The sequence below is a fragment of the Pseudoduganella sp. genome (assembly GCF_041914865.1).
GTDB lineage: Bacteria > Pseudomonadota > Gammaproteobacteria > Burkholderiales > Burkholderiaceae_D > Rugamonas.
In genome coordinates this window covers 1-41190 of the sequence record NZ_JAYSCO010000050.1, presented here as the reverse complement: position 1 = coordinate 41190, position 41190 = coordinate 1, and the positions used below count along the sequence as shown (strand labels likewise).

The window sequence follows — 41190 nt, the reverse complement described above, 5'->3', positions numbered from 1 at the left end:
AATCGGACAAATTGCTACACAATTTGTCCGATTGTCAGACCTGACCCCGAATCTTTGATGTAACGCAAAACCCCTTCTGCGCAATTAATGCAAGGTGGAATTACTTTCCACTCGTAGGAGGTGCTATGGCTGCAATGACTATCCACCTGGCCGGCGAAGTGATTTCCGCTATCGCCAAATGGGCGCCGCTGGAACATATGTCGGCGGAAGAATTCATCCTCAGCGCCGTCTCGGAAAAGTGCGACAAGGCCAACGCACTGGAGGAGGCGGAACGCTTCTGGCAGCAGCTGGCGGCGCCCCTGCCGGCGCGCAGTTAAGGCTGCAGCAGCGCCAGCTCCGCGCTCATATTGGCGATCGCCGTGGCGGTGTAGTTGTCCGTGAAGAAGGGATCGGCAAACAAGGTGCCCGCTTCGGCCTTGCCGCGCAGGTGCGCCAGGATCGAGGCGCGCTGGCTGTTGTAGCGCTCCTCCGGCACATGGGCGTATTCGGCGCGGATGCCGTGCGCATAAGCCTGGTACACCTCGGCTTCCTGGCCGAGGATGGCCAGGTCCACCGACAGCATGGTGTCTTTCAAAGGGTGCACCATGGCGCCGCCCTGGAAATGGTCGGTGGCGCGGATCAGGGTCGCCACTTCCTCGGCGCGCACGGCGTCGGGCTCCAGGCCGCTGCCCAGCCACAGGCGGGCGCTGGCTTCCTCATTCGAGACATCGCCGGCGCCGTGCGCGTACACCGCGTCGTGGAACCAGAAGGCGGCTTTCACCAGCGCCACATCGGCCGGCGCGGCGCCGGTATTGGCGGCCCAGGCGCGGATCTCGGCCAGGCCGTGCACCAGGTGGTCCAGGTTGTGGTAGTGGCGCCCGGCGCCGCCGTAGGCCGCAGCGCCGGTCAGGCGTTCGAACCATTCGGCGCAATGCGGGCGCTCGCGCCACAGGCTGTCCCACTCCTTGCGCAGCCAGGCCAGGATCCAGGCCTGGTAGGCCGGCGCGGGGACGAATTTCTTCATGGTCCAGTTCCAGCCGACCGGGCCTTCCAGCGCCTTCACGAAGCTGGAGCTGACCGAGCCCAGGTCGCGCGGCGGCATCACGAACAGCGTCTTGGAGCCGCCGATCACTTCCACATTGGTTTGCTGGATCAGGTTTTCGTAATCGAAATCGGCGGTGCTGCGGATGCCGCGGATCAGGTAGTCGACGCCGTTGCGCTTGGCCACGCGCGCCGTGTACTCGCTTTTGACGATCTGCACCGAGACATTATTCCAGCCACGCTCGGCGCAGCTGGCCAGCACGATGGCCTTGCGTTCTTCGGCGGTGAACTTGGGCGCCTTGCTGGAGTTCTCGGACAGGAAGACCACCACTTCCTCGGCGATGGAACGCGCTTCGCCAATGACCCACATATGGCCGTTGGTGATGGGGTCCAAGGTCCCCGAGAAACCGATCTTCTGCATTGCCCTGCTCCGGATGTCGAAAACGCCATTCTAGCGCGGGGCAAACTCCACCGTCACTTTCAGGCCGCCCAATCGTTCGGAGGCGTCCAGCAGCAGCTTCGCGCCATGGCGTTCGGCGATGGCGCGGATGATGGCCAGTCCCAGCCCGCTGCCCTGGGCCTCGCTGCCCGGCACGCGGTAGAAGCGGTGAAACACGCGCTCGCGTTCTTCCTGTGCGATGCCGGGGCCGCTATCCTCCACCACCAGGCGGGCGCCGGCGGTGGCGTGTCCGCCGGCCGCCGCCACCGGCGCCAGCACGGACACGTCCACCGTGCCGCCGGCCGGCGTGTACTTGACCGCATTGTCGACCAGGTTGCGCAGCAGGATCAGCAGCGCATCGCCCTGCCCCTGCACCGTGGCTTCGTCGACCTGTTCCAGCCCCAGGTCGATCTCGCGCCCTTGCGCGGCGCCGGCCATGTCGCCGACGGCGCGCTTGGCCAGGTCGGTCAGGCTGACCGGCTCCAGTTTGGCGTCGGCCGCTTCGGTGCGCGCCAGCACCAGCAACTGCTCGACCAGGCGCGAGGCGCGTTCGACGCCGGCCGACAGGCGGCCGATCGCCACCTCGCGCGCTTCGCTGCTGTCGGCGCGCGCCAGGCTGAGGATCTGCAGCTTGAGCGCGGCCAGCGGCGTGCGCAGCTCGTGCGCGGCGTCGGCCACGAAATTCTGCTGCGCTTCGAACGCCGTGCCGACGCGCTTGAACAGCAGGTTCAGTTCCTGCACCAGCGGCCGCACTTCGTCCGGCAGGTCGGCGTCCGACACTTCGGACAAGTCGTCCGCCTTGCGCGAGGCCAGCTGCCGCTGCACGCGCGCCACCGGCGCCAGCGAGCCGGACACCACCCACCACACCACCAGCATGAGCACCGGCGCCATCAGCGCGATCGGGCCGACGGTGCGCAGCGCCAGCGTGCCGGCCATGCGCTTGCGCACGGCCAGGTCCTGCGCGATCTGGATGGTCTGGGTCGCGGTCTGCGCCGAGAACACGCGATAAGTGGTGCCGTTGGCGCGCACATTGGAAAAGCCCAGCACCGCGCGCTGCGGCAGCTCGGCGCGCGACAGCGAGCGGAACACCTGGATGCCGTCCGGCGTCCACACCTGCACCACCATCTCGTCATTGCCGGGGTCGTTGGGGTCGGTGTTGCCGGTGGCGGCCATCGGCGCGTTGGAGCGCAGCGACATGGCCATCTGCTGCATGTGGTAGTCGAAGATCTGGTCGGCGTCGTTCAGGGCCGAACTGTAGGCGATCATGGCCTGCGCCACGGCGGCCATGGTGATGGCCGCCAGCAAAAACCATAGCAGGCGCCCACGCAGCGAGTGCGTGACGTTGACCTTCGGGACCGCCATCATCATGCTTTGGGCACCATGTAGCCGAGGCCGCGCACGTTCTGGATCAGTTCTGCCCCCAGCTTCTTGCGCAAGCCGTGGATATACACTTCAACCGCGTTGGAATTGACTTCGTCCTTCCAGCTGTACAGTTTTTCCTCCAGCTGGGCGCGCGACAGCACGATGCCCGGGCGCGCGATCAGCGCTTCCAGCACGGCCCATTCGCGCGCCGACAGGTTGACCGGCTGGCCGTTGGCGATCACCTCGCGCGTCTGCGGGTTGATCGACACGCCCTTGTGCTCGAACACCGGTTCGGCGCGGCCGGCGGCCCGGCGCAGCAAGGCGCGGATGCGCGCCAGCAGCTCGTCCAGGTCGTAGGGCTTGAGCACATAGTCGTCGGCGCCGGCATCGAGGCCGGCGATGCGCTGCTCCACCGCGTCGCGCGCGGTGGCCACCAGCACCGGGGTCAGCTCCTTGCGCGCGCGCATCGAGCGCAGCACTTCCAGGCCATCCTTCTTGGGCAGGCCCAGGTCGAGCAGCACCAGGTCGTAGGTCTGGGTCTGCAGGGCCGTGTCGGCCATGGCGCCATCCTTGACCCAATCGACCGCGTAGTGCTCGGCCCGCAGCAGGTCGAGCACCACCTCGCCGATCATCGTGTCGTCTTCTACCAGCAGGAGGCGCATTGCGTATTACCTTTCTTGTTTTTGTTAGCCGAGGCGCACCGGGATAAAGATGCGGTCCTCGCCGCGCTGGATCAGTAGCGCTACCGATTTGGTCGATTTTGCCACAAGGTCGCGTACCTCGTTGACCGAATTGACCGGGCGCCCGTTCACCGACAGCAGCACGTCGCCCGGCTGCACGCCGGCGCTGGCGGCGGCGCCGCCGGCATCCTCGATCAGCAGGCCCGATGCCAGGCCGGCTTCGCGCCGCTCCAGCGGGTCCAGCTGGCGCAGCGCCAGGCCAAGGCGCAGCTTGCTGGCCGCCTCGTCGTTCTGCACGGCGGCCACATTGCGTTCGGCGGCATTGCCCAGCTTGCCCTCCAGGGTCACGTTCTTGCCCTGGCGCCAGACTTCCAGCGTGACCTTATCGCCCGGCATGGCCTGGCCCACCATGGCCGGCAGGTCGCCCGAGGCCACGATCTTCTGGCCGTTCATCTTGCGGATCACGTCGCCCGCCTTCAGGCCGATCTTGTCGGCCGGGCCGCCGCGCTCCACGTTCGACACCAGCGCGCCTTCCGGCGACTCCAGGTCGAAGGAATCGGCGAAGCCCTGGTTCACCTCCTGCACCATCACACCCAGGCGCGCATGCACCACCTTGCCGGTGGCCACGATCTGGTCGCGGATGCGGGTCGCCACGTCGATCGGGATCGAGAACGACAGGCCCTGGTAGCCGCCGCTCTGGCTGTAGATCTGCGAGTTAATGCCGATCACCTCGCCCTTGGTGTTGAACAGCGGGCCGCCCGAGTTGCCGGGGTTGATCGCCACGTCCGTCTGGATGAAGGGCACGTTGGAGTCGTCCGGCAGCGAGCGGCCCTTGGCGCTCACCACGCCGGCGGTGACAGTGTTCTCCAGGCCGAACGGCGAGCCGATGGCCAGCACCCACTCGCCCACTTTCACGTCGGTGGAGCGGCCCAGCGGCACGACCGGCAGGTTTTTGGCGTCGATCTTCAGCACGGCGACGTCGGTTTTCGGGTCGGAACCGAGCACCTTGGCGCGGAACTCGCGGCGGTCGGTCAGCTTGACCGTCACCTCGCTGGCGTCGCGCACCACGTGGGCATTGGTCAGGATGATGCCGTCGGCGCTGACGATGAAGCCGGAGCCGACGCCGTGCGAAGGCGCCGGTGCGCCGCCGCGGCCACGCTGGCCGGGCACCTGGAAGCGGCGGAAGAATTCGTAGAACGGGTCGTTTTCCGCATCGGGATCGCCACGGTACTGGGCTTTGGTACTGCCGGTGGTGCTGATGTTCACCACGGCCGGCCCATTGCGCGAGGCGATCACGCTGAAGTCAGGCAGGGAAATCATCGGCGCCGGCACCGGGGCTGGCGCGCCCTGGGCGGCATTGGCCGGGGCGGCGACGACGGCTTGCGGCGATGCAAAAGCCTGGCTCTGCTGGACAGCGATGGCTGCACCGGCACCGACGACGCCGGCGGTGGCCAGGGCAAGGAACATGGTGGTGGTGTTGCGCATGATGTGACTCCTGATGGAAAACCTTTTCTGAACGGCTCCAATATGCGGGATGAAACTTAGACCCGTCTTAACGCAGAAAAGGCCGGAAATCCGGCCTTTTTCATGGGAGCACAGCGTGCTTACGCAGCGGCTTTTTGTTCCAGTGCGGTGTGGTTGACGACGCCGTCGATGGCGATCTTGCGCGCTTTCAGCGCTTCAGGGATCTCGCGCACCAGTTCAATGGTGAGCATGCCGTTGTCGAAGGACGCGCCGGTCACCTTCACGTGGTTGGCCAGCTGGAAGCGCTGTTCGAAGTCGCGGAACGCAATGCCACGGTGCAGGAAGGTCTTTTCCTGGCCGTCTTTCTGCTTGCGGCCGACAACCACGAGGGAGTCGCGTTCGGAGGTGATGTCGATCTCGCTGCGGTCAAAGCCGGCCAGCGCCATCACGATACGGTACTGGTCTTCCGACACCAGTTCGATGTTGTACGGAGGGTAGCTTGGCTGGTCGCCGCGGTGGGCGTCATTCAGCATCTGGGCCAGGCGGTCGAAACCGATTGCGGAACGATACAGTGGGGTCAGGTCAAAAGTACGCATGGTTATATCCTTTTCAAGTTAAGCGATATTTCAGGTCCCGCGGTCCCCTTCTGGGCAACCGCTGATTCGGATATAGGTGCCCCAAAATGGATTTCAAGGATTTTTTTTGATTTACTTTCCGAAACATTTGCCCCTGCCCTGCATGCTAAACTCGCCCGTCGCACTTTCCACCTTGAAATAAATGAAACTGTTTAAACAAACCGTCATCGCCCTGCTGCTGGGCACCGCCTTTGCCGCCCACGCCGGCCAGCCCGTCCCCGCCCCGGTGGACCAGGCCTACCCCGGCACGATCGTGATGAAGGTCGACGCCTCCAACACGGCGCAGAATATTTACCGCATCCAGCAGACCATCCCCGCCAAGCCGGGCAAGATGACGCTGCTGTTCCCGCAGTGGGTGACGGCGCAGCACGGCCCGACCGGCGCGCTGAACCAGTTTGCCGGTTTCAAGGTCAGCGCCAACGGCAAGACCCTGTCCTGGCGCCGCGACAACGTGAATGTGTACGCCTTCCATATCGAGGTGCCGGCCGGCGCCAAGGCGATCGACGTCGAGTACCAGCACCTGGCGCCGACCGAAGCGGCGCAAGGGCGCACCTCGATCACGCCCGACATGCTGGGCATCCAGTGGCAGTCGATGACCATGTACCCGGCCGGCTACGCCACCCGCCGCATCCCGATCCAGACCACGCTGACCCTGCCGGCCGGCTGGCAGTACGGCTCCGCGCTGGAAGAAGCCGAGCGCAAAGGCGATGTGGTCACCTTCAAGACCACCGACGTGGAAACCTTCGTCGACTCGCCGCTGTTCGCCGGCCGCCACTTCAAGCGTTTCGACCTCGATCCGGGCGCCAAACGTCCGGTGCACCTGAACGTGGTGGCCGACAGCGCGGAGGCGCTGGAGGCCAAGCCGGAGCACATCGAACTGCACCGCAACCTGGTCAAGCAAGCCTACAAGCTGTTCGGCTCGCAGCACTTCAAGCACTACGACTTCCTGTTTGCGCTGAGCGATGAATTCGGCCGCGTCGGGCGCGAGCACCACCAGTCCAGCGAGAACGCGCTGAAGACCGACTACTTCACCGACTGGGCCAAGACCGAATCCGAGCGCGGCCTGCTGCCGCATGAATTCACCCACTCCTGGAACGGCAAGTTCCGCCGCCCGAAAGGCCAGGACGTGCTGAACTTCAACCAGCCGCTGCAGAACGACCTGCTGTGGGTGTACGAAGGCCAGACCACCTACCACGGCCAGGTGCTGGCCGCACGCTCGGGCCTGATGAAGGCGTCCAGCATCAAGGACAGCATCGCCTCGGCCGCCGCGCGCTACAGCATCATGAAGGGCCGCGAATGGCGCTCGGTGCAGGACACCACCTATGACCCGATCATCAACGCGCGCCGCGCCATCCCCTGGTCCAACTACCAGCGCAGCGAAGACTACTACACCGAAGGCTCGCTGATCTGGCTGGACGTGGACACCAAGATCCGCGAACTGTCGGGCGACAAGCGTTCGCTGGACGACTTCGCGCTCAAGTTCTACGGCGTGGAGGACGGCCGCGTGGAAGCGCTGCACTACACCTTCGACGACGTGGTGAAGACGCTCAACGCGGTGCAGCCGCACGACTGGGCCACCTTCCTGCGCACCCGCACCGAGGAACTGGGCCCGGTGCCGCTGGACGGCATCACCCGCGCCGGCTACAAGCTGGTGTTCACGGAGAAGCAGACCGACTACCTGAAGGCGTCCGAAGAGCGCAGCAAGTCGGCCGACTTCACCTACTCGCTCGGCTTTAACGTCGGCAGCGAAGGCAAGATTGAAGGCATCCAGTGGGAAGGCCTGGGCTTCAAGGCCGGCCTGTCGGGCAACACCACCCTGCTGGCGGTGAACGGCCGCGCCTACAAGGCGGAAACGCTGCGCAAGGCCATCACCGAAGCCAAGACCAGCAAGAAGCCGATCGAGCTGCTGGTGAAACGCGGCCAGCAATACCGCACCATCGCGCTGGAATACTACGAAGGCCTGAAGTACCCGCGCCTGGAACGCATCGAAGGCACGCCGGACCGCCTGGAAGCGATCCTGGCGCCGCGCCAGTAAGCCCCGCCCCCAAGCGCGCGCTAGAGATAGCGCGCGCTCCAGGCGGCGATCAGGTTCGCCGCATACACCGCATCCTCGCGCCGCGCCAGCAAGTGGTCCGCCGTATCGAGCGAGACGAAACTCTTCGGATGCTTGGCCGCCGTAAAAATCTCCAGCGCATTGTTAATGCCGACCGTCGTATCGCCCGGCGCATGCATCACCAGCAGCGCCTTGCGCATGCCGGCGATCTTGTTGCGCAGGCTGTGCTCGGCCACGTCCTCCAGGAACTGGCGCTTGATGCGGAACGGCCGCCCGGCCAGCTGCACCACGGCTTCGCCGCGCGCGGTAATCTCATCAAGCTGTTCGCCGAACAGGTGGGCCACGTGCACCGGGTCGCTGGGCGCCGCGATGGTCACCACCGCCTGCGCCTCCGGCACGGTGCCGGCCAGCGCCAGCGTGGCGGCGCCGCCCAGGCTATGCCCGATCAGCAGGCGCGGCGCCTGGAACTCGCGCCGCAGGAAGCCGGCCGCCGCCTGCAGGTCCGCGACATTGGATGAAAAATTGGTGTTGGCGAAATCGCCCTCGCTGGCGCCAAGCCCGGTGAAATCGAAGCGCAGCACGGCGATGCCGTGCTCCGTCAGCGCCTGCGCGATGCGGCTGGCCGCAAACACGTCCTTGCCGCAGGTAAAGCAGTGGGCAAACAAGGCGTAGGCGCGCGGCGCCGTGTCCGGGGCATCGAGGCGCGCCGCCAGCATCTGGCCGTCGGCGCCGGGGAAATCGAGTCGTTGTGCGAACATATGCCGTCTCCTCTGTTTTGCGCCCCATCATACGCCGCTTTTGCCGCGCCTACCCGCCCTCCACCAATCGGTTCAGCGCCACCTGCAGCTGCTCGCCGATGCGCTCCAGGTCGGCCGCCGCGTCGTACAGCGCCGACATCTCGCCATGCGCCAGGTGCCCCAGCATCTGCCGCGCCAGCTCATGCTGCGCCTCGTGCAGGCGGTAGGCCATCTGCACCAGCTCCCCCGCCTGCGGGCTGTGCACTGCCTCGTCCAGCCACATATCGAGCCGGCACTGCTCCTCGATAAATGAGGGCGGCGGCGGCTCGCGCCGCCGCACGTAGCCCAGCAATGCCTTGATCCAGGCCTGGTGCTCGACCGTGGCCACCAGCAGTTGCGCGCTGTTGCGGCCCAGTACCCGGCAGCCGGCCAGGCCCTCCGGCAAACGCCATTGGGCCGCCCAGGCGACCACCTGCTGCGGCGGCATGGGGCGGGCGATGCCATAGCCCTGCCCCATCAGGCAGCCCATCTGTACCAGCATGCGCGCGTGTTCGATGCTCTCCACCCCTTCCGCAATGACTTCGCGCTTGAAGGCGGCCGCCATGCCGAGCACGCCCTCCAGGATGGCCAGGTCGTCCGAGTCCACCAGCATGTCGCGTACGAAGCTCTGGTCGATCTTGATGCGCTTGGCCGGCAACTGCTTCAGGTACAGCAGGGAGGAGTAGCCGGTGCCGAAATCGTCCAGCGCGAACGGCACGCCCAGCGCCGCGCATTCCGCGATGGTCTGCGAGACGTGGCCGATATCCTCCAGCGCACTGGTTTCCAGCACCTCCAGCTTGATGCGGCCGGGCGCCACACGCGGGTTGGCCTGCAGCTTGGCGCGCAGGCGCTCGACAAAATCATGCTCCTGCAGTTTGGGGCTGCTCATGTTCACGCTGACCGAGATGTCCAGGCCCTCATCGAGCCAGCACTGGTGCTGGCGCAGGGCTTCGTCCAGCACCCAGTTGTCGAGCGAGGCGGCCACCGGATGGCCCTCGATCAACGGCAGGAACTCGGCCGGCGGCAGCAGGCCGCGCACCGGATGCTGCCAGCGGATCAGCGCCTCCAGCGAATTCAGCTCGCCGCTCTGCAGGTTCACGATCGGCTGGTAGTACAGCACGAATTCGTGGTTGGAGATGGCGCGCGCGATTTCTTCCACCGGACCGCTCAGCTGCGCCTCGCTCGGCTGCAGATCCTCGCCAAACAGCGCGTAGCGGTTTTTCCCCAGCGTCTTGGCGCGGTACATGGCCTGGTCGGCCTGCCGCATCAGCTGGTCGGCGTCGATGTCCACCGCCTGCGGGTAGACCGCCACGCCGATGCTGCCCGTCACGCGCAGCACCTTGCGGTCGACCACCACCGGCGCCGCCACCGCCTCCAGCAGGCGCACCACCATCGGCATGAAATCGACCACGTTGTGCAGGTCGTCCAGCACCACCACGAACTCGTCGCCGCCCAGGCGGCACACGGTGTCGCATTCGCGCGTGGCGTGCGTCATGCGCGAGCCGAGCGCCACCAGCAGCTGGTCGCCGTATTCATGCCCCATCTCGTCGTTGATGGCCTTGAAGCCATCCAGGTCCAGGTAGGCCACCACCAGCCGGCTGCCGCGCCGGCGCGCCTGCGCCATGCCGTGCTGCAGGCGGTCCGCCAGCAGGCGCCGGTTCGGCAGGCCGGTCAGCGGGTCGTAATGGGCGATGCGGTCCAGGTGCTGCGCCTGCAAGGTCTGCTTGGTGATATCGGAAAAGATGCCGACGTAGTTGAGCGCCTTGCCGCGCGCATTGCGGATGCCGGTGATGGTCAGGCGCTCCACATACAGTTCGCCCGATTTGCGCCGGTTCCAGACCTCGCCCTGCCAGAAATTATCCTTGTGCAGGCGCTCCCACATGCAGTCGTAGAACTCGGCGTTCTGGCGGCCGGAACTGAGCATGCTGGGGTTGCGGCCAATCGCCTCGGCACGCGTATAGCCGGTGATCTTCTCGAACGCGCCGTTGACGTCGATGATGGTGGCGTCGGCCGCCGTGATCATGATGCCCTCGCCTGCATGCAGGAAGACGCTGGCGGCAAAGCGCAGCTTTTCCTCGTTGCGCTTGCGTTCCGTGATGTCGCTCAGGGTGCCGGACGCGCCGCTGGCGGCGCCATCCGGACCAATGGTCAGGCGCGCGAACACTTCGACCCAGCGGAAGCTGTTGTCGCGGTGCAGGTAGCGGATTTCATGCCGGCAGTACTCGATTTCGCGCTTGAGCAGGGGCAGGAAACGCTGCTGGTTCAGCTTGCGGTCTTCCGGCCACAGGAAATTGAGGAAGGGCTTGCCCAGGCTGTCCTGCACGGCGTGGCCGGTCAGCTCCTCCCAGGCCGGGTTGAGGAACGTCCAGCGGCCGGACGCGTCGGTCTGGAAGACAACCTCTTTCAGGTTGTCCAGCACGGACTCGGCCAGCTTGGCCCGTTCGCCGGCGGTGGGAAGGAAAAGTTGATTTGGCATCAGAAAATTATAGTTGGAGGCCCTCCTCTAAAAATTGCCCTAGATCAAATTTGGTTCTGAAATCAAGCGAACATTCCGTGCAGGAACCAGCGGATGTCCTCGGTGCCCGCCGTGCGCTCGCGGTACACCCAGTAATAGGCATGGTCCTCGCCCTCGGCAATGAAATAGTCGCGGCTCTGGGTCTGGCTCCACCAGCCGGCCTCGATGCGCTCGGCGGCCGAGACCATGCGCAGGCGCGAGCCGTAGTAAGGCCGGTGGTCGCGCAGCAGCAGCGGGATCGGCTTGGGCAGCAGGAAGGCCGGGCGCGGCAGGCTGCGCGGCGGCAGCTCGGCGGCGACGTCGGCCGGGCGCACTTTCTCGTGCAGCGGCACCCAGCGGTTGGCCACTTCCGGCCGGTAGTCGGCCTTGGGATAGGCTTGCAGCACATTTTCGGCGCCCAGGCGTGCCACCAGCACTTCAAACAGGCGCTGGCGGTCCTGCGGGCTGCCCCCGGGTTCCGGGAACAGGGAGTCGCTGAGCGGGGCCATGGGCTCGACCTCGGGCGCCTCCAGCACCAGGCCGATGGCCGGCGCCGGCAGCTCCAGCTTGGCCAGCCGTTCTTTCAGCAGGCGCACAATGTGCTCTTCGCGCCAGGTGGCTTCGGCCAGCACGATCTCCAGCGGCGTGGGCGGGCAGGCCTGGCGGCCGCGTTCGTGTTCGAGCAGCAGGCGCAGGCGCACGACGGCGAACTGGCGCGCGCACAGCCAGCCGCTCATCTGCTGCAGCAGGCGGCAGGCGCCGGCCAGCAGCAGGTCGGTGTTTTCGATGCGGCCGAACAGTTCCAGCCGGGCGTGGAAGCTGGGCGGGGCGGCCAGCCATTGGTGCATTTCCGGCGCCAGGCCCTGGGCCGCGTCGAGCATCTCCAGCACCTCGCCACCGCAGCGGCGCTGCAGGCCGGGGCGCGGCAGGCGCAGCAGGTCGCCGATGCTGAGGCAGCCGATGCCGTCCAGCCAGCGCTGGTGGCGTTGCAGCGGCGGCAACAGGCTGACCGGCAGGCGCTGCAGCACGCGCTGCAGGCTCTCCAGCTTGAGCGTGCGGCCGCCGCCGGCGCACGCCAGCAGCCAGGCGCCGCGCGCGGTCGGCGCCACGCCCAGCACGCCGCTGAAGCCAAGCTTTTGCAGGCTGGCCCGCACCAGGCGGCACAGGCGGCGGATGCCGCCAAACAGGCGCAGGCTGGCGCCCACGTCCAGCAGCAGGGTGGCGCCCTCGCCCGGCGCGACTTGCGGCGTGTATTGCAGCATGGCCAGGGCCACCGCGTGCAGGGCGGCCTGCTCTTGCTGCGGGGCACGCTCGTGCATCCGGGCCTCGGGCGCCAGCATCAGGGCGCCACTGCGGCGCATGCCGGGGCGCACGCCCATCTGGTGGGCGCGCCGGGAAACGGCCAGCACGCCCTCCTGCTCCAGCACCACGCTGCACTGGTCATCCGACCAGTTCGGACAGAATACTTCGAGCGGTAACCGGGTCAGGTACAGGCCGATCCACAGACGCATGGCGTTGCAACAAGGTTGGGGTTAATGGGAGGAACAGCGGCGTGTCGCGCTGCGGTCCCCGGCGTTTGATGAATTCGATCTCGATGCCGCCGCGCGCCGGGCGCAAGGCCAGCCGCAGCGGCGCGGGGGAGGAATCCTGGGCCGCGGCCAGCGGGCGCAGCAGGAAGAACAGGGTGGCGCCGCATTGCGCCGCCAGGTGCAGGCGGCGCAGCGCCTCGGTGCGCATGTGCTGCTGCCACAGCAGCACGGCGCCGCAGCTGCCGCTGCGCAGGATTTGCTCGGCCGCCCACAGGCTGTCGGCCGGCTTGCCGGTATTGCGGATCCATAGCAGTTGCTCCGGAGGCAACTCCATGCCGAGCGGTTGCGGCGACAGCGGCGGTTGCACCAGCGCCACCGGCAGCTTCTGGGCGGCCAGTGGGGGTTGTAATAAGCGCAACTCGCCGATGCCGGGCTGGGGCAGCAGCAGCTCGGTCAGCTGGCCCTGGGGCCAGCCGCCGCCCGGTAACTGGCGGGAAAAGACGGGGATGCCGGTATCCACGCACGGCGTCGTACCGCGCGTCAGTTGCGCGGCGAGCCAGAGGGCGGGATGCAGGGGTTGGGGGTCTAAAAGCGCCATGGTGGATTATACTGTATATGCATACAGTATAATCCTACGGACGCGGGGTGAAAACCTGTTTCAGCGTCTGCGCATCCAAAACCGCTTCGCTCCATTGCGCCAACTGCTCGACGCTGGCGCGCCGCAGGCGCTTGCGGGTGGTCGCCGACGGCGGCCCAAAACGGCTCGCCAGTTGCCGTTCAAGCAAGAGAGCCGCCCCTTCGCGCCGGCCTTCCTCGCGGCCTTGCTTCAAGCCTTTCTTCACGCCGCGTTTTTCGCCGCGCTCCAGGAAGATTTCTTCCAAAGGTCCAAGCCAAATCACTTTCAACCTCCGTTCAAACCGGGCAATCCTGCGCCACATACGCAATTCAAGCTCGTCGGGCAGGGGCAACAGCCAATGCACCATCACGAACAAATCGATGATACGCCGCTTGCGCCACCCGCGCTGGTACAGAAGATCAAGCAGCCGGCACTTGGCGGCGTAGCGCGCTTCCGGGTCGCCATGGGTCCGCTGGGCGAGGAGATGCGCCGCCGCGACCAAGGCAAACACATTGCGCTCCACCAGCAGTTCATCCACCAGGTCGGCATAATCGGCGATCCTCGCCACCGGAAAGCAAAAGCCCAGCGCCATGCCGAGAATGTTTTCCTGCAAGAAGTAAGCTCGCCAGCGCTTGCCCGCGTCGGCCAGCACGACAAGGCTGACAACCGGCAAACCGTGCAGCTTGGACAACGTCTGTTTGTAGTCCAGTATGCGCGAGGCCAGCTCGGGGTCGCGCTGGGATTGCACTTCGATATGCAGCAGCACTTCGCGGCCATCGTGCAGGATGGCGCTGGCCAGCATATCGGCGATTAAAGTATGCGGGCGGCCACCGCTGCCCAGCCGGGCCGCCTCCTTGTCGCGCAAAGGGCGCGGACGCAGGTGCGCGATCTCCCGCCACTGGGCCGGGAAAAAGAAGGCCATGAAATCCGGCAGGTAGCGCTGCAAGGCGCGCTTCCAGGGCGTGTCGTAGCGGTCGCGGGGGCGGGTGGGCATGGGGCGACTCTAGCTCCGCCGGCGCGCCTCCGCTGTCGAATTACGCAAAGATAAGGCAGATGGCGGAGGCGCTGATAGAATCGGCAATGTTGTCCACTTACATCCTGCCAGTCATGCAATATATCGGTGCCATCCTGTTTGCCCTCGCCCTGCTCCACACCTTCAGTGCCAAATCATTCGAACGCCTGTCGCACCGCTTCCCGCGCCACGGCGGCCTGCTGCACCTGCTGGGCGAGGTGGAGGTGGTATTCGGCTTCTGGGCCATGGTGCTGCTGGTGGTGATGGCCTTCGTGGCGGGGCCGCAGAACGCCATCGCCTACGCGGAAACGCAGCAATACACCGAGCCGCTGTTCGTGTTCGTGGTGATGGTGGTGGCGGCGTCGCGCCCGGTGCTCGATTTCGTGCAGCGCCTGGTGGACCTGCTGGCGGGTGGACGCCCGCTGCTGCAGGCCTGGCTCGGCCTGGCGCTAGTGCCGCTGGCCGGTTCGCTGATCACCGAGCCGGCAGCCATGACGCTGGCCGCGCTGATGCTGGCGCCGCAGATCTTCCGCGACGGTGTGCCGGAATGGCAGAAGTACGCCGCGCTTGGCGTCTTGTTCGTCAACGTGTCGATCGGCGGCACGCTGACCGCCTACGCCGCGCCGCCAGTGCTGATGGTGGCCGCCACCTGGCAATGGGACAGCGCCTTCATGGCCGCCAACTTCGGCTGGAAGGCGACGCTCGCGGTGCTGGTCAATGCCACTGCCGTCACCTGGCTGCTGCGCGCCCATCTGCGCCAGGGCGCCGGCGGCAACGCACCTGCGGCCGGCGCGCGCGCGCCGCTCGGCACCAGCTTGATCCACCTCGCCTTCCTGGCCGCGGTGGTGGTGCTGGCGCACCATCCGGTGCTGTTCCTCGGCCTGTTCCTGTTCTTCTTGGGCTTCACCAGCGCCTATCCGCAGCACCAGTCGCCGCTGATCCTGAAAGAAGCCTTGCTGGTGGGTTTCTTCCTGGCCGGCCTGGTGGTGCTGGGCAGCATGCAGCAATGGTGGCTGCAACCGATTGTCGAGGGCTTGCAGCCACTGGCGCTCTTCTTCGGCGCGCTCGGCCTGACGGCGATCACCGACAACGCCGCCCTCACCTATCTCGGTTCGCTGATCGACGGCATCTCACCGCAAGCGCAATACATGCTGGTGGCCGGCGCCGTGGCCGGCGGTGGCCTGACCGTGATTGCCAACGCCCCCAATCCGGCTGGCGTCGCCTTGCTGCGCAAGGGTTTCCGCGATGAATCGATCGGCGCACTCGGCCTGCTGGCCGGCGCGCTGGCACCAACGGCTGTCGCGGCGCTGGCGTTCTTCTTGTAGCGCGCGCCTTGCGTTTGCGGCTTGGGCTATCCTGCCTCTCACCCGTTCACACAATGAGGAGAGGCAGAATGAGCTACCTAGACCGCGACAAATTCGGCATCTATCGCGACCGTGACGATAACGATGGCCCTGGCCCACGCCTGATGGGCGCTGACACCCTGATGGGTGAAGACGTCTACAACCGCCAGGAAGAGGACCTGGGCGACATCAAGGAAATCATGCTCGACATGCAGACCGGCCAGATCGCCTATGCCGTGCTGTCCTTTGGCGGCGTGCTGGGCCTGGGCGACAAGCTGTTTGCCGTGCCATGGCAAGCCTTGCAGCTGGACACTGTGAACAAGCGCTTCGTGCTGGACTGCAGCAAGGAAAAGCTTGAAAACGCGCCCGGCTTCGACAAGGACCGCTGGCCCGACATGGCCGATCCGGAGTTCGGCACCCAGATCCACAACTTCTACGGCACCACCCAGGCCGGCATGCGCACCTCGACCGGCAGCGTGATGGGTTCCGGCACCAGCACCATGCAAAGCGGCTCGACTTCCGGCAGCAGCTATAGCGGCGGCTCCAGCGGCAGCATCGGCGGCGACAAAGGTAATTACTGATTGGCAGGAATTGACGGTTTTCTGTCAGGCCCGCAGCGCACATAAGGCAGACAATCGGCTGGTTTTTCAACCAGCCGAACTGCCATGCGTACACTGATTTCCCTCCTCCTGTTTTTCCTGGCCTGCGCCCATGCGGGCGAACTCCCCGGCTACCAGCCGCGCCCCGGGCATGAACGCCCGCTGGTCGCAGTCCTCGGTGACGGCGTGTCGACCGAGATCACCGACTTTCTCCTGCCCTATGGCGTCCTGCAGCGCGCCGCCGCGGCCCAGGTGCTGGCGGTCGCCACCGAAGGCAACACCATCACCATGAATACCGGCCTGCGCGTGCAGGCCGACCTGGATGCCGCCGCCTTCGACCAGCGCTTTCCGGAAGGTGCCGACTATGTGATCGTGCCCGCCATGCGGCGCGCGCAGCACGCGCCGACCCTGGCCTGGCTGCAGGCGCAGGCGGGCAAAGGCGCCACCATCGTCAGCATCTGCGACGGTGCGCTGGTGCTGGCCCACAGCGGCCTGCTGAAAGGACGGCGCGCCACGGCGCATTGGGCGACGCACGACTACCGCAAGGAGAATTTCCGCGACACCGAATGGCTGTCCAATGTGCGCTATGTGGCCGACGGCAAGGTAGTGTCGAGCGCCGGCATCAGCGCCGCCATGCCGCTCTCGCTGGCCCTGGTGGAAGCCATCGCCGGCCGCGACAAGGCGGCCGCCGTGGCTGCCGGCGTGGGCGTGCAAGACTGGAGCAGCAAGCACGATAGCGGCAGCTACGCGCCCCAGTTCGGGCGCAACCTGAACGTGTGGCTGACGCATTACACCGACCGCTGGTTCTACACGGTGCAACCGGTCGGCTTGCCGCTGGCGGCCGGCTTTGATGAAATCGCGCTGGCCTACACCAGCGACGCCTACACCCGCACCCACCGCAGCCAGGTGCTGGCCGTGGCCGACAGCGCCGCCCCGCTGGCCAGCCGCCATGGCCTGAAGGTGCTGCCGGACCGGGTGGCGGGCAGCGCCGACGCCCCGGCCGCCATGCTGCCGGGACTGGACCACACGCTGGACCAGGCCCTGGCCCGCATCGCCGCCACCTACGGCGCCCGCACCGCCCAGCGCGTGGCGCTGGAATTCGAGTACCCCGGCTATCCGCCGCAGTAAAATGGCGGCATGCCGCCCACCCGACCCTGCCGCCCCTGCCGCATCGTCCTCCTCGCCTACCAGGACATGAACCTGCTGGACCTGACCGGTCCCCTGCAGGCCTTTGCCAGCGCCGCCCGCCGCCATTCGGCCGGCGGGCCGGCGCTGTACGAAACCATAGTCGCTTCCGCCGCTGGCGGCCTGGTGGCCAGCAGCTCAGGCCTGGCCGTGATGACCGTGCCGCTGGCATCGCTGGAAGGCGTGGCAATCGACACCGTGCTGGTGCCGGGCGGCTGCGCCGGCGACGCCTACTTCGCAGCGCCGCCGCTGGTGGACTGGATCAGCCGGCGCGCGCCGCAGGTGCGGCGCCTGGCCTCCGTCTGCACCGGCGCCTTCATGCTGGCCGCCACCGGCCTGCTGGACGGACGGCGCACCGCAACGCACTGGGAATGGGTGGAACGCCTGCAGCGACTGCATCCCAAGGTGCAGGTGGATGGCGACAAGATCTATGTGCGCGACGGGCAGATATGGTCGTCCGCCGGCGTCAGCGCCGGCATCGACCTGGCCCTGGCCCTGATCGAGGAAGATTACGGCCACCGCGTCGCGATCGAAACCGCGCGCCAGATGGTGGTGTTCATGAAGCGCTCCGGCGGGCAATCGCAGTTCAGCGCGCCGCTGTCGGCGCAGGCGCGCGAGGGCGGCCGCTTCGCCGAACTGCACGCCTGGATGGCGGCCAACCTGAACGGCGACCTGCGCGTGGAGCGCCTGGCCGAGCAGGCCGGCATGGGGGCCCGCACTTTCGCGCGGGCCTACGTGGCGCAGACCGGCAGCACCCCGGCCGCCATGGTGGAGACCATGCGGCTGGAGGCGGCGCGGCGCGCCCTGGAAGACTCGGCCCTGCCGCTGAAGGCGATTGCGGCGGCCACCGGCCATGGCAGCGAGCAGAACCTGCGCCGCGTCTTCCTGCGCCGCCTGGGCACCAGCCCGGGCGACTACCGCAAGCGCTTTAGCGCTGCATCGATTCCCACACCTTCATCAGGCGCTTGACCGAGACCGGCATCGGCGTGCGCAGCTCCTGCGCGAACAGCGAGACGCGCAGCTCTTCCAGCATCCAGCGGTATTCGACCAGTTTCGGGTCGGTGTTCTTGCCGGCGGATTTGTCGCGCATCAGACGCTGGTAAGGCGCGGCGGCCTGGTTCCATTCGGACATGGCCTTGGCGTCGCGCGCGGCGTCGGCGCGCAGCTTTTCCAGGCGCACGTTCATCGCCTTCAGGTAGCGCGGGAAGTGCGACAGCTGCGAGAACTCGTTCTCGATCAGGAAGCGCTTGTGCACCAGGCCTTGCAGCTGCTGCTGCATGTCCTGCGCCACCTGCTGGTTGATGCCTTGCAGGCGCTTGGGCAGGCCGTGGTATTCGGTCAGCACCTGCGAAACCAGGCGCGCGATCTCGTTCACCAGCAGCACGATGCGCGATTTGCCTTCGTCCTTGCGCTTGATGAAGCTGGCCTCATCCAGCGGCAGCGGGTCCTGCAGGCAGGCGATGTCGATCGCCTTGGCGATGATCTGGTCGCGCAGCTCTTCCTGCGTGCCCATGGACATGAACTGCATGCCCATCTGCTGCAGGTTGGGGATCGACTTCTCGACGAACTTGATCTGGTCGCGCATCTGCAGCATGAACAGGCGGCGCAGGCCGATGCGGTGGGTGCGCGCGGCCACGTTGGGGTCGTCGAACACTTCCAGGTCGCAGTGCGTGCCCTTGTCCACCAGCGCCGGGAAGCCGATCAGGCTAAGCTTGCCCTGCGTGATTTCCAGCAGCTCGGGCAACTCGCCAAAGCTCCAGGTGGTGATGTTGGTGTGCTGCGAAGCGCTCGCGCCGCCTGCTGCTGACGCAGCGGCTGGCGCGGCCGGCGCCTTGCCGGCGCCGCGCGCGGCGTCGGCGGCGATGCCGCCGTGCTTGGGCTTGGCCGCGCCAGCGCCAGTCCCGCCGCCGATGCCGCCGCCCGCCAGCTGCGCCAGTTGCGCGGCGGAGGCTGGCGTGTTGCCGCCTTCGGCCATGCGCTGGAAGCTCTGGCGCGCCTGCAGGCCGTACTCCGCCTGCAGGGTGGCCAGGTTGCGCCCCATGTCAAGCTGGCGGCCATGCTCGTCCACTACCTTGAAATTCATGAAGTGGTGCGCCGGCAGCTGCTCCGGCTTGAAGTCGGAGGTCAGCACACTGATCGTGATCTGCTTGCGGATGTCGGCGATGATGGCGTCGACCAGGTCGCCGCGCCCGAACTCGGTGCGCTCGCAGAATTTGGCGGCGTAGTCCGGCAGCGGCACCATATGGCGGCGCTGCTTCTGCGGCAGGGTCTTGAGCAGCAGGTGCACCTTCTCCTTCAGCATGCCAGGCACCAGCCATTCGCAGCGCTCGCGCGAGAGCTGGTTCAGCGCATACAGCGGCACCGTCAGGGTGACGCCGTCGCGCGGCGTGCCCGGCTCGAAGTGGTAGGACAGCTGCATCTCCATGCCGGCCGCCATCATCTTCTTCGGGAACAGGTCGGTGGTAATGCCGGCCGCCTCGTGGCGCATCAGGTCGTCGCGCACCAGGAACAGCAGCTTCGGATTGTCGTGCGACGCATCCTTGTACCACTTCTCGAAGCCGGCGCCGTTCACCACGTCGGCCGGGATTTCCTTATCGTAGAAGGCTTCGATCAGCTGCTCGTCCACCAGCACGTCCTGGCGGCGCGACTTGTGTTCGAGGTTCTCAATCTCGCGCACCAGCTTGTGGTTGTGGGCGAAGAACGGGGCGCGCGTATCGTAGTCGCCGCCCACCAGCGCGTCGCGGATGAAGATCTCGCGCGCTTCCACCGGGTTCTTCTGGCCATAATTGATGCGGCGCTGGCTGTATACGACCAGGCCGTACAGGGTGGCGCGCTCGGAGGCGGTGACCTGCGCCGGGCGCTTCTCCCAGCGCGGTTCGCCCCAGGACTTCTTCAGCAGGTGGCCGCCGATCTTCTCGATCCACTCCGGCTCGATGCGCGCCACGCAGCGCGCGTACAGGCGGGTGGTTTCCACCAGTTCGGCGGAGACGATCCACTTGCCCGGTTTCTTCGACAGGTGCGAGCCGGGCCAGATATGGAACTTGATGCCGCGCGCGCCGAGGTAGGCGCCGCCCGGCTCATCCTCACCCTTGAAGCCGATATTGCCCAGCAGGCCGGTCAGCAAGGCCATATGCAGCTGGTCGTAGGTGGCCGGCAGCTCGTTGGTGCGCCAGCCCTGCTCTTTCACGATGGTGAGCAGTTGCGAGTGCACGTCGCGCCATTCGCGCAGGCGCAGCTGGTTCAGGAAGGTGGCGCGGCAGCTGTCCATCAGCTGGCGGTTGGACTTCTTGTGCTCGATGGCGTTTTCGAACCACTTCCAGATCTTCAGGTAGCTGAGGAACTCCGACTTCTCGTCGGCGAATTTCTTGTGCGCCTCGTCGGCCGCCTGCTGGTGCTCCACCGGACGGTCGCGCGGGTCCTGCACCGACAGCGCGGACGCGACGATCAGCACCTCGGTCAGGCAGTGGTACTCCTGCGCCGCCAGGATCATGCGGCCCACGCGCGGGTCGAGCGGCAGCTTGGCCAGCTTGCGGCCCAGCGGGGTCAGCGCGTTTTCGTCGTCGACCGCGCCCAGCTCCTGCAGCAGCTGGTAGCCGTCGGCGATGGCGCGGCCCAGCGGCGGCTCGATGAAGGGGAAGCTCTCCACGTCCGTCAGGTGCAGGGACTTCATGCGCAGGATGACCGAGGCCAGCGAAGAACGCAGGATTTCCGGGTCGGTGAACTTGGGGCGCTGCAGGAAGTCCTGCTCGTCGTACAGGCGGATGCAGACGCCGTCGGCCACACGGCCGCAACGGCCGGCGCGCTGGTTGGCGGCCGATTGCGCCACCGGCTCGATCTGCAGTTGCTCCACCTTGTTGCGGTAGCTGTAGCGCTTGACGCGCGCCAGGCCGGCGTCCACCACGTAGCGGATGCCGGGCACGGTCAGCGAGGTTTCCGCCACGTTGGTGGCCAGCACGATGCGGCGCGCGTTGGTGGTGCGGAACACGCGGTCCTGCTCCTCCACCGAGAGGCGGGCGAACAGGGGCAAGATTTCCACGTGCGGCGGGTGGTGCTTGCGCAGCGCTTCGGCGGCGTCGCGGATTTCGCGTTCGCCGGGCAGGAACACCAGCACGTCGCCGCTGCCGATGCGGCAGACCTCATCGACGCCGTCGACGATGGCGTCCATCAAATCGCGCTTTTCGCGGGCGGCGGCGGTGCGCGCGCCCTTGGCGTCCGCGCCTTGCTGCGCGCCGGGGACCGCGACCTGTTCGCGCTCGACCGGGCGGTAGCGCACTTCCACCGCATATAGGCGGCCGGAGACCTCGATCACCGGCACCGGCGGCTTGCCTTCCTGCGTGAAATGGCGGGCGAAGCGTTCGGCATCAATGGTGGCGGAGGTGATGATCACCTTCAGGTCCGGGCGGCGCGGCAGGATCTGCTTCAGGTAGCCAAGCAGGAAGTCGATGTTCAGGCTGCGTTCGTGGGCTTCGTCGATGATGATCGTGTCGTAGCCTTTGAGCAGCGGGTCGGTCTGGGTTTCGGCCAGCAGGATACCGTCGGTCATCAGCTTGACCGAGGCGCCCTTGCTCAGGGTGTCGTTGAAACGGACCTTGTAGCCGACGTTCTCGCCCAGCGGGGTGCCCAGCTCCACCGCGATACGCTTGGCGGTGGAGGATGCGGCGATCCTGCGCGGCTGGGTGTGGCCGATCAGGCCTTTCTGGCCGCGTCCCAGCTCAAGGCAGATCTTCGGCAGCTGGGTGGTCTTGCCGGAACCGGTTTCGCCGGAAACGATCACCACCTGGTGCTTGCGCAAGGCTTCCGCGATTTCCTGGCGGCGGCCCGAGACGGGCAAGTCTTCCGGGAAGGTGATCGGCGGCAGCGGGTTGCGGAAAGCGGCGGCGGCCTCGCGGGCGGCGCGCTGCTCCGGCGTCTCGCGCTCGCGGCGCTCGCTACGGCCGGCTGCGCGCGCGTCGCCGCCCGCCACGCCTTCACCCGGCCCGCGCGGCTGGCGCGCGCCGTCACGGCGGCCGTCCGCCGGCTGCCCCTCGCCTTGCGGCTGGCGCGCTTCACGGCGCACCGCGCCGGCGGCGTCACCGGGCGTGCGCGCGCCGCCTGGCGCCGGGGCGCGGCGGGCTTGCTGGCCGGGCTGGCCGGCCGGGCGGCGCGCTTCGCCTTGCGCGCGCGGGGCGCCGGGTTGCTGGGGAGGATTCTTCTTGCTTGCTTCAGACATCGTTTTTTACACTAGTTTGGGCGCGAAAACCGCGCAGCGCATTATAATGCGCGGATAATGGAAAACCCTATCCAATTCGTCTCCTGGCTGCGCTCCGTAGCGCCTTACGTCCACGCCTTCCGCGGCAAGACCTTCGTGGTCGCCTTCCCCGGTGAACTGGTAGCCGCCGGCGCCCTGCCGGTGCTGGCGCACGACCTGTCGCTGCTGCATGCGCTGGACATCAACGTCACCGTGGTCTATGGCTCGCGCCCCCAGGTCGCCGAGCAGCTGGCCCTGCGGAACGTGGAGGGCCGTTTCCATAATGGCATCCGCGTCACCGATACCGCCGCCATGGAATGCGCCAAGGAGGCCGCCGGCGAACTGCGCCTCGATATCGAGGCCGCGTTCAGCCAGGGCTTGCCGAATACCCCGATGTCGCACGCCGCCATCCGTATCATTTCCGGCAACTTCATCACCGCCCGCCCGCTGGGCGTGATCGACGGCGTCGATTTCGAGCTGACCGGCGTGACCCGTAAGGTGGATGCCGAAACCATTCATTCCATCATGGGTTCGGACGGCGTGGTGCTGCTGTCGCCGCTGGGCTTCTCGCCAACCGGCGAGACCTTCAACCTGACCATGGAAGACGTGGCCTGCACCGCCGCCATCGCGCTGCACGCCGACAAGCTGGTGTTCATCACCGAAACCGAGATGATGACCGACGCCGCCGGCGTGGAAATCCGCGAGCTGTCCTCGCACCAGGCGGAAGCCGTGCTGCAAGCCGGCTTCCTGCCGGATAACACCGCCTACTACCTGAAGCACTGCGTCAAGGCCTGCAACAACGGCGTCGAGCGTTCGCACATCGTGCCGTTCGCGATGGACGGCTCGGCCCTGCTCGAGCTGTTCACCCACGATGGCGTCGGCACCATGATCTCGCACGAGAACCTGGAGTCGCTGCGCCCGGCCACCATCGAAGACGTGGGCGGCATCATCAAGCTGATCGAACCGCTGGAAGCCGACGGCACGCTGGTCAAGCGCGGCCGCGAGCTGATCGAGCGCGAAATCGAGATGTTCTCGGTCATCGAGCACGACGGCGTGATCTTTGGCTGTGCCGCGCTGTACGTCTTCCCGGAAGAAAAAATGGCCGAAATGGCATGCCTGACCGTCAACCCCGATGTGCAAGCCCAGGGTGACGGCGAACGCATCCTGAAGCATATGGAAAACCGCGCGCGGGCGCAGGGCATCAGCAAGCTGTTCGTGCTGACCACCCGCACCGCGCACTGGTTCATCAAACGCGGCTTCGTGCCCGCCACTGTCGACGCCCTGCCAAAAGACCGCCAGCGCCTCTACAACTGGCAGCGCAAGTCGCAAGTGTTGATCAAGACCTTATAATCGACTTTTTGAGGAGTACCCAAGATGGCCCGTACCGTCCACTGCATCAAACTGAACAAGGAAGCCGAAGGCCTGGACTTCCCGCCGTATCCGGGCGAGCTGGGCAAGCGCATTTATGAATCGGTGTCCAAGGAAGCCTGGGCTGCCTGGATCAAGCACCAGACCATGCTGGTCAATGAGAACCGCCTGAACCTGGCGGACGTGCGCGCGCGCAAATACCTGGCGGCGCAGATGGAGAAGCACTTCTTCGGCGAAGGCGCAGACCAGGCGGCCGGCTACGTGCCGCCTTCGGCCTGATTAAATGGGGTACGTCCCCATTTAATTGATTGTCAGCGGCTGGCGACTGCCGGCTGCATCGGCTTGCACTGGCGCAGCTCGCAGCGCGCCAAAAATACCTTCCCGTTGTCGCAGGCCATCCGGTATACCTCGACCGGACCCGGCTCCGTCACCAGCCCCGCCCCCTGCCCGCCGCGGCATTGCTCGGCTTTCGCCAGGTTTTCCACCGTCACCGATGAAACCCCTGGGCGGAACTCCACTTTCTGCACTTCCACACCGTTCGCCATGACCGGGTTGGCAGCGGCCGACTGGACCGGCTTGCGCTTCACCGGGGCCTGGGCCACGGCGTCGTCTTTTTTCAGGAAGGGGATGTAGGAACAGGCACTCAACAAACCAGCAGCAAGCAACAGCAGGGACAGTCGTTTCATGGGCTTTCTCTAGGCGAGGAAAAAATCAGTATTTGATGGTGCGCACACCGTCCGGCGTGCCCAGCAGGCAGACGTTGGCGCCACGGGCCGCGAACAGGCCCACCGCCACCACACCGACGATCTGGTTGATCTGGCTTTCCAGCGCCACCGGATCGGTGATCGCCAGGCCGGCCACGTCGATGATGTTGCCGCCGTTGTCGGTCACGAAGGCCTCGTCCAAACCGGCCTTGGTGCGCACTTTCGGCTGGCCGCCCAGGGCTGCCAGCTGGCGCATCACGGCGTTGCGCGCCATCGGCAGCACCTCGACCGGCAGCGGGAACTTGCCCAGGGTCTCTACCAGCTTGGAACCATCGGCGATGCAGACGAACTGCTTCGAGACCGAAGCGACGATCTTCTCGCGGGTCAGGGCTGCGCCGCCGCCTTTGATCATATGGCCGGCCGCGTTGATCTCATCGGCGCCATCAATGTACACCGCGATCTCCGAAACCTCGTTAAGATCGAACACAGGAATGCCGTGGCCGGCCAGGCGTGCCGCCGTCGCTTCCGACGAGGCAACGGCACCCTTGATACGGTGCTTGATCTTGCCTAATTCATCAATGAAGAAGTTCGCGGTGGAACCGGTACCAACGCCGATGATTTCGCCATCGATCACATATTCGATAGCGGAAATAGCAACAGCCTGTTTCAATTTGTCTTGCGTCATAGTTACAATGGATTCAAGGAAGCGGATGGAAAAGATGGCGTATTTTATCCGAACTGCCACACTCACCCGGGAAAACCAGCGATGAAGCCAAGTACCGTACTTATTGTGGACGACAGCCGCGTGTCGCGCATGCTGACCCGCCAGCACATCCAGGTGCGCCATGCCGACTGGGTGGTGGAAGAAGCCGCCAACGGCGACGAAGCGCTGGCCAAGGCCGAGGGCTTGCAGCCCGACCTGGTGCTGCTGGACGTGAATATGCCCGGCATGAGCGGGGTCGACGCCGCCGCCGCCCTGCGCGTCATGCTGCCCAACGCCCACATTTCCCTCCTGACCGCCAATGTCCAGGCCGCCACGCGGCAGCGGGCGGAAGCGCTCGGCGTCGGCTTCATGGAGAAGCCCATCACCGCCGAACGCATCGCGCAACTGATCGCCCCGCTGGAAGCCTGATATGGTCAGGCTGACCGACCTCGAGCACGACGCCCTCGTCGAGCTGTTCAATATTGGCGTGGGCCAGGCGGCCTCGGCCATGAGCGAGATCGTCAACGAAACGGTCGCCATGTCGGTGCCGGCGATCAGCTTCCTGACGCGCGCGGCGGCGGCCAAACTGCTGGCCAGCCGCAGCACCGGCAACGGCCGCCTGTGCGGCATCAGCCAGCACTACAGCGGCGCCTTCGAGACCGAAGCCATCCTCATGTTCCCGGAGGAGAAAAGCCAGGAAATCGTGCGCCTGATGGTGGGCGAATCCATGCCGCTGACGGAACTGTCGGCCATGGAACAGGAAGCCATGAGCGAGATCGGCAACATCCTGCTCAACAGCTGCGTCGGCGCGCTGGCCGACCTGCTGGGGCGCGAACTGCAGGGCTCGCTGCCCGCCTACCACGTCGGCTACAGCGAAGACCTCCTGGTGCAGGCCGGCAGCGGCGAAACCGCCGTGCTGATGCTGCACATCGAATTCACCATTGAACGGCGCCAGATCACCGGCGACGTCGCCTTCATCATGGACATGACGGCCCTGCAGGACTTGAAGCAGCACGTGGCCGCCTTCCTGGAGCGCACGGTCGGCGGAGAGCTGCCATGAGGTGCTCGGTCGAATCCGTGCCGCTGCTGCAAGGCGTCATCGACTGCATCGACGTCGGCGCGCTGGTGCTGGATGCCAACCATTGCATCGTGCTGTGGAACCGCTGGATGAGCCAGCACTCGGGCGTCCTGAGCGCCGAAACGCTGGAGCGCAATTTTTTCGACCTGTTCCCCGAGCAGCGCGACAAGCGCCTCGACACCGCCATCGGCCAGGCGCTGAACAACAATATGCCGGCGCTGCTGTCGCAGACCCTGAACCGCTGGCCGCTGCCGCTGTACAGCAACAAGGCCGCCGCCGAGAAAGGCGTGCGCATGCAGCAGCAAATCACGGTCACGCCGCTCAACCTGGCCAACGGCGAGCGCTATTGCCTGATCCAGGTGAGCGATGTCAGCGCCGCCGTGCAGCGCGAAAGCCTGCTGCGCGAACAGGCCATGGCGCTGCGTTCGCAAACCCTGCTGGACGACCTGACCGGCGTCGCCAACCGGCGCCACTTCGACATGGCGATCGACCGCGAAACGCGGCGCGCGCGGCGCATGGGCACCTCGCTCTCGCTGATGATGCTCGATATCGATTTCTTCAAAGCCTATAACGACCACTACGGCCACCAGCAGGGCGACGCCTGCCTGGAGGCGGTGGCCTCCGCCCTGTCCACCATGCAGCAGCGCCCGGCCGACCTGTTCGCGCGCTACGGCGGCGAGGAGTTTGCCGTGATCCTGCCCGACACCCCCGGCGACGCCGCGGTGATGATGGCCAACGCCATGTGCCGCAAGGTGCGCGACCTGCGCATCCCGCACCAGGCCTCGCGCACCGACGAGCGCATCGTCACCATCAGCATCGGCGTCGCCAGCACCGACGCCGGCCACGCCGGCGAGGTGTACGACCTGATCAACGCCGCCGACCGCGCCCTCTACCAGGCCAAAGCTTGCGGCCGCAACCGGGTCGAATCGTTGTGAAAACGTCAGTCTTTATCGCCAGCAGCCTGGATGGCTTCATCGCGCGCGAGGACGGCAACCTCGACTGGCTGATGTCGCGCACGCCGGTCGACAGCGACACCGGCTACGACGCCTTCATGGCCGGCATCGACGTGATCGTCATGGGGCGCTACACCTTCGAAACCGTGCTGGGCTTCGACGACTGGCCTTACGAAGGCAAGCGCGTAGTGGTGTTGAGCCGCATGCTGGACGAAGTGCCAGTCACGCTGGCCGGCAAGGTCACGTTGCACCCCGGCCCGGTGCGCGCACTCTACGATGCGCTGGCAGCCAGCGACTGCCAGGGGCTGTACGTGGACGGCGGCCAGACGGTGCAAAGCTTCCTGCGCGAGGACCTGGTGGACGAGCTGACCATCACCACCATCCCGGTCCTGCTGGGACGCGGCATTCCCCTGTTCGGCCACACCGGCCATGACATCCCCCTGCGCCATACCGGCACGCGCCAGCTGCCGGGCGGCCTGGTACAAGACAGCTACACGACGCGCCTGGTCGGTTAAAGCAGCTCGATGCCGAAACGCCGCACACCCGCGGCGAACACCGCGAAGCAGACCACCGTCAGCACCACGCAGGCGCCCAGCGTCGGCCAGAAGCCAAGGCGCGGCAGCAGCCAGGGAAAGGCCAGGAACATCGGCAGCGTCGGCACCACGTACCAGAAGGTGTACCAGGCGTGGTTGGCAATTTTCTCCTGCGGCTGCTGCTCGACATACAGCCAGATCAAGGCCAGGACGGTGACCATCGGCAGCGCCGCGACCAGCCCGCCAATCCGGTCGCTGCGTTTCGCCAGTTCCGACACCGCCACCACCACGCCAGCCGTCACCAGGTACTTAAAAACCAGCCATGCCATCACTGGCCTCCTTCAATGTGCAAAAACAAAACGGACCAGCGCCAGCGAAAGCGCGAATACATAGCCGTACGCGAAGCGGTCGATGCGCAACAGCGCGTCGCCGCGCCGCGCGCGCCAGGCACCCATCAGGCACATCATGCCGCCCGCCGCCAAAGGCGTCAGCAGCAGGTTAAACTTGCGCAGGACTTCATTGCGCACCAGATGGTCCGGCAGCAGCCAGAGCGTGATGCCGCCGGCCACCGCGCCGAAGATGGCGTAGCCAAAGCCGGCCATCCAGGGATTGGGGCGCTTGCGGAACGGCTCACCCAGCGAATGCAGGCCCAGCTCGGCCAGCGCCTCCAGCACCATCTGCAGCAGGAACTCGCCGACCACTTCGAACAGGAATTCAATCATGGGGTAAACAAGGCATGCTGGCTGGCGGTATGGAAATCGCGCCAGACACGGTTGATATCGGAATCCTCCTGCGCCGCACGCAGGCCGCAGTAAGGATAGATATCCCCCACCGCGCGCCGCGCCGCCGCCACCAGCGCCTGCGACGCTTCGCGCAGGCGGGCATCCAGCGCCGCGTCCTCCATGCCGCCCGCCGCGCCCTCGCCCGCGCCCTCGCCCGCATCCTCGCCCGCAGCCTGCGCCCAGGCCTGCTCCAGCAGAGCGTACATGCGCTCGCGTGCACCTTCCAGCGCCATGCCCGCCCGCGCCAGCGCGTCCTGCGACGTGGCCGGCGGCTGGCGCCGCGCGGCCACGATCTCCCCGGCCAGCGCCAGGAAATGCCGCGCCATGCCGGACAGGTTGGCCGCTAGCGTCACCCACGCCAGCAGCATGAACGGAAAGCGGTACAAGGCGCCCGGCGCCTTGGCGCAAGCCGGATCGATCGTGAACCCATGGCTGGCCGGCACCCAGGCCCCTTCGATGCGATAGCTGTGGGACGCCGTGCCCCGCATGCCGAAGCTGCGCCAGGTCGGCTCCACCACCACCTGCGCCGCAGGCACCACAAAGGCGCGCACTTGCGGCGCACCATCCGCGCCCGGCAGCGGCTGGCCGCCCTCGCGCACGATGGCATTCAGGGTAAAGTGGGTCGCCATTGGCGCACCGCTCGCAATATCCCAACGTCCGGTGATACGGTAACCATCGCCCTCGCGATCGGCAAACCCCGTCGGCGCGCCGCTGCCCGCCAGGCAGACCTCAGGCGTGCCGATGATCGCACGCGCCGTATCCGGCGCCAGGAAGCCGGCAAACCAGCCCGCGCCGGCACACAGCGTCACGACCCACCCCATGCTGCCATCCGCCTCCGCAATGGCTTCCTCCAGCCGCACCGCTTGCGGCAGCGGCAGCTCCGCCCCGCCACTGGCGCGCGGTGCCAGCATCTTGAGCCAGCCCCGTTCATGGATCAGCGCCCGCTGCGCGGGCAACAGGAAACCAGCCTGCTCGGCGCCAGCCGCACTGGCGCGAATTACTTGTACATCAACGTCCATATTGCTCCTGGATCAGAATCGACGGCATTCTACCTCCGGAAACGTAAGCGCCGCGATTAAGCCGGCGTTTCAACTGCGGACTTGACCTGATCCCGCAGCAGAGCAACTTGCTCCGTCTCATCGGCGATAAGACTTTCGAGTGCCGCAAGCGTCGCCAGGCACGCGAGATCGTGGCCCTGCCTTCCGATAGGCCGATGACGAGACCACTTGGCGTTATAGATCCAGCTGCGTAGTTCTACGGCCAGCCGCTCCCGCAGCGGCGAATCGGATGGCAAGTCGCGCGCCACAGTCGCAATAGCTTCCAACCAGTTCCACTTGTGGCTTCGCGCTACTGACATCAAATCAAGCGTAGTTGTGCTCTTGCCGAAAAGCCGGTAAATATCTGAGAACGCAACATATGCACCATGGCGCTCCATCGCGGTACGCGCAAACTTGCGGACCGAGACCGATTCGTCAGCGAGAGCCTGCAGCACTAACGCGTCCTTCTCACCTGCCGCCAGTTTGAACCAGGCCGCATATGCAGCTGTTCGGAGGCGCACCGCTTCGCTGCGTGCAAATGCCTTAATCAGATCCAAATCGTCCTTGCAGTCCAGTCCAGCCAGGGACAATATCGCAATGCGCTTGCCGGGCGGGGGCGTACTCGTATCAAGCAAAACCCCGCGATAGGCGCCAGCCACGTCAAACCCGTCACCACGTAGACGGGCGATCGCAAGCCCCCTCACTGTGGCATGCGGATCAAACAAGTATTTCTGTGCAAGGAGCGCCCCATCAGCACCCTGCAAGAGCTTTTGCAGGGCAATGCGTCGGACCGAACCGAAACACGAAGCCATGGCCGACTTCAGGACTGTGGCCGCATGTCCGGCATCGAGCTGATACGCCATCTCGACGCTGCGCAGGGCAAGCAGAATGTCATCGCGAGAGGCTACGCAGAGCGTCAGCAATCGCGTCAACGGTACGCCCGGCTGCTTACGCAGGAGTTCAAAACAGGCGCGCGCCTGCTTGCGCGACCCACTGCTCAAGCCCTGCCAAAGCGCCTGTTCGCCAACTGCGGACAGCCAGTTTCTTTCAAATTCCGCAATCCACACTTCATGGTCGACTCGGCCCGCATTACGCAATTCTCCGACCATATACAAGGTTGCGAGTTGCGCATCCCTGCCAGCCTCAGGCAGCAGTTCCAGCACAGCATTCTGCGCCGCCTCGCGCACCTGCGGCACCCAGTCGTTCAGGCGCGTTGCGGCCAACGTCAGAGATTGCGGCAGACGCAGCTCAGCACACCGCTCTACCGCAGCCTGACGGAAGTACCCCGAGTAGTCGCGCAGGGCTTCCTCCAACGCCCGTGCGTCAGTCCAGGCAGGCGCCGTCCGCGCCGCTTCCTCCGCCAGCGACGTTTCGATCGTCCTCCGCGTCGCCGGTTCCGCTGGATTGCGTCCCCTGGAAGGCACTGCGACGCTGGCAAACAGCCTTCTCAGGAACGCAAGCACTACGCCTCCCCTTTTAGGTCGCCGACAAGGCCAGCACGACCAGCGCGTACATGGTCAGTACAATGAAGGACATGATCAGCAGCATGCAGGTGCGCCAGAAGGCGCCGAAACGCGACAGCGCGTAGGTGCCGCGCAGCTGCAGGAACATATGCACTGGCGGTACGAAGGCGAACAGGCTGGCGGCCCAGCCGCCGAACTCGAAATAGCTCAGGGTCGCGACCACGGTGAACAGCAGCGACATGAACGACAGCGAGTACAGCGAGAACACGGCATGGTCATACATGCTGATGCCGCGGCGCCAGAAGAACATCAGCCACAGGAAGGGCATGGAGATCGGCACCAGCAGGAAGGAGTACTTGTAGGCGGCGTTCTTCAGCTTGTATTTCGCGAGCTCCGGGTTTTCGACGGCGTGCTTAACGGCTTTGTTGATCCAGGCGATATCGGAGTAGGTGGTGCCCTTCTCTCCCACCTTACCTGATTCAGGCGTGACCTCGAGTTCAGCTTCACGCAGGATCTCTTCGACCAGGCCTGGCGTCGTGGCCGCCTTGACTGCATTGGCCGCCACCTCCGCCTTCTTCGCGTTGTCGAGCGGCTCGGCCTCCTTCTTCGCATCGGGCTTCAAGCTCTCCGTGAACTTGGTGGTGCCGGACATGGCAACTTTGCCTGCCGACATTGCACTGTGCAGGCCATCGAGCTTCTTCTGCGCCTCGGCCAGCTTGCGCTTGAACTTCGCCTCTTGCGGCGAGCCCGGCGCGGCTTGCTTCAGTTCCTCCTCAAATTCGGCGATCAACGCTTTCTGGTCGGCGATCTTGTCATTCATCTTCTCCTCGAATTTCGCCTTGCCGTCGTTGCCATCGGTGACGGTGGTCGGGCCCGAGCTGGTGCCCATGGTCAGCGAGAAGACGAAGAACATGAAGAACATCATGAACAGGAACAGCGCCAGCGGCGATACGAAGCGGGTGCGCTGGCCGTCGATGTAGCGGCGCGTCAGCTCGCCCGGGCGCGCCACCAGCAGCGGCAGGGTGCGCCAGCCCTTGGTATCGAAGTGCAGCAGGCCGTGGATCAGCTCTTCGCCCAGATGCAGCACGGACTTGTGCAGGTGGCCCTTCTGTCCGCAATGGCCACAGTAGTTGCCATTGACAGGCGTGCCGCAATTGGCGCACGGCGCGCTGTGGGCGTGTTCACCGCCCCGCCCTGCATTGCCTTCCACTTCCTTGGCCACCAGGCCCGCGGTGAGCAAGTCACCGGCTGCTTCTACTTCGAGTCCCATGCGTTCTTCCCCTTATCGTTATATATGTATGATGCTGCTTACTGTTTGCCCACCAGCGCGGTGCCGGCCAGGAAGTCGTGCGGCGCACGGCGTCGCTTGTTGGCCAGCAGGACCACCAGGCTGCCCCAGATCCATACCTGCATCAGGATCGTTCCCACGTTCATCCAGGCAGGGCCCGTGTTACTCAGCATTTCCGAACGCGCCATGAAACCCAAGGACAGGTAGTCGGCGTCGTTCATGGCCAGCGCGGCCAGCGCCATCCCGGCAGTGGTGGTCAGCGCCAGCGCCTGGATGACGACCGCGCGCAGGAACGCCGCTTTCACAGTAACCGGTGCGCCGTCGGCCATCTGGATGCGCAGTTTCATCGCCAGCTTGCCCGGTGTGCCGCCGTAACGCCGCACCAGGTAGACGGAATAGAACAATCCAAGCAGCACGCTGGGCACGATCCACCAGGCGTAGAAGTGGCGCGACACGGTGGCGCCCCAGTAGGTAAAGCCGACCACGGGCAGCATGATGAGCGTGTCGACCAGGTGGGCGCCGACGCGGCGCCAGAAGCCGGCAGGTTGCAGGCCGTCCTCGCTGGGCGCGGGATTGGCGCCGGCGAGGTCGGAGGTCGGGGCTTGGTAAGGGTTGTGCATGGTCGTGATTGTGGTTCTTAAAAGCAAGAAAGATAACACACCATTAGCAAAAAAACAGCGGCAGCTCAGGCCAGGCGCGGCAAGTTCGCCGCCGAGGCGGGATCGCGCAGGAAGTCGCACAGCATGTCGGCATACACGCCGACGTCGGTCTTGTGCAGGTAGGCCAGCGCGAAATAGTCGGCCAGCACTTCGGCCTGCGCCTCCATATTGAAGTCGCACAGACGCAGCTCGGGCGACACCTCGTAGTCGTAGGACAGGCCGAGACGGAGGGCGCCGCGCCACATGACGGGGTAGCCGAGCTGGTGCTGCCAGACGTGGGCCATCTCGTGCATGAACCAGTGCTGTTCGCGCCCGCTGGCGGTCGAAAAGTCATCGCGGTAGCGCGAGGCGTGGAAATACAGTTCGCCGTTGGGCGTGATGCAGACGTCTTTGCGCTGCAGGAAGGGAATGAAGCGGGTGTTGTGGACGCGCACCCGCTTGTAGTCGATCGCGCTGCCGAACACTTGCCGGGCCAGCGCGATCTCGCCCGACGTCAGTGGCCGGGCGATGATTTCCATCAGGCGCGCAGCGCGCTGGCCGCCTTGGCGATGGCGGTGATGCGGTCCCAGTCGCCGGCCTGCATGGCGTCTTTTGGCGTGAGCCACGATCCGCCCACGCAGGCCACGTTCTTCAGCGACAGGAAGGCGGGCGCGGTATCCTGCGAAATGCCGCCGGTCGGGCAGAACATCACGTCCGGCAGCGGGCCGCCAATCGCGTTCAGCATGCCGACGCCGCCCGCCGGCACGGCCGGGAACAGCTTGAGCTGCTTGAAGCCTTGCTCGCGCGCCTTCATCACTTCCGACGGCGTCATCACGCCTGGCAGCAGCGGCAGGCCGCTCGACTTGGCGGCGCCGATCAGGGCGTCGGTCAGGCCCGGCGAGACGCCGAACACGGCGCCGGCGTCGCGCGCGGCGGCAAATTCCTCGGGCTGGGTCAGCGTGCCGACGCCGACGATGGCGCCTTCCACCGCGCTCATGGCGCGGATCGCGCCCAGGCCGTGCTTGGTGCGCAGTGTCACCTCCAGCACGCGGATGCCGCCCGCCACCAGGGCTTTAGCCAGCGGCACGGCATGGTCAGGGTCGTCGATCGCGATCACCGGGATCACGGCGGAAGTGCGCATAATGTCGAGCAGGGTCATATCAGGCTTTCTTGGCAAGGAAATCTTCATCGGAACCGGGCACGGTGTTGCCCACATTGTCTTCGCCGTGCAGCGGCACGGTGGTCTGGATCGGCGACGGCAGAGGGAACATGGTGGCGCCCTGCTCGGCCGCGCATACGCTGCTGCGGAACGAGGAGAACAGCTCGCGCCCCATGCCGATCTGGTTCGGCGACAGGTCGGCCTGCGCCATCGAGCGGCCGTGCCAGACGTCGGACGAGACCAGCGCTTCCAGCGTGCCGCTGGCGGCGTCCAGGCGGATGATGTCGCCGTCGCGCACCAGGCCCAGCGGGCCGCCGGCCAGGATTTCCGGCGAGACGTGGATGGCTGCAGGCACCTTGCCCGAAGCGCCGGACATGCGGCCGTCGGTCACCAGCGCCACCTTGCGGCCGGCGTCCTGCAGGTTGGCCAGTGCCGGGGTCAGCGCGTGCAGCTCCGGCATGCCGTTGGCTTTCGGGCCCTGGAAGCGGATCACGGCGACGAAGTCGCGATCCAGCTTGCCGGCCTTGTAGGCAGCCATGAAGGCTTCCTGCGAGTCGAAGACCAGGGCCGGCGCTTCCACCACGCGGTGCTCTTCCTTGACGGCCGAGACCTTCATGATGGCGCGTCCCAGGTTGCCCTGCACCAGCACCATGCCGCCATCTTTCGAGAACGGCTCGGCGGCGCCGCGCAGCACCTTCTCGTCCGCGCTCTTGAGCGGAGCTTCCTTGAACACTACGCCGCTCGCATCGTCGTTCAGGAACGGCTCGGCGCAGTGCTTGCGCAGGCCCTTGCCCAGGATGGTATTGACGTCGTCGTGCAGCAGGCCGGCGTCGAGCAGCTCGCGGATCACGAAACCGGTGCCGCCAGCGGCGTGGAAGTGGTTCACATCGGCGTCGCCGTTCGGGTAGATGCGGCACAGCAGCGGCACCACGGCCGACAGCTCGTTGAAGTCGTCCCAGTCGATCACGATGCCGGCCGCCTTGGCGATCGCCACCAGGTGCAGGGTGTGGTTGGTGGAGCCGCCGGTGGCCAGCAGGCCGACCACGGCGTTGATGATGGACTTCTCGTCGACGATATGGCCGACCGGGATGTACTCTGCGCCCATCTCGGTGATCTGGGCCGCGCGCTGGGCGGCGGCGGCGGTCAGCGCGTCGCGCAGCGGGGTGCCCGGATTGATGAAGGCGGCGCCCGGCAGGTGCAGGCCCATGATCTCCATCAGCAGCTGGTTGGAGTTGGCAGTGCCGTAGAAGGTGCAGGTGCCGGCGCCATGGTAGGACTGCGCCTCGCCTTCCAGCAGCTCGTCGCGCGTGGCTTTGCCCTGCGCGTAACGCTGGCGGATTGCCGCTTTCTCCTTATTCGACAGGCCGGAAGTCATCGGCCCGGCCGGCACGAACACCGCCGGCAGGTGGCCGAAGTGCAGCGCGCCGATCAGCAGGCCGGGCACGATCTTGTCGCACACGCCCAGGTACAGCACGGAGTCGAACATATTGTGCGACAGGCCGATGGCGGTCGACATGGCGATCGCGTCGCGCGAGAACAGCGACAGCTCCATGCCCGGCTGGCCCTGGGTCACGCCGTCGCACATGGCCGGGGTGCCGCCGGCGAACTGCGCCACCGCGCCCACCTTGCGCACCGCATCCTTGATGATGGCGGGGAAGGCTTCGAACGGCTGGTGCGCCGACAGCATGTCGTTATAGGCGGAGATGATGGCGACCGAAGGCTGCTTCACCTCTTTCAGGATCAGCTTATCGTTCGCCGGGAACGCTGCAAAGCCGTGCGCCAGGTTGGTACAGGACAGGGTGCCGCGCTGGGTGCGGCCTTTGACACGGGCCGCTTCGAGGTGCGCCAGGTAGGCGCCGCGGGAGACGCGGCTGCGCTGGGTGACGCGCGCGGTGACTTTTTCCAGGACTGGATGCAACGGCATGATCGTTCCTTTTCAGTGAATTTCCGGAAATTTTACTACAAAATTTCCAACCGCGAGCGCCTCCATCGCGTCAAATCGCGCCCACAAGCCCCTTGATTCGCCGATATGAGAAAAGATTTGTAGTGAATTTACCTGTTTTTGCGGTATAGTTAAGCACTACGATTCAACTTCACTGGACATTATGCGCTTGCCCGCCCTGACCTCCACTGCTGCCTACCAAGCCCTTGAAACCCACGCCCACGACGCCCGCGAATGGCAAATGCGCCAGCTGTTCCAGAAGGACCCCGGCCGTTTCCCGCGCATGACCGTCGATGCCGCCGGCCTGTTCCTCGACTATTCGAAGAACCGCGCCGACGACGAAACCATCAAGCTGCTGGTGCACCTGGCGCGCACGCGCGGCGTAGCCGAGCAGCGCGACGCCATGTTCGCCGGCGAGAAAATCAATATTACCGAACGCCGCAGCGTGCTGCACACCGCCCTGCGTATGCCGCGCGGCAAGGAATTGAAGGTGGACGGCCAGGACGTGAACGCCGACGTGCACGCGGTGCTGGACCGCATCAAGGTGTTCACCGACAAGGTGCGCAACGGCGGCTGGCTGGGGCACACCGGCAAGCCAATCACCGACGTGGTAAACATCGGCATCGGCGGCTCCGACCTGGGCCCGAAGATGGCCGTGCTGGCCCTGCGCTCCTTCTGCCACCCGCGCCTGAAGATGCACTTTGTCTCCAACGTGGACGGGCACGATATGGATGCGGTGCTGGGCCAGGTCAATCCCGAGACCACGCTGTTCATCGTCGCCTCCAAGACCTTCACCACCGCCGAAACCATGCTCAACGCGCAGACCGCGCGCAACTGGTTCCTGGGCCGCGCGCGCGAAGCCGACCTGCCGCGCCACTTCGTCGCCGTCTCCACCAATACCGACGCGGTGCGCGCCTTCGGCATCGACCCGGAAAACATGTTCCCATTCTGGGACTGGGTCGGCGGCCGCTATTCCGTGTGGTCGGCGATCGGCCTGTCGGTCGCGCTGGCGATCGGTTTCGGCTACTTCCAGGCCTTCCTGGAAGGCGCGCACGCCATGGACGAGCACTTCCGCGAAGCGCCGCTGGAAGCCAATATGCCGGTGCTGCTGGCCTTGATCGGCTTCTGGAACCGCCAGTTCCTGGGCGCCGGCTCGCTCTCGATTGCGCCCTACCACCAGGACCTGAACCGCTTCCCGGCCTACCTGCAGCAGCTCGATATGGAAAGCAACGGCAAGCGCGTGACCAAGACCGGCCAGCCGGTCGATACCGCCACCTGCCCGGTGGTGTGGGGCGAATGCGGCACCAACGCGCAGCATGCCTACTTCCAGCTGCTGCACCAGGGCACCGACCCGACCCCGATCGACTTCATCGCCGCCCTGCGCGCCACGCACGACCTGCCGGGCCACCACGATGCCCTGCTGGCCAACTGCTTCGCCCAGTCGGAAGCCTTCATGAAGGGCAAGACCGAGGAGGAAGTGCGCGCCGAGCTGAAAGGCGCCGGCCTGTCGGCAGCGGAAGTCGAAGAGCTGGTACCGCACAAGACCTTCCCCGGCAACCGCCCGTCCAACACCATCCTGATGGACCAGCTGACGCCGGCCACCCTGGGCGCGCTGATCGCGCTGTACGAGCACAAGACCTTCGTGCAAGGCGTGATCTGGAACATCGCCAGCTTCGACCAGTGGGGCGTGGAGCTGGGCAAGGTGCTGGCCAAAAAAATCCAGTCCGAACTGGGCGGCAAGGTCGATCCCGAATCGCACGACAGCTCGACCAACGGCCTGATCGTCATGGCCAAAGCGGCGCAGATCCAATGAGCAGCTACGAAATCAAGGCCGCCTGCGACGCCACCATGACCGTGGGCGAAAGCCCGCTGTGGGCCCCGGACGAGAAAGCCCTGTACTGGGTCGATATCGAGGGCTTTGCCATCCACCGCCTGTGCACCGCCAGCGGCCGGCACGAGCAGTGGAAGGTGGACAGCGAAGCCTCCGCGCTGGCGCGCGCCGCGCGCGGCGGCCTGATGGTGGCCCAGCGCCGCGGCTTCTCCCACTTCAACCCCGACACCGGCGAGATCAAGCTGGTGGCCGAAGCGCCGTTCGACCAGGCCACCACCCGCTTCAACGACGGCAAGTGCGACGCGGCGGGCCGCTTCTGGTGCGGCACCATCTACGAGCCGCGCGACAAACCGGCCGCCGAAATGTACGTGCTGGAGCGCGGCCAGGTGCGCAAGGTCTGGTCGGGCGGCATGGTCAATTCCAACGGGCTGGCATTCAGCCCGGACAACAAGACCATGTTCCATGCCGAGACGGCCAGCCACCGCGTCACGCGCTTCGCCTTCGACCTGCTGTCCGGCACCGTGAGCGACGAGCGCGACGTGCGCCGCTTCAGTACCGACAAGTCGGCAGCCGACTACGGCGGCCGGCCGGACGGCGCGGCGGTGGACAGCGAAGGCAATTACTGGGTCGCCATGTTCGAGGGCGGCCGCATCCTCAAGCTCTCGCCGCAGGGCGACCAGCTCGACGAAATCCGCCTGCCGGTGCGTTGCCCGACCATGGTGGCGTTCGGCGGCCCGGACCTGCGCACCCTGTACATCACCACCGCCGGCAAGCGCCCGGCGGAAGAACTGGCAGCCATGCCCCTGAGCGGCAAGGTGCTGTCGGTACGCGTGCCCGTCGCGGGCCGCATCGAACCTGCATATGTAGACTAACCTTTATTGAAGAAGATTATGGCTCTCTCTGATTTCGACCTGGTTCTGTTTGGCGGTAGCGGCGACCTCGCAATGCGCAAATTGCTGCCTGCCATGTTCAGCCGCGATGTAAGCGGCGACCTACCGCCGACCGCGCGCATCGTCTGCGTCGGCCGCCAGGAAAGCACCCAGGAAGAGTTCATCAATATGGTGAGCACCACCTCGCGCCCGCACATCAAATCCGCCAAGGCCACCGACGAGAACTGGAACCGCTTCATCGCCCGCATCACCTACGTGGCGCTGGACGCCACCGACGTTGCGACCTACCAGGGCCTGGTCGAGGCGCTGCGCAATGATGAAGGCGTGACCCGCGTCTACTACCTGGCCACCCCGCCGGCACTGTTCTCGCGCATCTGCGACAACCTGAAGGACAAGGGCCTGGCCACCGCCAACTCGCGCGTGGTGCTGGAAAAGCCGCTCGGCCGCGACCTGGCCTCGGCCAAGCAGATCAACAAGGAAGTGGGCAAGGTGTTCGAGGAACACCAGATCTACCGGATCGACCACTACCTCGGCAAGGAGACGGTGCAGAACCTGCTGGCCCTGCGCTTCGGCAACATCCTGTTCGAACCGCTGTGGCGCCGCGAATGGATCTCCGACGTGCAGATCACCATCGCCGAGAAGCTGGGCGTGGGCAACCGCATCGGCTACTACGACACCTCCGGCGCACTGCGCGATATGCTGCAGAACCACCTGCTGCAGCTGCTGTGTATCGTCGCCATGGAACCGCCGACCTCGATCGCGCCGGACGCCGTGCGCGACTCCAAGCTGCAGGTGCTGCGCTCCCTGAAGCGCTTCACCCCGACCACGCTGGCGCAGAACATCGTGCGCGGCCAGTACCGCGCCGGCCACGTGGAAGGCAAGGCCGTGCCGAGCTACCGCGACGAGCCGGAAGCGCCGCAGAACTCGAAGACCGAAACCTTCGTCGCCATGAAGGTGGAGATCGACACCTGGCGCTGGGCCGGCGTGCCGTTCTACCTGCGCACCGGCAAGCGCATGGCCGACTCGCTGGCCGAGATCGTGGTGCGCTTCAAGCAGATCCCGCACTCCATCTTCAACCAGCCGACCTCCAGCTTCCAGCCGAATTCGCTGGTGATCCGCCTGCAGCCGGACGAAGGCCTGCGCATGAACCTGATGGCCAAGACCCCGGGTGAAGGCATGCGCCTGAAACCGGCCGAGCTGGAACTGGACTTCCGCGAAACCTTCAAGATGCCGCGCATGGACGCCTACGAGCGCCTGCTGCTGGACGTGCTGCGCGGCCAACTGACCCTGTTCATGCGCGGCGACGAGCTGGAAGCCGCATGGGAATGGGTCGAACCGATCCTGAACAACTGGGAACAGGACGACTCGGCGCCGCTGCCGTACGCCTCCGGCACCTGGGGCCCGGCCGCCGCCAGTGCCCTGATCGGGCGCGACGGGCTACAATGGCGCGAAGAAGCACTCCCTGAAGACTAATGCTGCTCGACTCCATCCGCACCCAGCTCGACTCGCTCTCCAAATCGGAGCGCAAGGTCGCGCTGGCGGTGCTTGAAAATCCGGCCCGCACCGTGGGCGCCAACATCACCGCCCTGGCCAAGAGCGCGCAGGTGTCGGAACCGACCGTGGTGCGCTTCTGCCGCACGCTCGGCTACGACGGCTGGCACGAATTCAAGCTGAAGCTGGCGCAAGGCCTGGCGCTGGCCCTGCCCGGCCTGAACGACCAGCCGGCGCAGGACGACCTGGCGGCCGACCTGGTGAACAAGATCTGCAGCCGCTCCATCAACACCCTGCTCGACCTGCGCAACAACCTCAATGCCGAGCCGGTGCAAAAGGCGCTCGATATCCTGTCGCGCGCGCGCAAGATCGAGTTTTACGGCCACGGCACGTCCGGCATCGTGGCGGCGGACGCGCAGCACAAGTTCTTCCGCTCCGGCGTGCCCACGGTCGCCTATGCCGACCCGGCCATCCACAGCATTTCCGCCGCCCTGCTGCACGAAGGCGACGCCGTGGTCGCGATTTCCCAGCGCGGCAACAGCCCCGCCCTGGTGCGCTCGGCCAAGCTGGCCAAGGAAGGCGGCGCCGACGTGATCGTGCTCGCCCCCTCCGGCACCCCGCTGGCGGAAGCGGCCACGGTCCTGATCCCGATCGACCTGATTTTCAACACCGACCCCTACACCCCGATTTCCGCCCGCCTCGCCTACCTGGTGGTGATTGACGTGCTGGCGGTCGGCCTCGCGCTCAAGCGCGGCCCCGAATTCCGCAAAAAGATGCAGAACGCCCAGAAGGCCCTGCAGGAATTCGACATGCAGTTCGACTCCTTCATCGGCTAAAAATTCGGGGTCAGGTCTGACAATCGGACACGAGCTGGGCCGTAGGCGCAGCCTACGGCC

Annotated in this window: 38 protein-coding genes; 16 read left to right on the top strand and 22 right to left on the bottom strand. The window is 65.9% G+C overall.

The window, feature by feature from the left end:
* Positions 1–125: 125 nt before the first annotated feature.
* Positions 126–317, top strand: coding sequence for a hypothetical protein (locus ACE3TQ_RS20105; RefSeq protein ID WP_374584296.1), 192 nt, complete (start codon positions 126–128; stop codon positions 315–317).
* Here the strand turns inward: ACE3TQ_RS20105 and coaD are convergent.
* The 5 genes from coaD to ACE3TQ_RS20080 form a co-directional block, all read right to left on the bottom strand.
* On the bottom strand, positions 314–1441 hold the full coding sequence (gene coaD, locus ACE3TQ_RS20100; RefSeq protein ID WP_374584294.1) for a pantetheine-phosphate adenylyltransferase: 1128 nt from the start codon (positions 1439–1441) through the stop codon (positions 314–316). The two genes, ACE3TQ_RS20105 and coaD, sit on opposite strands and share 4 nt — an antisense overlap.
* A gap of 30 nt (positions 1442–1471) precedes the next feature.
* Entirely contained in the window at positions 1472–2824 is a 1353-nt protein-coding gene (locus tag ACE3TQ_RS20095; RefSeq protein ID WP_374584298.1) for an ATP-binding protein, read from the bottom strand.
* Complete coding sequence (locus tag ACE3TQ_RS20090; RefSeq protein WP_028104852.1) at positions 2824–3483, bottom strand: response regulator transcription factor; 660 nt, start codon at positions 3481–3483, stop codon at positions 2824–2826. Before ACE3TQ_RS20090 ends, ACE3TQ_RS20095 begins: the two co-directional genes overlap by 1 nt.
* A gap of 24 nt (positions 3484–3507) precedes the next feature.
* Positions 3508–4986, bottom strand: coding sequence for a DegQ family serine endoprotease (locus tag ACE3TQ_RS20085; RefSeq protein WP_374584292.1), 1479 nt, complete (start codon positions 4984–4986; stop codon positions 3508–3510).
* 119 nt (positions 4987–5105) lie between these two features.
* On the bottom strand, positions 5106–5561 hold the full coding sequence (locus ACE3TQ_RS20080; protein ID WP_374584290.1) for an Hsp20 family protein: 456 nt from the start codon (positions 5559–5561) through the stop codon (positions 5106–5108).
* A 181-nt stretch (positions 5562–5742) separates the two neighbouring features.
* On the opposite strand from ACE3TQ_RS20080, the gene ACE3TQ_RS20075 reads away from it, so the two are divergent.
* The gene (locus ACE3TQ_RS20075; protein WP_374584288.1) at positions 5743–7635 is read left to right on the top strand and encodes a M61 family metallopeptidase; all 1893 of its coding nucleotides are present in this window, start codon (positions 5743–5745) and stop codon (positions 7633–7635) included.
* Positions 7636–7655: 20 nt separating this feature from the next.
* Here the strand turns inward: ACE3TQ_RS20075 and ACE3TQ_RS20070 are convergent, their stop codons facing one another.
* The 5 genes from ACE3TQ_RS20070 to ACE3TQ_RS20050 form a co-directional block, all read right to left on the bottom strand.
* Positions 7656–8411, bottom strand: coding sequence for an alpha/beta hydrolase family protein (locus ACE3TQ_RS20070; RefSeq protein ID WP_374584286.1), 756 nt, complete (start codon positions 8409–8411; stop codon positions 7656–7658).
* Between the two features lie 49 nt (positions 8412–8460).
* Positions 8461–10905, bottom strand: a complete 2445-nt coding sequence (locus ACE3TQ_RS20065) for an EAL domain-containing protein (RefSeq protein ID WP_374584284.1) — start codon at positions 10903–10905, stop codon at positions 8461–8463.
* A gap of 62 nt (positions 10906–10967) precedes the next feature.
* On the bottom strand, positions 10968–12434 hold the full coding sequence (locus ACE3TQ_RS20060) for a DNA polymerase Y family protein (RefSeq protein ID WP_374584281.1): 1467 nt from the start codon (positions 12432–12434) through the stop codon (positions 10968–10970).
* Entirely contained in the window at positions 12364–13050 is a 687-nt protein-coding gene (imuA, locus tag ACE3TQ_RS20055) for a translesion DNA synthesis-associated protein ImuA (RefSeq protein WP_374584279.1), read from the bottom strand. The genes ACE3TQ_RS20060 and imuA overlap by 71 nt, the downstream gene beginning before the upstream one ends.
* 34 nt (positions 13051–13084) lie before the next feature.
* The gene (locus ACE3TQ_RS20050) at positions 13085–14062 is read right to left on the bottom strand and encodes a DUF4351 domain-containing protein (protein ID WP_374584277.1); all 978 of its coding nucleotides are present in this window, start codon (positions 14060–14062) and stop codon (positions 13085–13087) included.
* Positions 14063–14148: 86 nt separating this feature from the next.
* Between ACE3TQ_RS20050 and ACE3TQ_RS20045 the strand changes: the two genes are divergently transcribed.
* The 4 genes from ACE3TQ_RS20045 (at position 14149) to ACE3TQ_RS20030 (ending at position 18176) form a co-directional block, all read left to right on the top strand.
* Positions 14149–15405 (top strand): putative Na+/H+ antiporter, encoded by a 1257-nt coding sequence (locus tag ACE3TQ_RS20045; protein WP_374584275.1) that lies wholly within the window; start codon positions 14149–14151, stop codon positions 15403–15405.
* 68 nt (positions 15406–15473) lie between these two features.
* A complete protein-coding gene (locus tag ACE3TQ_RS20040; RefSeq protein WP_374584273.1) occupies positions 15474–16004 on the top strand; it encodes a PRC-barrel domain-containing protein in 531 nt (176 codons plus the stop codon).
* 84 nt (positions 16005–16088) lie between these two features.
* Complete coding sequence (locus tag ACE3TQ_RS20035) at positions 16089–17150, top strand: DJ-1/PfpI family protein (RefSeq protein WP_374584271.1); 1062 nt, start codon at positions 16089–16091, stop codon at positions 17148–17150.
* Between the two features lie 9 nt (positions 17151–17159).
* A complete protein-coding gene (locus tag ACE3TQ_RS20030) occupies positions 17160–18176 on the top strand; it encodes a GlxA family transcriptional regulator (protein ID WP_374584269.1) in 1017 nt (338 codons plus the stop codon).
* Here the strand turns inward: ACE3TQ_RS20030 and hrpA are convergent.
* A complete protein-coding gene (gene hrpA, locus ACE3TQ_RS20025) occupies positions 18136–22416 on the bottom strand; it encodes an ATP-dependent RNA helicase HrpA (protein ID WP_374584267.1) in 4281 nt (1426 codons plus the stop codon). The genes ACE3TQ_RS20030 and hrpA overlap by 41 nt on opposite strands.
* Before the next feature lie 57 nt (positions 22417–22473).
* Between hrpA and argA the strand changes: the two genes are divergently transcribed.
* Positions 22474–23784 carry an amino-acid N-acetyltransferase gene (gene argA / locus ACE3TQ_RS20020; RefSeq protein WP_374584265.1) on the top strand — a complete coding sequence of 437 codons (1311 nt, stop codon included), beginning with the start codon at positions 22474–22476 and terminating at the stop codon, positions 23782–23784.
* Between the two features lie 24 nt (positions 23785–23808).
* A complete protein-coding gene (locus ACE3TQ_RS20015; RefSeq protein WP_057261247.1) occupies positions 23809–24081 on the top strand; it encodes an oxidative damage protection protein in 273 nt (90 codons plus the stop codon).
* A gap of 32 nt (positions 24082–24113) precedes the next feature.
* Here ACE3TQ_RS20015 and ACE3TQ_RS20010 read toward each other — a convergent pair whose 3' ends face one another.
* Positions 24114–24488 carry a hypothetical protein gene (locus tag ACE3TQ_RS20010; RefSeq protein WP_374584263.1) on the bottom strand — a complete coding sequence of 125 codons (375 nt, stop codon included), beginning with the start codon at positions 24486–24488 and terminating at the stop codon, positions 24114–24116.
* Positions 24489–24513: 25 nt separating this feature from the next.
* Entirely contained in the window at positions 24514–25191 is a 678-nt protein-coding gene (gene rpiA, locus ACE3TQ_RS20005; protein ID WP_374584262.1) for a ribose-5-phosphate isomerase RpiA, read from the bottom strand.
* An 81-nt stretch (positions 25192–25272) separates the two neighbouring features.
* Here rpiA and ACE3TQ_RS20000 point away from each other — a divergent pair, with 81 nt between their 5' ends.
* From ACE3TQ_RS20000 to ACE3TQ_RS19985, 4 genes are read left to right on the top strand one after another with little or no spacing between them, the layout of a single operon-like run.
* Positions 25273–25638: a response regulator gene (locus tag ACE3TQ_RS20000; protein ID WP_374584260.1), complete on the top strand. Its 366-nt coding sequence runs from the start codon at positions 25273–25275 to the stop codon at positions 25636–25638.
* A 1-nt stretch (position 25639) separates the two neighbouring features.
* A complete protein-coding gene (locus ACE3TQ_RS19995; RefSeq protein WP_374584258.1) occupies positions 25640–26269 on the top strand; it encodes a chemotaxis protein CheC in 630 nt (209 codons plus the stop codon).
* Complete coding sequence (locus ACE3TQ_RS19990) at positions 26266–27222, top strand: diguanylate cyclase (protein ID WP_374584256.1); 957 nt, start codon at positions 26266–26268, stop codon at positions 27220–27222. Before ACE3TQ_RS19995 ends, ACE3TQ_RS19990 begins: the two co-directional genes overlap by 4 nt.
* On the top strand, positions 27219–27755 hold the full coding sequence (locus ACE3TQ_RS19985; RefSeq protein WP_374584254.1) for a dihydrofolate reductase family protein: 537 nt from the start codon (positions 27219–27221) through the stop codon (positions 27753–27755). The genes ACE3TQ_RS19990 and ACE3TQ_RS19985 overlap by 4 nt, the downstream gene beginning before the upstream one ends.
* Here ACE3TQ_RS19985 and ACE3TQ_RS19980 read toward each other — a convergent pair.
* The 9 genes from ACE3TQ_RS19980 to edd form a co-directional block, all read right to left on the bottom strand.
* Positions 27752–28102, bottom strand: coding sequence for a DUF3147 family protein (locus ACE3TQ_RS19980; protein WP_374584252.1), 351 nt, complete (start codon positions 28100–28102; stop codon positions 27752–27754). The two genes, ACE3TQ_RS19985 and ACE3TQ_RS19980, sit on opposite strands and share 4 nt — an antisense overlap.
* 12 nt (positions 28103–28114) lie before the next feature.
* A complete protein-coding gene (locus ACE3TQ_RS19975; protein ID WP_374584250.1) occupies positions 28115–28495 on the bottom strand; it encodes a hypothetical protein in 381 nt (126 codons plus the stop codon).
* Positions 28492–29574, bottom strand: a complete 1083-nt coding sequence (locus ACE3TQ_RS19970) for an acyl-CoA dehydrogenase (protein ID WP_374584248.1) — start codon at positions 29572–29574, stop codon at positions 28492–28494. The genes ACE3TQ_RS19975 and ACE3TQ_RS19970 overlap by 4 nt, the downstream gene beginning before the upstream one ends.
* 56 nt (positions 29575–29630) lie before the next feature.
* Positions 29631–31055 (bottom strand): hypothetical protein, encoded by a 1425-nt coding sequence (locus tag ACE3TQ_RS19965; RefSeq protein WP_374584246.1) that lies wholly within the window; start codon positions 31053–31055, stop codon positions 29631–29633.
* 13 nt (positions 31056–31068) lie between these two features.
* A complete protein-coding gene (locus ACE3TQ_RS19960) occupies positions 31069–32325 on the bottom strand; it encodes a DUF3667 domain-containing protein (protein WP_374584244.1) in 1257 nt (418 codons plus the stop codon).
* Positions 32326–32363: 38 nt separating this feature from the next.
* Entirely contained in the window at positions 32364–32963 is a 600-nt protein-coding gene (locus ACE3TQ_RS19955) for an RDD family protein (RefSeq protein ID WP_374584242.1), read from the bottom strand.
* A 65-nt stretch (positions 32964–33028) separates the two neighbouring features.
* Positions 33029–33520: a Rhs element Vgr protein gene (locus ACE3TQ_RS19950; protein WP_374584240.1), complete on the bottom strand. Its 492-nt coding sequence runs from the start codon at positions 33518–33520 to the stop codon at positions 33029–33031.
* Positions 33520–34140: a bifunctional 4-hydroxy-2-oxoglutarate aldolase/2-dehydro-3-deoxy-phosphogluconate aldolase gene (gene eda, locus ACE3TQ_RS19945; protein WP_374584238.1), complete on the bottom strand. Its 621-nt coding sequence runs from the start codon at positions 34138–34140 to the stop codon at positions 33520–33522. The genes ACE3TQ_RS19950 and eda overlap by 1 nt, the downstream gene beginning before the upstream one ends.
* Before the next feature lies 1 nt (position 34141).
* Positions 34142–36064 (bottom strand): phosphogluconate dehydratase, encoded by a 1923-nt coding sequence (gene edd, locus ACE3TQ_RS19940; protein WP_374584236.1) that lies wholly within the window; start codon positions 36062–36064, stop codon positions 34142–34144.
* 181 nt (positions 36065–36245) lie between these two features.
* Between edd and pgi the strand changes: the two genes are divergently transcribed.
* From pgi to ACE3TQ_RS19920, 4 genes are read left to right on the top strand one after another with little or no spacing between them, the layout of a single operon-like run.
* Positions 36246–37895, top strand: a complete 1650-nt coding sequence (gene pgi / locus ACE3TQ_RS19935) for a glucose-6-phosphate isomerase (RefSeq protein ID WP_374584234.1) — start codon at positions 36246–36248, stop codon at positions 37893–37895.
* Complete coding sequence (locus tag ACE3TQ_RS19930) at positions 37892–38785, top strand: SMP-30/gluconolactonase/LRE family protein (protein ID WP_374584232.1); 894 nt, start codon at positions 37892–37894, stop codon at positions 38783–38785. The genes pgi and ACE3TQ_RS19930 overlap by 4 nt, the downstream gene beginning before the upstream one ends.
* An 18-nt stretch (positions 38786–38803) precedes the next feature.
* Complete coding sequence (gene zwf / locus ACE3TQ_RS19925) at positions 38804–40276, top strand: glucose-6-phosphate dehydrogenase (RefSeq protein ID WP_374584230.1); 1473 nt, start codon at positions 38804–38806, stop codon at positions 40274–40276.
* Positions 40276–41130, top strand: coding sequence for an SIS domain-containing protein (locus tag ACE3TQ_RS19920; protein ID WP_374584228.1), 855 nt, complete (start codon positions 40276–40278; stop codon positions 41128–41130). Before zwf ends, ACE3TQ_RS19920 begins: the two co-directional genes overlap by 1 nt.
* Positions 41131–41190 lie beyond the last annotated feature (60 nt).

What these genes read in the sequence shown, in the direction of transcription:
- ACE3TQ_RS20105 (WP_374584296.1), top strand. Translation starts at nt 126, where the DNA reads ATGGCTGCAATGACTATCCACCTGGCCGGCGAAGTGATTTCCGCTATC.
- coaD (WP_374584294.1), bottom strand. Translation starts at nt 1,441, where the DNA reads ATGCAGAAGATCGGTTTCTCGGGGACCTTGGACCCCATCACCAACGGC.
- ACE3TQ_RS20095 (WP_374584298.1), bottom strand. Translation starts at nt 2,824, where the DNA reads ATGATGGCGGTCCCGAAGGTCAACGTCACGCACTCGCTGCGTGGGCGC.
- ACE3TQ_RS20090 (WP_028104852.1), bottom strand. Translation starts at nt 3,483, where the DNA reads ATGCGCCTCCTGCTGGTAGAAGACGACACGATGATCGGCGAGGTGGTG.
- ACE3TQ_RS20085 (WP_374584292.1), bottom strand. Translation starts at nt 4,986, where the DNA reads ATGCGCAACACCACCACCATGTTCCTTGCCCTGGCCACCGCCGGCGTC.
- ACE3TQ_RS20080 (WP_374584290.1), bottom strand. Translation starts at nt 5,561, where the DNA reads ATGCGTACTTTTGACCTGACCCCACTGTATCGTTCCGCAATCGGTTTC.
- ACE3TQ_RS20075 (WP_374584288.1), top strand. Translation starts at nt 5,743, where the DNA reads ATGAAACTGTTTAAACAAACCGTCATCGCCCTGCTGCTGGGCACCGCC.
- ACE3TQ_RS20070 (WP_374584286.1), bottom strand. Translation starts at nt 8,411, where the DNA reads ATGTTCGCACAACGACTCGATTTCCCCGGCGCCGACGGCCAGATGCTG.
- ACE3TQ_RS20065 (WP_374584284.1), bottom strand. Translation starts at nt 10,905, where the DNA reads ATGCCAAATCAACTTTTCCTTCCCACCGCCGGCGAACGGGCCAAGCTG.
- ACE3TQ_RS20060 (WP_374584281.1), bottom strand. Translation starts at nt 12,434, where the DNA reads ATGCGTCTGTGGATCGGCCTGTACCTGACCCGGTTACCGCTCGAAGTA.
- imuA (WP_374584279.1), bottom strand. Translation starts at nt 13,050, where the DNA reads ATGGCGCTTTTAGACCCCCAACCCCTGCATCCCGCCCTCTGGCTCGCC.
- ACE3TQ_RS20050 (WP_374584277.1), bottom strand. Translation starts at nt 14,062, where the DNA reads ATGCCCACCCGCCCCCGCGACCGCTACGACACGCCCTGGAAGCGCGCC.
- ACE3TQ_RS20045 (WP_374584275.1), top strand. Translation starts at nt 14,149, where the DNA reads ATGTTGTCCACTTACATCCTGCCAGTCATGCAATATATCGGTGCCATC.
- ACE3TQ_RS20040 (WP_374584273.1), top strand. Translation starts at nt 15,474, where the DNA reads ATGAGCTACCTAGACCGCGACAAATTCGGCATCTATCGCGACCGTGAC.
- ACE3TQ_RS20035 (WP_374584271.1), top strand. Translation starts at nt 16,089, where the DNA reads ATGCGTACACTGATTTCCCTCCTCCTGTTTTTCCTGGCCTGCGCCCAT.
- ACE3TQ_RS20030 (WP_374584269.1), top strand. Translation starts at nt 17,160, where the DNA reads ATGCCGCCCACCCGACCCTGCCGCCCCTGCCGCATCGTCCTCCTCGCC.
- hrpA (WP_374584267.1), bottom strand. Translation starts at nt 22,416, where the DNA reads ATGTCTGAAGCAAGCAAGAAGAATCCTCCCCAGCAACCCGGCGCCCCG.
- argA (WP_374584265.1), top strand. Translation starts at nt 22,474, where the DNA reads ATGGAAAACCCTATCCAATTCGTCTCCTGGCTGCGCTCCGTAGCGCCT.
- ACE3TQ_RS20015 (WP_057261247.1), top strand. Translation starts at nt 23,809, where the DNA reads ATGGCCCGTACCGTCCACTGCATCAAACTGAACAAGGAAGCCGAAGGC.
- ACE3TQ_RS20010 (WP_374584263.1), bottom strand. Translation starts at nt 24,488, where the DNA reads ATGAAACGACTGTCCCTGCTGTTGCTTGCTGCTGGTTTGTTGAGTGCC.
- rpiA (WP_374584262.1), bottom strand. Translation starts at nt 25,191, where the DNA reads ATGACGCAAGACAAATTGAAACAGGCTGTTGCTATTTCCGCTATCGAA.
- ACE3TQ_RS20000 (WP_374584260.1), top strand. Translation starts at nt 25,273, where the DNA reads ATGAAGCCAAGTACCGTACTTATTGTGGACGACAGCCGCGTGTCGCGC.
- ACE3TQ_RS19995 (WP_374584258.1), top strand. Translation starts at nt 25,640, where the DNA reads ATGGTCAGGCTGACCGACCTCGAGCACGACGCCCTCGTCGAGCTGTTC.
- ACE3TQ_RS19990 (WP_374584256.1), top strand. Translation starts at nt 26,266, where the DNA reads ATGAGGTGCTCGGTCGAATCCGTGCCGCTGCTGCAAGGCGTCATCGAC.
- ACE3TQ_RS19980 (WP_374584252.1), bottom strand. Translation starts at nt 28,102, where the DNA reads ATGGCATGGCTGGTTTTTAAGTACCTGGTGACGGCTGGCGTGGTGGTG.
- ACE3TQ_RS19975 (WP_374584250.1), bottom strand. Translation starts at nt 28,495, where the DNA reads ATGATTGAATTCCTGTTCGAAGTGGTCGGCGAGTTCCTGCTGCAGATG.
- ACE3TQ_RS19970 (WP_374584248.1), bottom strand. Translation starts at nt 29,574, where the DNA reads ATGGACGTTGATGTACAAGTAATTCGCGCCAGTGCGGCTGGCGCCGAG.
- ACE3TQ_RS19960 (WP_374584244.1), bottom strand. Translation starts at nt 32,325, where the DNA reads ATGGGACTCGAAGTAGAAGCAGCCGGTGACTTGCTCACCGCGGGCCTG.
- ACE3TQ_RS19955 (WP_374584242.1), bottom strand. Translation starts at nt 32,963, where the DNA reads ATGCACAACCCTTACCAAGCCCCGACCTCCGACCTCGCCGGCGCCAAT.
- ACE3TQ_RS19950 (WP_374584240.1), bottom strand. Translation starts at nt 33,520, where the DNA reads ATGGAAATCATCGCCCGGCCACTGACGTCGGGCGAGATCGCGCTGGCC.
- eda (WP_374584238.1), bottom strand. Translation starts at nt 34,140, where the DNA reads ATGACCCTGCTCGACATTATGCGCACTTCCGCCGTGATCCCGGTGATC.
- edd (WP_374584236.1), bottom strand. Translation starts at nt 36,064, where the DNA reads ATGCCGTTGCATCCAGTCCTGGAAAAAGTCACCGCGCGCGTCACCCAG.
- pgi (WP_374584234.1), top strand. Translation starts at nt 36,246, where the DNA reads ATGCGCTTGCCCGCCCTGACCTCCACTGCTGCCTACCAAGCCCTTGAA.
- ACE3TQ_RS19930 (WP_374584232.1), top strand. Translation starts at nt 37,892, where the DNA reads ATGAGCAGCTACGAAATCAAGGCCGCCTGCGACGCCACCATGACCGTG.
- zwf (WP_374584230.1), top strand. Translation starts at nt 38,804, where the DNA reads ATGGCTCTCTCTGATTTCGACCTGGTTCTGTTTGGCGGTAGCGGCGAC.
- ACE3TQ_RS19920 (WP_374584228.1), top strand. Translation starts at nt 40,276, where the DNA reads ATGCTGCTCGACTCCATCCGCACCCAGCTCGACTCGCTCTCCAAATCG.